The organism is Xanthomonas sp. LF02-5 (genome assembly GCF_034105325.1).
In the GTDB taxonomy this organism is placed as follows: domain Bacteria; phylum Pseudomonadota; class Gammaproteobacteria; order Xanthomonadales; family Xanthomonadaceae; genus Xanthomonas_A; species Xanthomonas_A sontii.
Map to the genome: position 1 here is coordinate 226,643 of NZ_JAXGGF010000007.1, position 53,218 is coordinate 279,860.

Annotated in this window: 43 protein-coding genes; 16 read left to right on the forward strand and 27 right to left on the reverse strand. The window is 70.1% G+C overall.

Features of this window, described 5'->3' with window-relative positions:
* The first annotated feature begins 74 nt into the window (after positions 1-74).
* Positions 75-1,343, forward strand: a complete 1,269-nt coding sequence (locus SLW52_RS18120; RefSeq protein ID WP_152182011.1) for an arsenic transporter — start codon at positions 75-77, stop codon at positions 1,341-1,343.
* Positions 1,344-1,734: 391 nt separating this feature from the next.
* On the opposite strand, the gene SLW52_RS18125 is transcribed toward SLW52_RS18120, so the two are convergent.
* Positions 1,735-3,111 carry an amino acid permease gene (locus SLW52_RS18125; protein ID WP_152182549.1) on the reverse strand — a complete coding sequence of 459 codons (1,377 nt, stop codon included), beginning with the start codon at positions 3,109-3,111 and terminating at the stop codon, positions 1,735-1,737.
* A gap of 517 nt (positions 3,112-3,628) precedes the next feature.
* Between SLW52_RS18125 and SLW52_RS18130 the strand changes: the two genes are divergently transcribed.
* Positions 3,629-4,111, forward strand: coding sequence for a hypothetical protein (locus tag SLW52_RS18130; protein ID WP_267083122.1), 483 nt, complete (start codon positions 3,629-3,631; stop codon positions 4,109-4,111).
* A 177-nt stretch (positions 4,112-4,288) separates the two neighbouring features.
* Here SLW52_RS18130 and SLW52_RS18135 read toward each other — a convergent pair whose 3' ends face one another.
* From SLW52_RS18135 to SLW52_RS18165, 7 genes are all read right to left on the reverse strand, one after another.
* Positions 4,289-6,541, reverse strand: coding sequence for a methyl-accepting chemotaxis protein (locus SLW52_RS18135; protein ID WP_320740872.1), 2,253 nt, complete (start codon positions 6,539-6,541; stop codon positions 4,289-4,291).
* A gap of 797 nt (positions 6,542-7,338) precedes the next feature.
* The gene (locus SLW52_RS18140) at positions 7,339-9,597 is read right to left on the reverse strand and encodes a methyl-accepting chemotaxis protein (protein WP_320740873.1); all 2,259 of its coding nucleotides are present in this window, start codon (positions 9,595-9,597) and stop codon (positions 7,339-7,341) included.
* A gap of 449 nt (positions 9,598-10,046) precedes the next feature.
* On the reverse strand, positions 10,047-11,111 hold the full coding sequence (locus tag SLW52_RS18145; protein ID WP_017910646.1) for a polysaccharide lyase family 1 protein: 1,065 nt from the start codon (positions 11,109-11,111) through the stop codon (positions 10,047-10,049).
* Between the two features lie 420 nt (positions 11,112-11,531).
* Positions 11,532-13,532, reverse strand: coding sequence for a M1 family metallopeptidase (locus SLW52_RS18150; RefSeq protein ID WP_320740874.1), 2,001 nt, complete (start codon positions 13,530-13,532; stop codon positions 11,532-11,534).
* Positions 13,533-13,741: 209 nt separating this feature from the next.
* Complete coding sequence (locus SLW52_RS18155) at positions 13,742-14,689, reverse strand: aspartate carbamoyltransferase catalytic subunit (protein WP_152236595.1); 948 nt, start codon at positions 14,687-14,689, stop codon at positions 13,742-13,744.
* 19 nt (positions 14,690-14,708) lie between these two features.
* The gene (gene ruvX, locus SLW52_RS18160) at positions 14,709-15,206 is read right to left on the reverse strand and encodes a Holliday junction resolvase RuvX (protein ID WP_156117377.1); all 498 of its coding nucleotides are present in this window, start codon (positions 15,204-15,206) and stop codon (positions 14,709-14,711) included.
* Between the two features lie 7 nt (positions 15,207-15,213).
* Positions 15,214-15,780, reverse strand: a complete 567-nt coding sequence (locus SLW52_RS18165) for a YqgE/AlgH family protein (protein WP_010344126.1) — start codon at positions 15,778-15,780, stop codon at positions 15,214-15,216.
* Between the two features lie 105 nt (positions 15,781-15,885).
* Between SLW52_RS18165 and SLW52_RS18170 the strand changes: the two genes are divergently transcribed.
* The 3 genes from SLW52_RS18170 to SLW52_RS18180 are packed head-to-tail and all read left to right on the forward strand — an operon-like array spanning position 15,886 to position 19,450.
* Positions 15,886-17,679, forward strand: a complete 1,794-nt coding sequence (locus SLW52_RS18170; protein WP_320740875.1) for a DUF4153 domain-containing protein — start codon at positions 15,886-15,888, stop codon at positions 17,677-17,679.
* 14 nt (positions 17,680-17,693) lie between these two features.
* The gene (locus SLW52_RS18175) at positions 17,694-18,233 is read left to right on the forward strand and encodes a DNA-3-methyladenine glycosylase I (RefSeq protein WP_043095742.1); all 540 of its coding nucleotides are present in this window, start codon (positions 17,694-17,696) and stop codon (positions 18,231-18,233) included.
* Positions 18,234-18,286: 53 nt separating this feature from the next.
* Positions 18,287-19,450 carry a hypothetical protein gene (locus SLW52_RS18180; protein ID WP_320740876.1) on the forward strand — a complete coding sequence of 388 codons (1,164 nt, stop codon included), beginning with the start codon at positions 18,287-18,289 and terminating at the stop codon, positions 19,448-19,450.
* 209 nt (positions 19,451-19,659) lie between these two features.
* Here the strand turns inward: SLW52_RS18180 and SLW52_RS18185 are convergent, their stop codons facing one another.
* From SLW52_RS18185 to SLW52_RS18230, 10 genes are all read right to left on the reverse strand, one after another.
* Positions 19,660-20,775: an FAD-dependent monooxygenase gene (locus tag SLW52_RS18185; protein WP_320740877.1), complete on the reverse strand. Its 1,116-nt coding sequence runs from the start codon at positions 20,773-20,775 to the stop codon at positions 19,660-19,662.
* A gap of 49 nt (positions 20,776-20,824) precedes the next feature.
* Positions 20,825-22,894: a LodA/GoxA family CTQ-dependent oxidase gene (locus SLW52_RS18190; protein ID WP_320740878.1), complete on the reverse strand. Its 2,070-nt coding sequence runs from the start codon at positions 22,892-22,894 to the stop codon at positions 20,825-20,827.
* Between the two features lie 37 nt (positions 22,895-22,931).
* On the reverse strand, positions 22,932-24,266 hold the full coding sequence (locus SLW52_RS18195; protein WP_320740879.1) for a hypothetical protein: 1,335 nt from the start codon (positions 24,264-24,266) through the stop codon (positions 22,932-22,934).
* Positions 24,267-24,838: 572 nt separating this feature from the next.
* The gene (locus tag SLW52_RS18200) at positions 24,839-25,555 is read right to left on the reverse strand and encodes a YitT family protein (RefSeq protein ID WP_053069717.1); all 717 of its coding nucleotides are present in this window, start codon (positions 25,553-25,555) and stop codon (positions 24,839-24,841) included.
* Between the two features lie 132 nt (positions 25,556-25,687).
* Entirely contained in the window at positions 25,688-25,837 is a 150-nt protein-coding gene (locus SLW52_RS18205) for a hypothetical protein (protein WP_320740880.1), read from the reverse strand.
* A gap of 54 nt (positions 25,838-25,891) precedes the next feature.
* Positions 25,892-26,287 carry a hypothetical protein gene (locus SLW52_RS18210; protein ID WP_320740881.1) on the reverse strand — a complete coding sequence of 132 codons (396 nt, stop codon included), beginning with the start codon at positions 26,285-26,287 and terminating at the stop codon, positions 25,892-25,894.
* A 448-nt stretch (positions 26,288-26,735) separates the two neighbouring features.
* Positions 26,736-28,235, reverse strand: coding sequence for a diguanylate cyclase (locus SLW52_RS18215; protein ID WP_320740882.1), 1,500 nt, complete (start codon positions 28,233-28,235; stop codon positions 26,736-26,738).
* On the reverse strand, positions 28,232-29,494 hold the full coding sequence (locus tag SLW52_RS18220) for a WD40 repeat domain-containing protein (protein ID WP_320740883.1): 1,263 nt from the start codon (positions 29,492-29,494) through the stop codon (positions 28,232-28,234). The genes SLW52_RS18215 and SLW52_RS18220 overlap by 4 nt, the downstream gene beginning before the upstream one ends.
* A 156-nt stretch (positions 29,495-29,650) precedes the next feature.
* Entirely contained in the window at positions 29,651-30,781 is a 1,131-nt protein-coding gene (locus tag SLW52_RS18225; protein WP_010344137.1) for a PilT/PilU family type 4a pilus ATPase, read from the reverse strand.
* 127 nt (positions 30,782-30,908) lie between these two features.
* Positions 30,909-31,946: a type IV pilus twitching motility protein PilT gene (locus tag SLW52_RS18230; RefSeq protein WP_010344138.1), complete on the reverse strand. Its 1,038-nt coding sequence runs from the start codon at positions 31,944-31,946 to the stop codon at positions 30,909-30,911.
* 100 nt (positions 31,947-32,046) lie between these two features.
* Between SLW52_RS18230 and SLW52_RS18235 the strand changes: the two genes are divergently transcribed.
* The 4 genes from SLW52_RS18235 (at position 32,047) to SLW52_RS18250 (ending at position 35,638) form a co-directional block, all read left to right on the forward strand.
* The gene (locus tag SLW52_RS18235) at positions 32,047-32,724 is read left to right on the forward strand and encodes a YggS family pyridoxal phosphate-dependent enzyme (RefSeq protein ID WP_255325532.1); all 678 of its coding nucleotides are present in this window, start codon (positions 32,047-32,049) and stop codon (positions 32,722-32,724) included.
* A 316-nt stretch (positions 32,725-33,040) separates the two neighbouring features.
* A complete protein-coding gene (locus SLW52_RS18240; protein ID WP_017913913.1) occupies positions 33,041-34,069 on the forward strand; it encodes a hypothetical protein in 1,029 nt (342 codons plus the stop codon).
* A 128-nt stretch (positions 34,070-34,197) separates the two neighbouring features.
* On the forward strand, positions 34,198-35,043 hold the full coding sequence (gene proC / locus SLW52_RS18245) for a pyrroline-5-carboxylate reductase (protein ID WP_320740884.1): 846 nt from the start codon (positions 34,198-34,200) through the stop codon (positions 35,041-35,043).
* A gap of 142 nt (positions 35,044-35,185) precedes the next feature.
* Positions 35,186-35,638 (forward strand): DUF4426 domain-containing protein, encoded by a 453-nt coding sequence (locus SLW52_RS18250; protein WP_320740885.1) that lies wholly within the window; start codon positions 35,186-35,188, stop codon positions 35,636-35,638.
* Between the two features lie 521 nt (positions 35,639-36,159).
* Here SLW52_RS18250 and soxR read toward each other — a convergent pair.
* Complete coding sequence (gene soxR, locus SLW52_RS18255; RefSeq protein WP_267085740.1) at positions 36,160-36,597, reverse strand: redox-sensitive transcriptional activator SoxR; 438 nt, start codon at positions 36,595-36,597, stop codon at positions 36,160-36,162.
* A 101-nt stretch (positions 36,598-36,698) separates the two neighbouring features.
* Here soxR and SLW52_RS18260 point away from each other — a divergent pair, with 101 nt between their 5' ends.
* On the forward strand, positions 36,699-38,084 hold the full coding sequence (locus SLW52_RS18260) for an MFS transporter (protein ID WP_320740886.1): 1,386 nt from the start codon (positions 36,699-36,701) through the stop codon (positions 38,082-38,084).
* A 144-nt stretch (positions 38,085-38,228) separates the two neighbouring features.
* Here the strand turns inward: SLW52_RS18260 and SLW52_RS18265 are convergent, their stop codons facing one another.
* A complete protein-coding gene (locus tag SLW52_RS18265; protein ID WP_267094199.1) occupies positions 38,229-39,029 on the reverse strand; it encodes a cobalamin-binding protein in 801 nt (266 codons plus the stop codon).
* A gap of 70 nt (positions 39,030-39,099) precedes the next feature.
* Positions 39,100-39,699, reverse strand: a complete 600-nt coding sequence (pdxH, locus tag SLW52_RS18270) for a pyridoxamine 5'-phosphate oxidase (protein WP_017910874.1) — start codon at positions 39,697-39,699, stop codon at positions 39,100-39,102.
* 133 nt (positions 39,700-39,832) lie between these two features.
* Between pdxH and SLW52_RS18275 the strand changes: the two genes are divergently transcribed.
* Positions 39,833-40,375 (forward strand): shikimate kinase, encoded by a 543-nt coding sequence (locus SLW52_RS18275; RefSeq protein WP_010344147.1) that lies wholly within the window; start codon positions 39,833-39,835, stop codon positions 40,373-40,375.
* Complete coding sequence (aroB, locus tag SLW52_RS18280) at positions 40,372-41,481, forward strand: 3-dehydroquinate synthase (protein WP_320740887.1); 1,110 nt, start codon at positions 40,372-40,374, stop codon at positions 41,479-41,481. The genes SLW52_RS18275 and aroB overlap by 4 nt, the downstream gene beginning before the upstream one ends.
* A 59-nt stretch (positions 41,482-41,540) precedes the next feature.
* Here aroB and SLW52_RS18285 read toward each other — a convergent pair whose 3' ends face one another.
* Positions 41,541-42,359 (reverse strand): AraC family transcriptional regulator, encoded by an 819-nt coding sequence (locus SLW52_RS18285; RefSeq protein WP_320694530.1) that lies wholly within the window; start codon positions 42,357-42,359, stop codon positions 41,541-41,543.
* A gap of 111 nt (positions 42,360-42,470) precedes the next feature.
* Here SLW52_RS18285 and SLW52_RS18290 point away from each other — a divergent pair, with 111 nt between their 5' ends.
* Positions 42,471-43,496, forward strand: coding sequence for an alpha/beta hydrolase (locus SLW52_RS18290; protein WP_320740888.1), 1,026 nt, complete (start codon positions 42,471-42,473; stop codon positions 43,494-43,496).
* Between the two features lie 70 nt (positions 43,497-43,566).
* On the opposite strand, the gene SLW52_RS18295 is transcribed toward SLW52_RS18290, so the two are convergent.
* From SLW52_RS18295 to SLW52_RS18315, 5 genes are all read right to left on the reverse strand, one after another.
* On the reverse strand, positions 43,567-45,012 hold the full coding sequence (locus tag SLW52_RS18295) for an efflux transporter outer membrane subunit (protein WP_320740889.1): 1,446 nt from the start codon (positions 45,010-45,012) through the stop codon (positions 43,567-43,569).
* Entirely contained in the window at positions 45,012-48,212 is a 3,201-nt protein-coding gene (locus SLW52_RS18300) for an efflux RND transporter permease subunit (protein WP_320740890.1), read from the reverse strand. The genes SLW52_RS18295 and SLW52_RS18300 overlap by 1 nt, the downstream gene beginning before the upstream one ends.
* Positions 48,209-49,330: an efflux RND transporter periplasmic adaptor subunit gene (locus SLW52_RS18305; protein WP_320740891.1), complete on the reverse strand. Its 1,122-nt coding sequence runs from the start codon at positions 49,328-49,330 to the stop codon at positions 48,209-48,211. Before SLW52_RS18305 ends, SLW52_RS18300 begins: the two co-directional genes overlap by 4 nt.
* Before the next feature lie 418 nt (positions 49,331-49,748).
* Positions 49,749-50,072, reverse strand: a complete 324-nt coding sequence (locus SLW52_RS18310; protein WP_267111638.1) for a cupin domain-containing protein — start codon at positions 50,070-50,072, stop codon at positions 49,749-49,751.
* Positions 50,069-50,692: a cysteine hydrolase family protein gene (locus SLW52_RS18315; protein ID WP_267099187.1), complete on the reverse strand. Its 624-nt coding sequence runs from the start codon at positions 50,690-50,692 to the stop codon at positions 50,069-50,071. Before SLW52_RS18315 ends, SLW52_RS18310 begins: the two co-directional genes overlap by 4 nt.
* An 89-nt stretch (positions 50,693-50,781) precedes the next feature.
* Between SLW52_RS18315 and SLW52_RS18320 the strand changes: the two genes are divergently transcribed.
* From SLW52_RS18320 to hemE, 3 genes are all read left to right on the forward strand, one after another.
* Positions 50,782-51,735 carry a helix-turn-helix domain-containing protein gene (locus SLW52_RS18320; protein ID WP_267099186.1) on the forward strand — a complete coding sequence of 318 codons (954 nt, stop codon included), beginning with the start codon at positions 50,782-50,784 and terminating at the stop codon, positions 51,733-51,735.
* Between the two features lie 63 nt (positions 51,736-51,798).
* Positions 51,799-52,053, forward strand: coding sequence for a WGR domain-containing protein (locus SLW52_RS18325; protein WP_010344159.1), 255 nt, complete (start codon positions 51,799-51,801; stop codon positions 52,051-52,053).
* A gap of 10 nt (positions 52,054-52,063) precedes the next feature.
* On the forward strand, positions 52,064-53,131 hold the full coding sequence (gene hemE, locus SLW52_RS18330) for a uroporphyrinogen decarboxylase (RefSeq protein ID WP_267092579.1): 1,068 nt from the start codon (positions 52,064-52,066) through the stop codon (positions 53,129-53,131).
* Positions 53,132-53,218 lie beyond the last annotated feature (87 nt).

Genomic DNA, 53,218 nt, shown 5'->3' on the forward strand with positions numbered 1-53,218 from the left:
CTCGTTGCCCTCCCCTGCCCTGCCCCGGCGGCCTGCTCGCGCACGCGCCTCGGCGCCCGTGCCACGGCGGCGGCATGAGCATGCCCGGCGCGCACACGGCCAATTTCGCCACCTGGGGCATCTGCGCGCTGGCCACGGCCGGCGTGATCGCGCGGCCGTTCAAGCTGCCCGAGGCGTGCTGGGCGGTGGGCGGCGCGCTGCTGCTGATGGTGCTGGGGCTGATGCCCGGCGGCGAGGCCTGGCAGGCGGCACTCAAGGGTCTGGACGTGTACCTGTTCCTGATCGGCATGATGCTGCTGTCGGAGACCGCGCGCGCCGAAGGTCTGTTCGACTGGGTGGCGATGCATGCGGTGAACCTGGCCAAGGGCTCGACCCAGCGCCTGTTCGCGCTGGTGTTCGGCGTCGGCATCGTGGTCACCGCGTTCCTGTCCAACGACGCCACCGCGGTGGTGCTGACCCCGGCGGTGTACGCGGCCGCGCGCAAGGCCGGCGCCAAGCCGCTGCCGCTGCTGTTCGCCTGCGCGCTGATCGCCAACGCCGCCAGCTTCGTGCTGCCGATCTCCAACCCCGCCAATCTGGTGCTGTACGGCGGCAAGATGCCGACCCTGGGCGCGTGGATGGCCGCGTTCGCGCTGCCGTCGCTGCTGGCGATCGGGGTGACCTTCGTGATGCTGCGCTGGGCCGAGCGCAAGGACCTGACCGGCCGCTGCGCCGCGCGCGTGGACACGGTACCGCTGACCCGCGGCGGTACCTTCGCCCTGGTCGGCATCCTCGCCACCGCCGCGCTGCTGGTCGGCGTCTCCGCGCTCGGCCTGGACCTGGGCCTGCCGACCTGTCTGGCCGGCCTGGCGACGCTGGGCGTGGTGTGCCTGGGTGGCCGCCAGTCGCCGCTGCCGATGGCCAAGGCGGTGTCGTGGTCGGTGCTGCCGCTGGTGGCCGGCCTGTTCGTGCTGGTGGAGGCGCTGTCGCGCACCGGCGTGATCGGCCTGCTCGCGCGTACCCTGACCGACGCCGCTGCGCACTCGCCGCAGGCCACCGCCGGCATCGCCGGCACCCTGCTGGCGTTCGGCTCCAACCTGATGAACAACCTGCCCGCCGGCCTGATCGCCAGCACCACCGTCGCCCAGGCGCAGCCGCCGCAACTGGTGGTGGACGCGCTGCTGATCGGGGTGGATCTGGGCCCGAACCTGTCCATCACCGGCTCGCTGGCGACCATCCTGTGGCTGACCGCGATCCGCCGCGAAGGCGAGGACGTGGGCTTCTGGCGCTTCCTCAAGGTCGGTGCGCTGGTGATGCCGCCGGCGCTGCTGTGCGCGCTGGGTGCGCGGCTGCTGCTGGGCTGAGTCGCGCGCGCCCACTTCGTGGATTGCCCATGGCGGCCAGCCCGCGGAATGGGCACCCAGGTCCGGCCTGCAGCGACCGCGGGTCGGCCGCGGCGGCTTCTACCGCACCGCGTCGCGGCCGAAGCCGCTGCTACGAGGGAGTCTGCGAGCTGTCGGTGCCGTCATAGGAGCGGCTTCAGCCGCGACAGGCTTACCACGGCAACTGCCGCGGTTGATCCATGAAAAGCAACAAGCGCCGCTGTTACGGCAGCGGACATGACGCGCGCGGAGCCCGCGCCTGTGGGAGCGACGTCAGTCGCCACGAGCGAAGCCCGACACCGGCCGACACCCTCACGCATCGGGACGGCAGTCCCTCCCACAACGGCATGCCGCCACCGCTGGAGCGCGCGCCCTACCCCGCGCGCAGCCGCCGCGCCACGCCCCTGACCACGGCGATCACCGCGGTCAGCGCCGCCATCGACAGGAACTGCGTACGGGTGTCCGGCGAGGCCACCAGCAGGCCGAAGATCAGCGCCAGGATCGCCAGCGCCAGCACGGTGAGCACCGGATAGCCGCGCATGCGGAACGGCAGGCGGGTGCCGGCACGGTCGGCGCGCGCACGCAGGATCAGCTGCGACAGCAGCGAGATCGTCCACACCAGCAGGCAGGTGGCGCCGACGATGTTCAGCAGCACCGGCAGCACGCGGTTGGGATACAGCAGCTCCAGCACCGCAGCGACGAAGCCGAACAGCACGCTGGCCAGCACCGCCAGCCACGGTACCTGCTGGCGGCTGGACGCGGCCAGCGCGCGCGGCGCTTCGCCGCGCTGGGCCAGCGAGAAGATCATCCGCGAGGCACCGTAGAGATTGGCGTTGAGCGCCGACAGCAGCGCGATCACCGCGATCAGGGTGATGCCGGTGGCGGCGCCGGGAATCCGGGCCACCTGCAGCACCGCGGCGAACGGCGAACTCAGCGCCTCGCTCTGCCACGGCACCACCGCGATGATCACGCTCAGCGAGCCGATGTAGAACACCAGGATGCGCCAGGCGACGGTGCGGATGGCGCGGGCGATGCTGCGCTCCGGATCGGCGGTCTCCGCCGCGGCCACCGCCACGATCTCGGTGCCGCCGAACGCGAACACCACCACCAGAAGCGCGGCACCGATGCCAGCCAGGCCCTTCGGCGCGAAGCCGCCGTTGCCGGTGACGTTGGACAGGCCCGGCGAGGCCACCCCGGGCAGCCAGCCGGCCAGCAAGGCGATGCCGACCAGGATGAAGCCGACGATCGCCGCGACCTTGAGGATGGCGAACCAGAATTCGAACTCGCCGAAATTGCGCACGCCCAGCAGGTTGATCGCGGTGAACGCGGCCATGAACGCGATCGCGGCCAACGGCACCGGCAAGCCCGGCCACACCGTCGCCAGCAGGCCGGCGGCACCCACGGCCTCGGCGGCGATCACGATCACCAACTGCAGCCACCACAGCCAGCCCACGGTGGCGCCGGCAGTCGGACCCATCGCGTCGGCGGCGTACACCGAGAACGCACCGCTGGCCGGCTTGGCCGCCGCCATCTCGCCCAGCGCGTTCATCACGATGATCACCAGCGCGCCGGCGACCAGGTAGGAAATCAGCACCGCGGGCCCTGCCGCGTGCACGCCGACGCCGGAGCCCAGGAACAGGCCGGCACCGATCGCGCTGCCCAATCCCATCATGATCAGTTGCCGCGGTTTCAGCGCATGGCGCAAGGCGGGTGCGGCGGCAGGCGGGACAGGCGCGGACGGATGCGGCATCGGCTCGGTCGGGTGCGGAAAACGCGACACGATACAGGCTGGCGACGATGCCGTGCGGCTACGCGCGCGTTTGGCCGCCTGCGAGCGCGGATCGGCGCACAGCGGCGGCATGGCTGCTGCAACGCAGCGCGGATCCGCGCACGCGGCCGCGATGCACACCGCCGGGGCGGACGGCGAGCACCTTGCTGGCGGCCTTCCCACGTCCGGCAAGACGACGGCACCGCTCGATGTCCGACAGGTACGGATTTGCCTTACCCGCAGCCATGGCGGACTTTTGCTCCATCTCGTTGATTTTGCATATTGACAGCGATACTAACGTCAGAAATACTGAACTCGACGCCCACCGAATCTCCTATTTCCGTACCAGCCGATGAGGGCATGCACGCGGAGCCAGGAGGACGGCAGGCGACGACGGACCGGGAGACGGCCCGTTGCGGGCGCTCCGGCCGGAAAGGACCACGGCTGCCGCTCGTCCCATGGCGTACAGGTCCGTACCATCCAGACAAGGAGAGACACCATGATCAAACCGTTGCTGACCCTGACGGTGCTGGCAGCCGCGCTGGCCGTGCCCTGCCTGCAGGCCGCCGAGCGCGCCCCGCTCAACGCCGCCGATGCCATCCAGGGCATGGGCGAACGCCTGCCCATCGGCAAGAAGAACGTCAGCCTGTCGCCGCTGTTCAAGGTCTACACGTTCGAGAAGGCCGGCCTGCGCTTCGTGCAGATCAACTCGTTGCGGGACGAGGTCATCACCGTGCTCACCGCCACGCCGGGCACCGAGGCACGGCTGCCGATCGGCAGCGCCGCCGAGGCGCAGATGATCGCGGTCAACGACGCGAAGAACCAGCCGCTGGGCATGGTCACCGCCGCAGCGAGTTGCCCGTGCAACGCCACCGTGGTCTACCGCGACGCCAACACCACCATCGTGGTGGTCTACGGCTCCAACGGCGAGTACATCACCTCGTACGTGATCAAGAGCCCGCAGACCAAGCCGCCGCAGTAAGTGCCGACCGCGCTGCGGCCGCGCTCGGCGGCCGCAGCGTGACCCAGCGCCGTCGATCGGCGGACGCGGGTGCCCTGATCGGCCCCGTCGCCCGGCGAGCGATCGGCAAACGCGTGCGGCCGCCTTCCGAGGAAGGCGGCCGCACCAACGACAGTCCGGCGACCGGACCGCAACGACTCAGAACTCCTGCCAGTCCTTGTCCAGCGCCACCGCCGCCGCGAACGACGGCGCGCGGCGTGCCGGTGCGACCGCGGCCTGCGGGCGCGGACTGCGCGTCATCGTCTGCGTCGCGTGTCTGCCGCGCGGCAACGGAGCCGGCATCGGCGCCGCAGCCGGCGCGCCGTCCAGCTTGAACAGCGCCACGGCCTGGGTCAGCTCCACCGACTGCTGCTCCATCGAGCGCGCCGCCGCCGTGGCTTCTTCCACCAGTGCCGCGTTCTGCTGCGTGCTTTCGTCCATCTGGGTGACGGTCTGGTTGACCTGCTCGATGCCGGCCGACTGCTCCTGCGAGGCCGCCGAGATCTCGCCCATGATGTCGGTCACCCGCTGCACCGACGCCACGATCTCCTGCATGGTGCTGCCGGCCCGGTCGACCAGCGCCGAGCCTTCGGCGACGCGGGTCACCGAATCGTCGATCAGCGTCTTGATCTCCTTGGCGGCATTGGCCGAACGCTGCGCCAGGGTGCGCACTTCGCTGGCAACGACCGCGAACCCGCGGCCCTGCTCGCCGGCACGCGCCGCTTCCACCGCCGCGTTGAGCGCCAGGATATTGGTCTGGAAGGCGATGCCGTCGATCACGCCGATGATGTCGGCGATCTTCTTCGACGAGGCCTCGATGCCGCTCATGGTCTCGACCACCTGACCGACCACCGCACCGCCCTGGGACGCGACGGACGCCGCGCCGCTGGCGAGCTGGTTGGCCTGGCGCGCGTGCTCGGCGTTCTGCTTCACGGTGGAGGTCAGCTCTTCCATCGATGCAGCGGTTTCTTCGAGGCTGGCGGCCTGCTGCTCGGTGCGGCGCGACAGGTCGTCGTTGCCGGTGGCGATTTCGCTGGCGGCGGCATTGATGCTGACCGCGGCGGTCTGGATGCGGCCGACGATGCCGGTCAACTGGTCGGCGGTGGCGTTGGCGTCGTCGCGCATCCGCGCGAACACGCCGTGGAAGTCGCCGTGCATGCGTGCGGTGAGGTCGCCGGCGGCGATCGCCTGCAGCAGGGCGGACAGCTTGCCCAGGTTGCGGTCGCTGACCTCCATCATCGCGTTGAGGTCCTGCACCATCAGCCGGAAGTCGTGCTGGAAACTGGCCGCATCGCCGCGGGCGCTGAAGTCGCCGGCCGCAGCAGCCGACGCCAGGCGCTTGATCTCGGTATTGATCGCCAGCAGGCTGGCCTTGGCCGCATCCATCGATTCGTGCAGCACCGCACGGCTGCCGGGCAGCCGGCGCGCGTCGCGGCGCAGGTCGCCGTTGGCGTATTCGTTGAGGATCTCGACCGCCTCGACGATGGCGTCCAGGTGCTCGAACATCATGGTGTTGATGCCCTTGCTCAGTTCGCCGTACACGCCGGGGAAGTCCTGCGGCATGCGGTGGCTGATGTCCTTGTCGGCGTGCAGCTCGATCATCAGCACGGTCTCGCGGGAGAAGCGTTGCAGCTGGTTCTGCATGCGGCCCATCGCCAGCAGCAGGCGGCCGGGCTCGTCGCGCGCGTCGGTGGCCACGTCGTTGTCCAGGCGGCCGTCGGCGATGGCCTCGGCGGCGCGGGTGGCGCGGGCCAGCGGCACGGTGAGGCTGCGGGTGATCAGCCACGCCAGCAGGCTGCTGACCAGCACCACCGCCAGGCCGCCGGCGATGAGCATGGCGCGCCCACGCGCCATCGCCGCCGTCGCTTCCGCATAGGCCTCGTTGCTGCGGGTGGCCTGCAGATCGGCATAGCGGGCGATGGCGTCCTGCCATTTCTGCGTCAGCGGCGCGGACTCCCGCATCAGCAGGGCCAGGGCCTCGTCCGGCTTGTCGTGCATGCCCAGATCCATCACCCGGTTGTTGACGTCCACGGTCATCTGCCGGGCGCGATCGACGTCCTCCAGCACGGCCTGGCTCTGCGCACCGCTGGGGATGGCGCCCGCCCGCTTGCGCGCCTCCTGGTAGCGTGCGCGCTGCTCGACGACGACCTTGGCGAAGCGGATGTTGTCTTCCTGGGAGGTCGGCAACACGATGTTGCGGACATTGATGGCCACGACCGAACTGGCGTTGAGCATGTCGCTGGACGCGCGGATGGCGGCGATGTTGCGGTTGACGATGCCGTCCAGTCGCTCGCGCGCCTGGAACAGGGTCAGCAGCCCGGCGACGACCAGCGCCGAGGACAACAGGATGAGGATGCCGAACGCGGTGGCGAGCCGGGCACCGACGTTGTAGCGCTGAAGGAATGCAATCATGGAATGGCCTTTGGGGGAATGAGAGGGGCGATGGAACGCCGCGGACCACGCACGCCGACCAGCCGCCGTTGTGCACGCCCGCATCGAACGAGATGAATGAGTCGTGAAAAAGCGTTTTGAATCAGACGCCTGATGACGCATCCCGCTCGATGTGCGGGCGATGTAACGGCGCCCCGCGCGGGGACTTGAGAGGCGATTGCACGGAATTTATTGAACACCCTCAGGCACATCACAGGGATGTGGAGAGACCATTCGCACAGCGTCCGGATCGGCGTTTTCGCGTGAATACCGCGTGCACGTCATGTTGCAACGGCCGGCACGACGCTTGCTTGCGGCGCGAGGGCGCAGCGAGGAAAAAGTTTTCCGATTGACCGCACAGCGGCGACCTCGACACGCGGTGCGAAGACCAGGAACGCGATCGCGGTCACTTCGCAGCGTCGGCCGGGAACCCGCGGCCGCAGCCACGGCGGCAACGATGCTGTCGTACAAGGGACGCGTCGCATCACGCGCACTGCGTCTGCCGCACGGCGGCGGCGCACGTGACGACGTGCTGGATGCTCACGCGGGCAACACGCGCGTAAGCCCCACGCAGGCGTGAGGACGCAGCAGGACGCCCACGCGCGCGGCGTGGGCGTCGGTCAGAAACAGCGTGCCGCGCCAAGGCAGGCACGGCATCGCGACCGCAGTGGAACATCCTCGGATCTGCGGGATGCGGCACCGGCAGCCGCAAGGCAACCGCCACGCGACAGGCGAGCGACGCGCATTGCGCCGCTTGCCGATGACAAGCGCCGTGCGGCTCAGAACTCCTGCCAATCCTTGTCCAGCGCCATCGCCGCCGCCGGCTGCGCCGCACGCCGCGCAGGTGCGGCCTTGGCCGCTGCCGGAAGGACGTTGCGCTTGCCCGCGGGCGTCGCGGTGGCCTGGTGCCGCGGCGCCTGCGCTACCGGCGTGGCCGCGGATGCGTCGAGCTTGAACAGCGCCACCGCCTGGCTCAGTTCCACCGCCTGCTGCTCCATCGAGCGCGCCGCCGCACTGGCCTCTTCCACCAAGGCCGCGTTCTGCTGTGTGCTCTCGTCCATCTGCGTCACGGTCTGGTTGACCTGCTCGATGCCGGCCGACTGCTCCTGCGAGGCGGCGGAGATTTCCCCCATGATGTCGGTGACACGCTGCACCGAGGTCACGATCTCGGTCATGGTCTTGCCGGCCCGGTCGACCAGGACCGAACCTTCGGCGACGCGGCTCACCGAATCGTCGATCAGGCTCTTGATCTCCTTGGCCGCGCTGGCCGAGCGCTGCGCCAGGGTGCGCACCTCGCTGGCGACCACGGCGAAACCGCGCCCCTGGTCGCCGGCACGCGCGGCTTCCACCGCCGCGTTGAGGGCCAGGATGTTGGTCTGGAAGGCGATGCCGTCGATCACCGAGATGATGTCGGCGATGCGCCGCGACGCATCCTCGATGCCGCTCATGGTGGTCACCACCTGGCCGACCACGTCGCCGCCCTGCGAGGCGACCGAGGCCGCACCGGCGGCGAGCTGATTGGCCTGACGCGCATGCTCGGCGTTCTGGCGAACGGTGGAGGTCAGTTCCTCCATCGAGGCTGCGGTTTCTTCCAGGCTGGCGGCCTGCTGCTCGGTGCGGCGCGACAGATCGTCGTTGCCGGCCGCGATCTCGCTGGCCGCGGCATTGATCGACACCGCCGAGTGCTTGATGCGTCCGACGATACCGGCCAGTTGCTCGGCGGTGGCATTGGCGTCGTCGCGCATCTGCGCGAACACGCCGCGGAAATCGCCGTGCATGCGCGCGGTCAGATCGCCCGCGGCGATCGCCTGCAGCAGGGTCGATAGCGCCTGCAGGTTGCCATCGGCGGTGGCCATCAACTGGTTGAGGCTGTCCACCATCACCCGGAAGTCGTACTGGAAGCGCTCGGCGTCGCCGCGCGCGCTGAAGTCGCCGTCGGCGGCGGACGTCGCCAGTTGCTTGATCTGCCCGTTCATCGCCGACAGGTTGGCCTTGACCTCGTCCATGGTCTGGCTCAGCACCGCCTCCTCGCCAGGCAGGCGGTCCATGTCCTGCGACAGGTCGCCGATCGCGTAGCGGCCCATGATCTGCGCCAGGCGCGTCTTCACCGCCAGGTGCGAGGCCACCAGCGCATTGGTCTCGGCCGCCATGCGCCCGTAGTCGCCCGGGAAGGCCTGCGCTTCGATGCGATGGCTGACTTCGCCCGCGTCGTGGCGCTTGGCCATTTCCAACTGCGCGCCGATCAGGTTGCTGACCTGCTGCTGCATGCCCTGCATCGCAACCAGCAGACGTCCGGTTTCGTCGCGGGCGTCGGTGCGTACGTCGTTGTCGAGCTTGCCGCTGGCGATGGCCTCGGCGACACGCGTGGCGCGGGTCAGCGGCACGGTCAGGCTGCGGGTGATCAGCCAGGCCAGCAGGCCGCTGACCAGCACCACGAGCACGCCACCGGCCACCAGCAGGCTGCGGCCGCGGTCCATCGCGACGTTGGCGCCGGCGTAGGCCTCGGCACCGCGCGTGCGCTGCCGGTTGGCATAGGTATTGATCGCTTCCTGCCATTGCTGCGTCGCCGGTCCGGCCTCCGCCATCAGGACTTTCAATGCCTGATCGGCCTTGTTGGCCATGCCCAGGTCCAGGACCTTCTGGTTGGCGAGACGGGTCCGATCGTAGGCGTCGTCGATGGCCTTGCGCATCTGCGCGCCGGTGGCATCGCTGACCGGGATCGCATAGAGCTTGTCGTGGACCTCGCCGTAGTAGCGGCGCTGCTGGTCGACGGCCTTGGCGAACCGCTCGTTCTCTTCCTGCGTGGTCGGCAGCACGATGTTGCGCAGATTGACCGCCACCTGTGCGCTGGCATTGCGCATTTCGCCGGTGTAATCGAGGATCTGCATGCGCCGGTTGACGATGGTGTCCATCATCTCGCGCGCCTGTTTCAGCGTCAGCAGCCCGGCGACGACGAGCGCACAGGAGAGCAGGATGAGGACGCCGAAGGCGGACGCGAGCCGCGTCCCGACGTTGTAGCGTTGCAGGATTCCGATCATGAGGGGCCACCAAGTAAGAAAAGGAGAGCAGCCCGCGCCACGACCTGGATCGCGCAGGACACCCTCGGGCCAACGGCCTGGGCGCGATGCGACGGAGAAGAAGGAAAAGACACTTCCAGCACCGGCCGCATCGGGGTGTCCCATGCGGGTACTCGTACTAGGTAACGGCGACCCGTAAAGAATCTTGATGCGCAACTGCGCACAGTTTTCTAAATTCCCTCAGCATCGTGACTACGATGTACACGTTGCGCGTCTCCCTCACGCCACCGTTGCGCACTCGTAAATTCCATGTGAAACAAGGATTAGAAGGCGCCCTATCGGCGCCGGCGCACGTCACACTTACCGCCGCAGGCGTCGCCACGCGCACACCAAGAATGTCGTAAACGGCATATATCCGCGACCGCCCGGGCGACCGGCCTCCGCGCCGTCGGGCGCGGAGGCGGCGTGCCTTACTCGGCCAGGTTGGTGCCGGCACCGGCGGTGGCGATGACCTTGGCCTTGACCTGCGCGGCAGGGATCGCCGTGTACATGTAACCCAGCGACTCGGGATAGGTCTTGGACGAGATCCAGGTGGTGGCGTTGGCGTAGGGCTTGCTGGTGCTCTCCGGCACCGTCCAGGTGATGCCGCTGCCGACGTAGTTGTTGATCAGGTCCCAGTAGCCGATCTCGCTGCTGTCGCGCGAGGTCACCGGGTTCTTGATGTTCTCGAAGTAGTTGGCTTCGATCAGCGCCACCCCGCCCATGCGCACGTTGATGCCGGAGGTGAAGACGTTGTTGAAGTAGTTGTTGTAGATGTGGCTCAACCCGCGCCGCTGCAGTGGCAGGCGCGATTCCACGTTCTCGAAGCGGTTGTGATGGTAGGTGGTGCGCGCCGCGGCGTTCTGGGTATCGCTGTCGCTGTAGCCGTTGAGCGCGACCTTCTGGTAGTCGTGGATGTAGTTGTACGACACGGTGACGTGGTTGACGCCCTTCTTCATGTCGATGCCGCCGTCGAAGGACGCGTCGCCGGCGCCGGGGCATTTGGTCAGCGAGGCGAAGATGGTGTTGTGGTCCACCCAGATGTTGGACGGCTGGCCGCTGGAATTGCCTTCCAGCGAGATCGAATCGGCGTCCTCGCCGCCGGGCAGCAGGCCGATGGTCATGTTGCGGATGATGACGTTGTGCGCATTGCCGACCACGCGCACGCCGAAGTTGGCCGAGGAGCCGTTCGCCCCCTTGATGGTGATGTCGCGCTTGTTCTTGATCTGCACGGTCTTGGCCGGCAGCTTCCATTGCGTGCATACGTCGGTGATGCTGGCGTAGTTGAAGCTGCCGGTGTAGTTGAGCACCAGGCCGCCGGAGCCGGCGTAGTTGTCGATCGCCGCCTGCATCGCCTCCATCGTGGCGACGTTGACCGGAATGGCGTTGCCGCCACCGGTGGTGTTGGCGCCGTAGCCGACCGGGCCGGCGAAGGCCGGGGCGGCGCCGACGGCCAGAGCGAGCGCCAGTGCGCCCCTGCGGAACTGCTGCTGCATGATGTCTCTCCCATCTGTCGCGATGAGTGCAGGACGCATGACAGTGCATGCATGCGCCGGCACGGGGCGTGGGGGCCGGCGGCATTCTTGGAATGCGCGCGGCGGCCGGTGCAATCGCCGCGACGCAGAACTGGAACCCTGCGCTCCGTTCGCCGCGCGGGACAGGACAAGCGGACACGCACGGTCCGCAGGAGACAGACAGCGACAGCCGGGGACAGGCTTCCCGCACGCACGCTGCGTTGGACGCACCTCGCCGGCAACGACGGCGAACGGCCGTGCATCGCACGCATCGCCATCGCCGTCGGCGCACCGCGCGGGGGACAAGCGCACGCCGGCGCTGCGCGGCCGCGAATGTTGCGGCCGCAGCACGTTTGCGCGGACCATCCGACGCCGAACAGGCGCCGGATGGCCGCGACACGCTCAGCTCACCGTGTCCAGGCGGTTGTCGCTGCGGTCGGCGTCGGGCAGCACATGGTCCGGATCCAGGGTCACGTGCAGCACCTTCTGCGTACTCGGCACCCGGATCTGCGGCTGGGTCTGCTGCATCCAGGTCTCCACCGGCACGCGCTGATCGAGATGGCTGCCGTCGGCGAAGTCGATGCGCAGGGTCGCCGGCATCACCAGCTTCTGCCGGCTGCCCAAGGTCACCAGCAGGCCCTTGGCCGGATCATGATCGACGTAAGCGGCCGCGCGCACGCCCATGTCCAGCTGCCAGTTGTTGAAATACCAGCCGCGCCACCACCAGCTCAGGTCCTCGCCGGCCTCGCTCTCCATCAGCCGGAAGAAATCCGACGGCGTCGGGTGCTTGTAGGCCCAACTGGCGATGTACTTGCGGAACGCCGGATCGAAGCGCGCCGGGCCGAGGATCTGCTCGCGCAGCAGCACCAGGCCCAGCGCGCCCTTGAAGTAGGTCAGCGGATGCCGGTATTTCTCGCTGGTGGCGTCGGCGCGATCGAGCAGGGTCGGCGCCTGCGCGTCGGCCAGCAGTGGCAGGATCTCGTCCACCGGGTTGCCGCCGCCGGGCGCGTACTCGCCATCGCGCTTGGGCGCGAACTCGCCATGGTTGATCGCGTCGGAGGCGTAGACGTCGATGAAGGTGTTGAAGCCCTCGTCCATGAACGCATGGCGGCGCTCGTTGGAGCCGACGATCATCGGAAACCAGCCGTGGCCGAGTTCGTGCGCGGTGATCCAGAACAGTTGCTTGCCGCCATCCTCCATGTCGTCGAAGACGATGCCCGGATACTCCATGCCGGCGCCGTGGCCGCCCAGGTTCACCGCCGCCGGCCACGGGTACGGATACCACTGCGAGAAGTGCTCGATCGAGGCTTTGACGAACTCGGTGGAGCGGCCCCACTTGTCGCTGCCGACCGCGCTGCGCGGATACACCGACATCGCCAGCGCATGCTTGCCCTCGGGCAGGTTGATCCGCGCCGCATCCCAGACGAACGCTGGCGAGGCGACGAAGGCGACGTCGCGGGTGTGGTCCATGTGGAAGCGCCAGGTCTGGGTGCCGCTGGCGCTGGGCCGGCTGGCCGGCGTGCCCACCTCATCGGCGCCGCGGATGGTCACCGTGCTGTCGCTGGCGGCGGCTTGCGCGAGGCGCTGGCGCTGGGTGGCGGTGAGCACCTGCGCCGGGTTCACCAGCTCGCCGGACCCGGCCACCAGGTAGTCCCACGGCACCGTCACCGCGTAGTCGAAATCGCCGTACTCCAGGTAGAACTCCGCGCCCAGGTAGGGCTGGGTGTCCCAGCCGCGCAGGTCGTCGTACACCGCCATGCGCGGATACCACTGCGCGATCTCGTAGATGTCGCCGTCGGCGGTGGGCGTGACCGCGGTGCGGCCGCCCCAGGTGCCGGGCACGGTGTAGGCGTAGTCGATGTGCAGCTTGAGCGCCTTGCCGCTGGCCAGCGGCTGCGGCAGATCCACGCGCATGCGGGTGTCGTCGATCAGGAAGGTGGCCGCCACGCGCTTGCCGCCCTGCTCCAGTTCCACCTTGGCGATGCGGTAGCCCTCGGTGCTCTGCGGCGCGGGCCGGTCGGCACGCGCGGCGCGCAAGTTGCGGGCGCGGGCATCGCTGCGGTACAGGTTCTGGTCCAGCTGCAGCCACAGCACGTCCAGCGTGTCCGGGCTGCGGTTGCTGTAGGTGATGGTCTCCTGGCCACGCAGCGTGTGCGTGGCCGGTTCCAGGGTGGCGTGCAGGTCGTAGTCGGCGCGGTTCTGCCAGTACTGCGGGCCGGGCACGCCGCCGCCGCTGCGGTAGGCGTTGGCCGGCTGCGGCAACTGCAGCGGTGCGAACAGCGCCTGCGGATCGTAGGTGCCGGCACCATCCGCGGCGGCGGTAGTGGCGGCATCGGCCTGGGCGGCGGCGACAAGGGAAACACAAGCCGCGGCGAACGCAGCGCGGCGCAGGACAAGGATCATGGTGGCGTCCGTGGGGAGGATCGCCGCCGATGGTAGGCCGATTGGGGGTGGCGCGAATGTGCCGTTCGCCACCTTCGGCAGCGGATGCTCGGCAAGGCCGCGTAGCAGCGGCTTCAGCCGCGATGGGCGCTACCGGGAAGGCCCATCGCAGCTGATCCCCGAAGGGGACAAGCGCCGCTCCTACGACGGCAGGGCGACGCGCGCCGGGCTCAGCCCAGCAAGGTCTCCAGCACCGCCATGCGCACCGCCACGCCGTTGGCGACCTGGCGCAGGATGCACGACTGCGCGCCGTCGGCGACTTCGTCGGTGATCTCCACGCCGCGATTGATCGGGCCCGGATGCAGCACCACTGCGTCCTTCGACGCGCGGCGCAGCCGCTCGGCGGTGAGGCCGTACTGGCCGTGGTAGTCCTCCAGCGAGGTCACCAGGCCTTCCTCCATGCGCTCGCGCTGCAGGCGCAACATCATCACCGCGTCCACGCCGTCGAGCATGGCGTCGAAATCCTCGCCGACCACGCAGCCGTCCAGGGTGTCGTCGTCGGGCAGCAGCGCGCGCGGACCGCAGACGCGCACTTCGCCGGCCCCGAGGGTGCGCAGCGCGTGCAGGTCCGAGCGCGCCACCCGCGAATGCTTGACGTCGCCGACGATGACCAGCTTGAGCTTGGAGAAATCGCCACCCTTGGCGTGGCGCAGGGTCAGCATGTCGAGCAGGCCCTGGGTGGGATGCGCGCTGCGGCCGTCGCCGGCGTTGATCAGCGCGGTGCCCTCGCCCGCCGCCTCGGCCAGACGCTCCACTGCGCCATCCTCGGGGTGGCGCACGACGAAGCCGCGCACGCCCATCGCTTCCAGGTTCTTCAGCGTGTCGCGCGCGGTCTCGCCCTTGCGCGTGGACGAGGTGGAGGCGTCGAAGTTCAGCACGTCGGCGCCGAGCCGCTGCGCGGCCAGCTGGAACGAACTGCGGGTGCGCGTGGACGGTTCGAAGAACAGCGTGCACACCGCGGTGCCGGCCAGCACGTTGCGCTTGCCGACCCGACCCACCGCCGCGTCGCGGATCTGCCCGGCGCGGTCCAGCAGTTGCAGCAGGGTCGCGCGCGGCAGCCCTTCCAGGGTCAGCAGGTGGCGCAGGCGCCCGTTCGAATCGAGTTGCGGATCAGTCATGGCGGGTCCGGGCAGTGGATCAGGGAGGGGGAATGGCGTCGTCGGGCGCGGCCAGCCAGCGCTCCACGATCACCGCGGCGGCCACCGCATCCAGCGCGGCGGCGTCGCGGCGGCGCTTGCGGCCGGCGGCGCGGTCCACCGCGAAGCGCTGCGCGGCCTCGACCGAACTGGAGCGTTCGTCGACCAGCACCACCGGCAGGCGGTAGCGCGCGCCGAGTTCGCGGGCGAAGGCGTGCGCGCGCTTGCGGTTGGGCTGGTCGGCACCGTCGAGAGTGAGCGGATCGCCGACCACCAGGCCGTGCGGCCGCCATTCGGCATGCAGCCGGTCCAGCGCCGGCCAGTCCGGCCCCTGCGCATGCACGTCGATCACCGCCAGCGCGCGCGCGCCGTTGCCGAAACAACTGCCGACGGCCACGCCGATGCGGCGGTGACCGACGTCGAAACCGAGCACGGTGCCGTCGCGGCGGATCGTCGCGGGCGCGGCGCTGGCGGGCGCGGGTGCGCCAGGCGCAGGCAGGCCGGACTCAGGCATGCCCGCTGTAGTCGGTGAGGCGGAACAGGTCCACGCCGATGCGCCCGGCCGCGGTCTGCCAGCGCCGCTCCAGCGGCAGCTCGAACAGCAGTTCGGCATCGGCCGGTGCGGTCAGCCAGCTGTTCTCGCCCAGTTCGTACTCCAGTTGGCCGGCGCCCCAGCCCGCGCAGCCCAGCGCGACCACCGCGTTGCGCGGCCCCTCGCCGCGCGCCATCGCCTCGAGCACGTCGCGCGAGGTGGTCAGGTACAGGCCGTCTGCGAACGCCAGGCTGGAATCCCAGCCGTGCGCGCCGTCGTGGATGACGAAGCCGCGCTCCGGATGCACCGGGCCGCCGCTGAGCACCACCTGCTCGCGCAGCGTGGCGTCGATGGTCTCGATGCCCATCTGCTCCAGCACTTCGCCCAGGGTGTATTCGGAGGCGCGGTTGACCACCACGCCCATCGCGCCGTTCTCGTCGTGCTGACAGATCAGCGCCACGCTGCGGGCGAAGTTGGGATCGGACAGCGCCGGCAGCGCGATCAGCAGTTGGTTGGCCAGAGGCGTGGGCAAAGCGGACATGGCCCCATTCTATCGTCCCTCCCGCGTGCGCGCTGCCCGGGCTGCGGCGGGCTGCCATAATCCGCCCGACCGCGGCCGCGACCGGTCGCCCAGGAGCACGCACGCATGGACACGCCCCCCGACCTGCCACGCCAGACCCGCGCCTTCATCGTGCTGGTGGCCCTGCTGCAGGGCGCGCTGCTGTACCTGGCGCAGCGCGGCGCCGAGCGCGGCCTGTGGCCGTTCGGCTCCCTGGGCGGACAGGTGTGCTGGTACACCCTGGTGCTGACCGTGCCGACCATGACCCTGCTGTCGGTGCGGCACCTGGGCGCGCTGCGCCTGTGGCAGCATACCATCGCAGTGGCGGTGCTGGTGGCGGCCCTGTCCGCCTGGGCGGTGTGGAACGCCACCGGCGCGCCCGGCCTGCGCGCCGGCCAGGTGCTGCGCCCGTTCGCTGCGACCGTGGCGCTGGCGATGTTCGTGCTGCTGCCGTGGCTGCAGTGCCGGCTGCAGCACGGGCGCTGGCAGGCGCCGTACCGCGACCTGTTCGAGCATGCCTGGCAGAACGCGCTGACCCTAGCGCTGGCGCTGCTGTTCGTGGGGATCTGCTGGCTGGTGCTGTGGCTGTGGGGTGCGCTGTTCGCGCTGGTCAAGCTGACCCTGTTCCGCGACCTGTTCCGGCAGACCGCCTTCGTCTACCTGGCCACCGGCACCATGTTCGGCCTGGGCATCCTGATCGGCCGCACCCAGCAGCGCGCGGTGCAGGTGATGCGGCAGATCCTGTTCGCGATCTGCACCGGATTGCTGCCGCTGCTGGCGTTCGTGGCGGTGCTGTTCGCGCTGAGCCTGCCGTTCACCGGCCTGCAGCCGCTGTGGGAGACCCGCGCGGCGGCCAGCATCCTGATCGCCGTGGTGGCCACGCTGGTGGTGTTCGTCAATGCGGTGTACCAGGACGGCACCGCCGACGCGCCCTACCCGGCCTGGCTGCAACGGGTGATCGACGCCGGGCTGCTGAGCCTGCCGCTGTACGCGGGGCTGGCGCTGTACGCGCTGTGGCTGCGCATTGGGCAGTACGGCTGGAGTACCGAGCGCTTTGCCGGGGTGCTGGTCGCGGTGGTCGCCTGCGGTTACGCATGCGGTTATGCCTGGGCGGTGCTGCGCCCGGGCGCGCGCTGGCTGCAGCCGCTGGCGCCGGTGAACCGGGTGTTGTCGTGGGTGGTGATCGGCCTGGCGCTGGCGACCAGTTCGCCGCTGCTGGACCCCTACCGCCTGGTCGTCGGCGACCAGTTGCAGCGCCTGGCCGATGGCCGCACCAGCGCCGCGCAACTGGACCTGGCCTACCTGCGCTTCGACAGCGGCCGCCGCGGCTACCGCGCGGTGCAGGCGCTGCGCGAGGTGCCCGCGTTCGCCGACGATCCGGTGCAGCGCGAGCGCCTGCAGCAGGTGCTGCAGCGCCAGCAGCGCTGGGGCGGCGACAACGAGGATGCGCCGCGCAGCACCGATCCGCTGCAGGTGCGCCAACGCATCGTGCCGGCCGCCGGGAGCGCCGAGCCCGACGCCGCCTGGTGGCAGGCGCTGCTGGCCGGCAAGATCGAGGACGGCAATTGCCGGCGCGAGGGCGCGCAGTGCGTGGCGCTGCGCCGCGACCTGGATGGCGATGGCCACGACGACGTGCTGCTGTGCAATGCCAGCGCCGGCTACGGCGTCGAATGCCGGATCCACACCGACCCGGGCAGCGGCTGGCGCGACGTGGCGCGGACGCATTTCTTCCCGCGCCACGGCGACAACGCCGAGGCGCTGTACCAGGCACTGCGCGACGGCAAGCTGCAGGTGCTGCCGCGGCGCTGGCCCGACCTGCAACTGCCCGGCACCCAGCGGACCGAGCTGTACCCCGCCGACCCCAACGACCAGATCGACTGACGGATACCCGCCGCATGAGCAGCTACTGCGATATCGCCCCCGGGCACCCGGTGCACGGCCACTACCACGACCACGAGTACGGCGTGCCGCAACGCGCCGAAGCCGACCTGTTCGAACGGCTGGTGCTGGAGATCAACCAGGCCGGGCTGAGCTGGGAGCTGATGCTGAAGAAGCGCGCCGGCTTCCGCGCCGCCTACGCCGGGTTCGACGTGGACACGGTGGCGGCCTTCGGCGAGGCCGACGTGCTGCGCCTGCTCGGCGATGCCGGGATCATCCGCAACCGGCTCAAGGTGCAGGCGGCGATCCACAACGCGCAGGTGATCCAGCGCCTGCGCGCCAGCCACGGCAGCTTCGCCGCCTGGCTGGACGCGCAGCATCCGCGCAGCAAGGCCGAGTGGATCAAGCTGTTCAAGCGCACCTTCCGTTTCACCGGCGGCGAGATCACCGGCGAGTTCCTGATGAGCCTGGGCTACCTGCCCGGCGCGCACCGCGAAGACTGCCCGGCGTTCGCGCGCATCGCGCAGCTGGATCCGCCGTGGATGCGCAGCGCATGAACGGCGCCGCAGCGCCTGCTGCGCCTGCGCGCTTCGCCGCCGCACCACGGTGGATGCCACGGATACGGCCGACATCGTGGGCGACGGCGGCGCTGCTCGCACTGGCCGCATGCCCGGCGCCCGCGCATGCGGGCGCCCCCGGGACGGCGACGCTGCCGCAGGTACTCGAGCAACTGCGCCGCGAGATCGAGGCCGAACCGGCCAGCAACCCCACGCCGATCGACACGGTGCTACAGCACCATGAGGACACCACTGGCGTGAGCTTCGACCTCGCCGCAGCGGGCGCCGCAGCCGCGCCACTCGTGCAACCGGCCGGCGTCACCGCAGACGAATGGCAAGCGGTGCGCACATACCTGGGTGACGCCGGCACCGCGCAGGACGACGTTTCCGAAAACGGCGACGACCACTACACCCTGCTCGATCTGGACGAAGACGGGCAACGCGATCTGGTGATCACATCCTATGTCGGCGGCACTGGCCTGTTCACCGAGATCACGGTGCTGCGCCGCGACCCCGTACACGGCTTCCTTGCCCTGCCCAACACCGCACCCGACACAGCGCCGGCGACAGGCACCTTCAGCATCAACGGCCGTGGCAGCGATCAGACCCTGTACTGGCTGCGCATCGACGGCCGCAGCTATGCCGCCTATCGCGACGGCGACTACTTCCAGGACACGCTGACGCTGTCGCGCCCGCTATCGCCGCTGCCGCAAGAGCACAGCAGCTCCCGCGTGCTGCAGGTGCGCTACCGCTATCGGCATACGCTGGCGCCTGCGCCAGATACTGCGAACGCCACGACCGAGGAGCAGGACGCCGCACGCTGGCTGACGCAGCACCCGCAACTGCGCGCGGTCGCGGACCGGGAGTTGCAGCGCCTCGGCTTCGACGCACAGGGCCGGCAACGCCGGCCGAACCCGGACGCGCGCTGCCCGGTTCCAGCAGCGACCAGCGACCCCGAAGAACGCGCGCAATGGCCGTGGCACGGGCCCGGTCACTATACGTTCGACTACGTCGCCGACATACGCCTGCGGCAAGGATCGGATTGCTACAGCGCCAGCATCGTCGCCTTCCGCAGCAGCAACCTGACCTCCTACGCTGCCTGCTGTGCGCTGTGGCTGTACGCCGCGCCCGGCGAGCAGGCGGTGACCTTGCCGCTGCTGTCCAAGCGCGAGCGCAGCAGCGTCAAGCTGACCGCGGCGGCACCGCCCGCGCAGTGAACGTGGGCGGATTACCGCGGATCGGTCGCCACCGGCTCGCGCGCGATGCAACGGAAATGCGCCCCCGCTGCATCACGCCGGAAACGGCGACGTTGGCACGCGAGCACGGATAGTGCGGGGGCAGCCCCGTACCGCCGGCAAGTGGTTGGCGTTGAAGGGATCTGAGCGCCAGCGTCCTCTACCGCTCGCGCACGGCGTGGCGGTCGGCATCACCCCGCCAGCCGCGCCTGCCAGAACGGCGCCTGCGCCCAACGCCGCTCGCGCGCGTACAGCGCCCCGCGTTCGCGCAGGTAGGCGCGAAAGCGCGCGAACACGCCCTCCTGGTACGCCGCCAGCGGTGCCGGGCCGGCACCCTGCAGATGCGCTGCCAGTGCGTGCGCGGCGGCCTCGCCGTCCTGCAGGGCCTTGACGATGCCGTGCGCGGTCAGCGGATCGTAGGCGCTGGCCGCGTCGCCCACTGCCAACCAGTCGGCGCCCACCACGCGGCTGAGAATCGCCGACGGCCCCAGTGCGGCGATCAGGCCATCGGCCTCGGGCGCGCACGCCGCGCCCTGCGCCAACCACTGCGCGACATGCCGGGTCTGGTGCGCCACCGCCAGCCACACGTCGCGGTCCAGGTACTGCCGTTGCCGGCGCGGCTCCAGCGCCAGGGCCAGCATCAAGCGCTCATGCGGCAACTTCGCCGCATACCACCAGCCGTCGGCGCAGGCCTCCAGCAAGGCCTGCGACGGAATCGCCTCGGCCCGCTCCAGCGCGAACACACCGGCGACGAAGGCCAGGCAATCCACCTCGTTGCGGGCAACGCCCAGCCGCCGCACCGCCGCGGCGGCGATGCCGCTGGCGTCCACCAGGAACCCGGCGCGCAGCCGGCGCACGCCGCCCTGCTCTTCGTGCAGTTCCAGCACGTGATCGCCATCGGCGGCGCGGCCGACCGCGCCCAGGCGCAGGCCGCGCAGCAGCGTGCCGCCCTGCGCCGGCACCGCCGCGGCCAGCATCGCGTCGAAGGCGGCGCGGTCCACGTGCCAGCCCTTGCCCTGGCCGGCGACGATGAAATCGTTGTAGCCCAGCTCCAGCCGGCCCCAGCTGGCGCAACTGCCGGCCGAGGCCAGCGGCCGCTGCGCCAGGAACGCCTCCCACACGCCCAGCCGCTGCAGCGCCGCACTGGCGGTCGGCGCCAGCGCCTCGCCCAGCCGCCAGCCTGCGGCGCGGCCCATGTCGACCACGACCACGTCCCCGACCCCGCGCGCGGCCAGCGCCAGCGCCGTGGCGCAGCCGGCCGCGCCGCCGCCGACGATGGCGACGGCGCAGCGGTCGTGCGCGCTCATCGGCGTGTCCCGTCCAGAGACGTCCATATGCTCCCGAGGTGCGTGCTCATCACACCTTCGGATCGACCGGCATGTTCGCCATCGGCCACGGCGCCACGAACTCCTGGCCCGGATCGAACTGGCTCGCCACTTCGAGGAACAGCTCGGCCGGGTACGGCGGCTTGCCGGAAACCTGCGCGATCTGCGCGCCACTGATGACGAAGCCCACCTTGGACCAGTTGGCAACGAAGTCCGCGTACGCCTGGAAGCGTCCAGCCCTGGTCGGATACGGACTGTCGGTGCCTTCGCCACGCACCGAATAGACCTGCGGCCCCAGGTACCAGGTGTCGTCGTCGGGGTCGAGCTGGCACAGCGCCGCCGGGTAGACCGCGAACGGCCGCTCGGCCGGCCACGACCAGAACAAGGTGTTGTTCGGATTGACGGTCTGCTGCCCCGGATTGGGATCGGGCAGATGGGTGGCGCAGGAGTTGTAGTCGGTGTGCCAGGGCACCGACATGAACTTGGACAAGTCGCCCGGCTCCACCAGGTGCTGCTGCAGCGGCACATAGCCGAAGCTCAGGAACGCACTGCCCTGATTCGCTTTGCTGTAGTCCAGCGGCGCCTGGTTGATGCGGAACGGTCCGCAATCCTGGGCCTTCCAGTCCTGCACGTAGAGGTTCACGTCGCGGATCGGGAACGACACCTCGATGCCCGGGCTGTAGCGTCCGCCGAGGCAGTTCTGCAGGGTGACGCGGTCCAGCGCTTCGCCAGGGCCCAGCACAGGTGCGCCGCCCTGCACGTAGTTCTTGCCGTGCCACTGGCTCAGCAGGAAGTACTGGGTGGAACTGACGCTGAGAAAGCTCTTCTGCGCATCGCCCAGCGACAGCGGCATCATCGGCGAGCCGGTCTCGGTGTCGGCGGCGGAGGCCGGGTCGCGGATCAGCGTCTTCAGGTTGGGAATCTTCGCGCTCGGATCGTCGGTGGGCTGGATCTGCCCGATCATGTCGTGGCCCTTGACCGCTCCCGATGGCAGATTGGTGTTCCAGCGCTGCAGCATCGCCGCGTGGAAGATCGGCTGGATGTCGTCGCTGAAGGACGGCTGGTAGGTCGCGACGAACGCGTTGTTTGCGTACAGCGACGGCACCAGACCCAGTGCGCGCACCCACACGTCGTAGACGTCGTCCCAGGTGGACACCACATTGCGGGTCTGCGGCGCATAGCCCGGGTCGCCGGTGACGTACCAGGCGCCCTGCACGCTGGCGGTGGTGCCGTCGTTGAAGATCAGCACGGCATTGACCGGGCCGTCGGCGGCATCGTCGTACCAGAGGCCGTTTTCGGTCGCGTCCTCCAGCGGCGGATAGCTGCCCTTGGCCCCGATCACCGCCGAGGTCCGGGCGAAGCCGCCGGCCACGATCAGCGCGCCGTTGGCCTCCACGCGCATGTCTCCCAACGAATCGAGCTTGCCGAGCGGTTCGTGCAGCGTATGGAACATCGAGGGGAAGCTGACCGGATAGGCCGGCTGCTGCTGGATCGTGCCCCCGGCATCTGCGTAGCTGGCGGTGGTGGTCATGTCGAAGGCGACCACGCTGCTGCCCGCGGCGGCGGCGCTGAGCGCGCGCGGACCCGCATCGATCACCAACTGCCGCAACCGTGTCGGATCGTTGGGATCGCTGGGATTTGCGGCATCGGGATAGTTCGGGTTGCGCAGTTCCAGCAGCCCGGGCTCCTCGTAGGCGCCGATGCCGCGAAACTGGCCGCCCTGGCTCACCGTCGAATAGTTGTTGAGCTTCTTGTTGGCCAAATGCACGGTCCACACGATGTCCTTGACCGTCTTGCCGTCGATCGAGCTGCCGACGTCCACGCGCACGCCGCCGCCGTTGGGATACGTGCCGGAACTGCCGCTGGGGTAGGCGTAGATGTGGAAGCGCGCGGCCTGGCGCTTGACGTTGCCGGCGGCGTCGCGGAACTGCTCGGCGGTGATCGGCGTGGACTCGGTGCCGGGCTGCACCGGCAGCCCGCCCATCAGCCCGTCGGCACCGCGGGTGCCGGCCGCGGTCACCGGTGCGAGATAGAACTCCTGGCTGTCGCCAACGCGGCCGATGCCGATTGCCGGATGCACGCGAAACACGTTGCTGGTCATGGTGACTTGCTCCTGATCCGGATGTGAGGGGCGCGCCTCAGCGCGGCGTGGCCGGCCGCGCCGCCGGCGGGGCCTTCTGCGGCAACTGCGCCTGGAAGTAGTCGTTGATCACCACATGGCTGATGTTGACGTTCAGCCCCGGCAACGACTGCGCGCGCGGATCGGGCGAAATCACCTGGGTGGTGTTGTGGCAGGCGAAGCAGTTGTTCTGCGTGCTCTGCACCTGGGTGAAGGTCTCGATGGTGGAATTGGACAGCTTGATCGAGCCGGTGAGCAGCGGCGGCGCACCTTCGGGTGTCGGCGAGGGAATGCATTCCAGGGCCGAACCCGGCTGGAACGTGCAGTTGGGCGCCAACGCATCCTTGGCCACGAACCAGATCGCACCGACCTCGAAGTAGTTCTTCCACACGTCGTTCAACTGGCTCTGCACCGAGGTGTTCATCGACTGGATGTTGGCGATGTTGCAGTCCTGGCCGCTCGGGCACGGCTTCTGCCCGCCGTACGGCACCATGCGGCAGACCTGGGTCACCGGGCTCAGGGTCTGGGTCTGCGCGTTCAAGGTCAGCGCACCGGCACCGGCGGCGTTGACGTTGCACTGTTCGATCGGGGTACCGGCCTTGTAGAAGGTCCAGTCCTTGTCGGAGACGGGCTGGCCCGGATCGAGCGAGGTGTCCACGTCCGGCGCATTTTCGCGGTGCTCGAACGTGGCCCAGATCATTTCCGGATGGCCGGCGACGGTGCCGCCGATGTGGAAGCCGACCAACGCCACGGTCTGGGTTTCGGTGTCGCCGGTGGCAATGATCTTGCCCTTGCGCATGCCCAGCTTGGCGATCTGCGCCTGGCGGGTATAGAACGTGGATACGTCCTCGCCCGGCTGCACCACTTTCCACGCCGCCTTCAGGGTCATGCTGCCGACCGGAAATGCCGCCTTCGGATCGAAGGCACGCAACGCCTTCGGATCCTGCAGGTGATTGCTGGCGATGAACTGGCCGAACACGTCGTTGGAATGGATCGAGTAATAGACCGCGCGCCCATGCCGATCCACCAGCACGCCGTCCGGGCCCGCCTGATCGATCAGTTCGACGGTGCGCGCCTGCTGCGAGCGGCCGATCAACGGATCGAGGACGCCGTCGGCCACGCCGCCGATGCCATCGCTGGACATGCTCAGGAAGCGCGGCTGCCCGCCCACGTCCTGGGTCAGCCACAGGAACGTATTCCACGACCACTGATGGAACTCGCAATTACTGCTGGACGCGAAGCCGGCCGAATCCGGCGCCGGCGTTTGCGAATGCGGGAACCACGACGGCGCCGGCGGCCCCGGCGGCGTGCAGGCCGCTGCGCCTGGCGCGGGCCCCGATCCGGATCCCGCCACCGGCGTGGGTGCCGGCGTGACCGTCCCGCCACCGCTGCCGGGCTTCGATCCCGACCCAGGATTCACGGCAGAGCACGCCGCAACCACCACACAGACCAATGCTGCGAATCCCATCGCACGTTTCATCGCACTGCCCCTCGTTCCGTGGAAAAGCTGTAAGCGCCGGCAGCCGTCGCGGCGCGCCGGACAGGCAGCACCGCGCCGCCGCGCAGGCGCGGCGTCGAACATCGTGGTGAACGTCATGCAGGTGGGATCGCGCTCCCCGCGATCGCGTTACGCCGTCCGTGCGCACTCATCCTTTCTTCGACAGCAGCATGCGCTGCGTCACACTTGGACAGCAAGGCTGTTTCGTAGACACCGCGGAGATTCCGTAGACAGTTACCGTGCAGCGCGGCGGCTGTCGCGCGCAGCACGGCGCGACAATGCGTCGTTGGCCTGCAGGCAGTGCAGGCATGTCATGCATGAGCAGATGCGGTACGTGCAGATCGCGAGACGTTCGCGCATCCGCAAGGAACCCCTGCGTACTGCGACGCGCGCGTCGCCGATCGCGCGACGGCGACCGGCGGCAGACCTCACACGCCCATGTAGCGTCCGGCGCGGTGGTTGAACATCAGCACCAGGCTCAGCACCACCGCGCCGATCGCCGAGTACAGCACCTGCTGCGGCGCCAGCAGCCAGAACGCCACCGCCATCAGCGCCGCGTCGAAGCTCATCTGCACCTTGCCCGCGCTCCAGCCGCGGCTGCGCTGCAGGTACACCGCGAGGATCCCGACGCCGCCCAGGCTGGCGCGGTGGCGGATGAAGAACAGGATGCCCAGGCCGACCAGCGCGCCGCCGACCAGTGCCGAGAACAGCGGCGTCATCGTCGCCCATTGCGCCCAGCGCGGCAGCAGGTCGGTCAGCAGGCCGCAGGCGGCGACCGCGACGAACGTCTTGAGGGTGAATTCCCAGCCCATGCGCCGCACCGCCAGCCAATAGAACGGCAGGTTGACCAGCACGAACATCAGGCCGAAGTTCCAGCCCAGCGCGTAGTGCAGCAGGAAGGCTACGCCGGCCATGCCACCGATCATCAGCCCGCCATGGGCGAACACCGCCAGCCCCAGCGAGGCCACCAGGGTCGCCAGCAGCATGCCCTGCACGTCCTCGGCCACGCTGTGGCGCAGCGCGCGCGCATCCTGCACGGTGCCAGCCGAATCCGGTGGCGGGGTCAGCGGTCCGGCGGTGACGACGGTGCCGTCGTCGGGCAACGGGTCCAGGTCCGGACGCAGATCGGAATCGGGAAGGCTCACGGGAGGGGGCACAGCGTGGGGGGCGGTATTAGACACCAGCCACGAGTCTGTTGCACATGAAACTTTGATCGCCGTGTGCAGCTGGCGATTGCAGGAACGCCGTGCAACCCGCGCCGGCCGCCCACCGCGCTCCTATCGAGCCGGCAAGTCGACCTGGATCTCGTGCCGCGCCACCACAATCGCCATCACCATCCCAACCAGTACCAGCAGCGCCAACGGCCCGGCGATCGCCAGCCACGCCCAGGTCCAGGCAGTGAAGCGCTCGGCCGCGCTCTGCGGCAAGCCGCGCGCCTGCTTGAACCGCGCCAGGCGCTGGTTGACCAGCAGAACCGGCGTCTAGGTCAGCAGCGTCAACAACGACAGTGCCGAGGGCCACACGCCGAGCAGGCTCAGGCAGACATAGGCCAACGCCGGCCCCAGCCAGCCGACCAGTGCGCCACGCTGCACGCCGGTGATACGTTCCAGCCCGCGAAAGCAGGCGAATACCCAAAGCAGCGAGAACACCGAGCGCCACACCGGCGAGATGCGTCGTCGCCCGGACAGCAGGCGCAAGGCGCGCCAGTTGCGGTAGAACCAGTACAGCGCATACCAGCCGAAGCTGGTCGCGCACAGCAGCGCCAGCTTGGCCGCCGAGGGCGCGAACAGCGTGGACAGCGGGTCGGCGGGTGCCGCAGCGGCCGCGGTGTCAGGCAGCGCGGCGACCGGGGCGGCGTAGGGGTTGTCGGTTTGCATGGCTCGCATTCTGGCGCACCGTCCCCTCATCCGTCCCTTCGGGGCACCTTCTCCCGAGGGGAGAAGGAAGAGCAAAGCCCCTCTCCCACCGGGGCGACAGGGTGCGGCCTGCGCGCCACTGGCGCGCGCACCCTGGAGCGCCCGCGCCGCAAGCGCGGGCCGGGGCGCGGAGCGGGGGTTGGGGTGAGGGTCCGGCGCGAAGCGTCTCGCAGCGCCAGGACGCACGAGGCTCCGCCCGTACCCTCATCCGCCCCTTCGGGGCACCTTCTCCCGAGGGGAGAAGGAACAGCAAAGCCCCTCTCCCACCGGGAGAGGGGTTGGGGTGAGGGTCCGGCGCGAAGCGCCCCGCCGAAACAGAAACACGAGACTTCGCCCGTACCGTCATCCCCCTTCGGGGGGCACCTCCCCCCGAGAGGGCGCCATGGTTACGACGGGAAACGGAGAACACTTAGCGCACAGCCACCGCGCGGCGCTGCCGCTTGTCCGCGTACATCTCCGCATCGGCGCGTTCGAGAAGCTCCTCCAGCGCCTCCGCGTCCAGATCCCGGCGGTGGCACAGGGCCAGGCCGAAGCTGGCCGACAGTGCGGTTGCGAATCCGTCGTCGTCGCCGGGCTTGGCAAGCGCACCGCGCAACGCGTCGATCAGCCCCTGCGCCCTCTCCGGCGTGGTCAGCGGCAGGTAGAGCGCGAACTCGTCGCCGCCCCGGCGCCCCAGCAACTGGCCCGGTCGCAGGCAACGCCGGCAGCGCTTGACGAAGGCGCGCAGGGCCGCATCCCCGGCGGCGTGTCCGAACTGGTCGTTGATCGCCTTGAGGTTGTCCATGTCGGCGACGATCACCGCCAGCGGACGTGGGTCCTGCGCGGCCACTTGCAGATCGTTGAGCACCTGCTCCAGGAATCCGGTGCGCGACAGCGCCGCGGTCACCGGATCGCGCACCAGCGCATGGCGCAGCCGCGTGTTGTCGGCATAGAGCCCGGGGACGGCCAGGCCGAAGTAGCTGTTCGCCGCCAGGCTGATCATGGCGAACTGCAGCGCGAGCGCCTGCGCCTCGAGCCGCAGCAGCGGCGTGGCCACGGCGATCAGCAGGCTGAAGGCCGCGATCGCCACCAGCGCCTGCAGCATCCCGTGGGTGTGCACGATCCACAACTGGATCACCACCACCACGAACAGCGCGAACACCACGGCCGGCTGCCGCGGCAACGCCGCCGCCAGCGCCATCACCACCAGGGTGACGCCGAGCAGCAACGCGAGCTTCACCAGGTAGGCAGAGACGCTTCCGGCCGGCGCGACCATCCCCGACAGGCGCGGGATACCCGGCTGCGGCACGATCTGCAGCCACTCGGCCAGGCGCAGCACCCCGACGATCGCCAGCGGGCCGAGCGCCAGCAGGCCGGCGTAGTCGCCGATCGCCCATGGGATCAATTGCGCCAGCATGCTCGGCAAGTCGATCGCGCCGGTGACGGCCAGCCCCGCGCCGCCCAGGCAGGCAGACAGCAGCGACGCCACCCCGCCCCCCATGATGAAACAGGTGACCACACGTGGCAGGCTGCTCGAGGACACCCCGCGGCCGACCAGGCGCAGCAGCCAGGCCAGCCCACCCCAGACGCAGAACTGCTGGGCGGTGAACAACAGCGCGTATCCCAGCACCGCCCGACCGGGCACGACGGGATGGCCGCTGGTGCGATAGAAGCTGAGCAGCGTGGCAGTCACGCAGGCGATGGCGATCGCCGGCGCACCGCGCCAGCCCAGCACCATGAACGTGGCCAGCGTCACCGCCACCGGCGGGAACCACAGGCTCGCATGCGGCTGATAACCCAGGACCCGCGCCAACTCGAAGACCGCCAGCCATGCCACCACCAGTACCGCCGAGAGCGCCAGCAGCGCGCCGGGACGGCGCGGCGCCGCGACGCGCGTACCAAACGGCGCCTCGGCGTCCCGGCCTGTCATCCATCCGACTCCGCACGGCCACGGCCGATCGCCGAACCGGGGCCGACGAAGGCGGTGACCGCGCCGTCGTCGCTGCCGCCCACCACCACGGTGGCACCGCTGTTCAGCCGGATCGGCCAGCTCATGTTGTCCGTGCCATAGGACCAAAGCGCCGTGCCATCGACCGCGTTCCAGAGGGTGAACCCGCCGGGCGTCCCGTCGGGATGGCCATCGGCCAGCCCCAGCCAGCGCCCGTCGGGGTCGAACGCCAGGCAGTTGGGCGAGTGCGCGCTGTGCGCGGTCCACTGCAGCGTCGCGGCGGTGCCGGCATCGGCGTACACGGCGACGACGCCACCGCCCTTGAGATTGCCGGCGATCGCGGCCTTGTTGCCGGCGCGATCGCAGGCCACCCCGTAGATGGTGGTGGCGCCCTCGGGCACCGTCTCGGTCCAGGCCGGCCCAGGCGTTTTCTGGAACGCCGCCACGTCGAACGCGTACAGCGTGCCGTCGCTGGCGCCGGCATAGGCCCTGCGCCCATCGCCGGACAGCACCGCGCCGTGGGTGTAGGCGCCGTTGGGCAACTGCCAGCGCGCCAGGGCCGCCGCTTGTCCGGACGTGATCGAGAACAGGACGATCTCGCCGTGATAGCTGGCCACCAGCCCGGTGGCGCCGTCTGCGGCGATGCCCGTGGCGACCACGGTGTCGCCCTTGCCGCTCAGCGCGATGCACACGGGCGCACCGAAGGACGCGTCGCCCTCGCGGCAGAACAGATAGCCCTGCTCGGCCCCGGCCAGCAACGTTTGCCCACGCGCGTCCAGCGACACCATGTTGCCGCGACCGGGGAGCGCATAGGACAGCAATTCCTTCCCGCCCGAGACCGCCCAGGCACCGATGAAGCCGGCGTACGGTTGCTGGCTCTTCCAGCCGCAGCTGGCCATGGTGCCCCCGTCCCCCGCGACATCGACCCAGTACACGCCCTGCCAGCCTTCGAATTCCTTCTTCAGCAGCAGGTTGCCGGCCCCATCCCAGGCGTAGGTGCCGTAACACCCTTGCTGATCGTTGCCGACGTCGCTGCGCGTGGCAGCAGGCGCGATACGCTCGAAGACCTTGCGCTGCTCGACAGGCACTGCGTCCAGCCCGGACGTCTGCGCCGTATCGCCGTAATCGTGGAAGAAGGTGCCGGCGACGATGACATTGCCATCGTCGGACACCGCCACGGAATTGATGTAGTCGCCGGCATGCGGCTCGTTCGACCAAAGCACTTCAGGCAGTTCGTTCATGGCGGCTTCCCTCCCTTCGGCTGACGCGTCCACGATGGACCGACGACGGACGCTTGATTGAAAACTCGACACCCGCACAAGAACGCGAGACAACTGGCGCGATCCTGGTTCCGCACCGGCGCACCCTGCGGCCGGCCCTGCGCTCGCCCACCAGGCTCAGCGCACCTCGGCGATCTCGACCCCGTCCAGGCCCTGCGCCAGGGTGCGCGCGTCGCCGCCCTGCGCCAGCTTGATGCGCAGGCGCACCTCGTTCTGCGAATCGGCGTGGCGCAGCGCATCCTCGTAGCTGATCTCGCCGGCCTGGTACAGCTCGAACAGGCTCTGGTCGAAGGTCTTCATGCCCAGGTTGGTGGACTCCTTCATCACGTCCTTGAGCTTGTGAATCTCGCCCTCGCGGATGTAGTCCTGCACCAGCGGCGTACCGAGCATGATCTCCATGGCCACGCGGCGGCCCTTGCCGTCCGGGGTCGGGATCAGCTGCTGCGCGACCACGCCGCGCAGGTTCAGCGACAGGTCCATCAGCAGCTGGCTGCGGCGGTCCTCGGGGAAGAAGTTGATGACGCGGTCCATCGCCTGGTTGGCGTTGTTGGCGTGCAGGGTGCACAGCACCAGGTGGCCGGTCTCGGCGAAGGAGATGGCATGGTCCATGCCCTCGCGGGTGCGCACCTCGCCGATCATGATCACGTCCGGCGCCTGGCGCAGGGTGTTCTTCAGCGCGTTCTCCCAGCTGTCGGTGTCGATGCCGACCTCGCGCTGGGTGATGATGCAGCCCTCGTGCTTGTGCACGAACTCGATCGGGTCCTCGATGGTGATGATGTGCCCGGTGGAGTTCTGGTTGCGGTAGCCGATCATCGCCGCCAGCGAGGTCGACTTGCCGGTGCCGGTGGCGCCGACGAAGATGATGATGCCGCGCTTGGTCATCGCCAGGGTCTTGATCACCGGCGGCAGGTTCAGCTCGTCCACGCTGGGAATGCGCGTCTCGATCCGGCGCAGCACCATGCCGACCTGGTTGCGCTGGTAGAAGCAACTGACGCGGAAGCGCCCCACACCGGCCACGCCGATGGCGAAGTTGCACTCGTGGGTCTTCTCGAACTCCTCGCGCTGCGCCGGCGTCATCACGTTCAGCACCAGGTCGCGGCTCTGCTGCGGGGTCAGCGGCGTCTGCGTGATCGGGGTGATCTTGCCGTGCACCTTGATCGCCGGCGGCATGCCCGAGGTGATGAACAGGTCCGACGCCTTCTGGTGCGCCATCAGTTTCAGGAAGGAGGTGAAGTCGATGGTGCTCATGGTCGGCTCCTTCGGAGCTGAGAATCGGGAATGGAGAATCGGGAATCGCAGCAGCGGGCATCCGGAAGCGGGAAGGATGGGGCGGTTGCTCTTCCCATTCCCGATTCCCTATTCCCGATTCCCGGCCTCACTCGAACAACCGCTTGTCCTTGGCGTACTCGCGGGCCTGGTTGCGGGTGATCAGGCTGCGCTTGACCAGGTCCTGCAGGTGCTGGTCCAGGGTCTGCATGCCGTTCTGCTGGCCGGTCTGGATCGCCGAGTACATCTGCGCGACCTTGTCCTCGCGGATCAGGTTGCGGATGGCGGGGGTGCCGACCATGATTTCCCAGGCCGCGGTGCGGCCGCCGCCGACCTTCTTCAGCAGCGCCTGCGAGATCACCGCGCGCAGCGATTCGGACAGCATCGAGCGCACCATCGGCTTCTCGCCGGCGGGGAACACGTCGATGATGCGGTCGATGGTCTTGGCCGCCGAGCTGGTGTGCAGGGTGCCGAACACCAGGTGGCCGGTTTCCGCCGCGGTCAGCGCCAGGCGGATGGTTTCCAGGTCGCGCAACTCGCCGACCAGGATGATGTCCGGGTCTTCGCGCAACGCCGAGCGCAGCGCCTCGTTGAAGCCGTGGGTGTCGCGGTGCACCTCGCGCTGGTTGATCAGGCACTTCTGCGAGGTGTGCACGAATTCGATCGGATCCTCGACGGTGAGGATGTGGCCGTATTCGTTCTTGTTGATGTAGTCGATCATGCCGGCGAGCGTGGTCGACTTGCCCGAGCCGGTCGGCCCGGTGACCAGGATCAGGCCCTGCGGCTGGTCGATCAGCTGGCGGAAGATCGGCGGGCAGCCGAGGTCTTCCAGGGTCAGCACTTCCGAGGGAATGGTGCGGAACACCGCGCCGGCGCCGCGGTTCTGGTTGAACGCGTTGACGCGGAAGCGCGCCAGGCTGGGAATCTCGAAGGAGAAGTCGACCTCGAGGAATTCCTCGTAGTCGCGGCGCTGCTTGTCCGACATGATGTCGTAGACAAGCGCATGCACCTGCTTGTGGTCCAGCGCCGGAATGTTGATGCGGCGGACGTCGCCATCGACCCGGATCATCGGCGGCAGGCCCGCGGACAGGTGCAGGTCGGACGCCTTGTTCTTGACCGAGAACGCCAATAGTTCAGCGATATCCATACGCTGCTTTTCCCCTTGGGCTGCGACTGGAAGGATGATTCCCCGGCCGGCAGTATAGCGCCCTTCCCTTTGCCGGAACGCCGCCGTGCCCCTCTCTCCGCTGCAACAGATTCGCCTGGACATGGACCGCGCCGCCGACGCCGCAGGGCGCCCGCACGCGCAGTTGCTGGCGGTGTCCAAGACCCAGCCGGCCGAGGCCGTGGCGGCGCTGGCCGCGCAGGGGCAGCGCGCCTTCGGCGAGAACTACGTGCAGGAAGCGGCGGCCAAGATCGCCGCGCTGGCCGAGGCAGGACTGGAATGGCATCTGATCGGCCACCTGCAGTCGAACAAGGCCGAACAGGCGGCGACGCTGTTCGACTGGGTGCAGACCGTGGACCGGCCCAAGCTGGTCGCCGCCCTGGCCAAGGGCCGCGCGGCAGCACCCGAACGCGCGCCGCTGAACGTGCTGATCCAGGTCAACATCGACGACGAGGCCAGCAAGCATGGCTGCCAGCCCGACGCCGTGGACGTGCTGGCCGCGGCCATCGCCGCGCAGCCGGCGCTGATGCTGCGCGGGCTGATGGCCATTCCCGCGCCATGGCCGGAGGCCGAACGCCGCATCGACGCGTTCGCGCGCATGCACGCCCTGTTCGCGCGGCTGCGCACCGCCCACCCGCAGGTCGACACCTTGTCGATGGGCATGAGCGGCGACTTCGCCGACGCCATCGCCGCCGGCGCCACCATGGTGCGGGTCGGCACGGCCTTGTTCGGGGCGCGCGGTCCGCGCGCTTCTGGCTGAACCCGCTGCTGCCGCGCCGCATTACCGCAGTGCCCGTGACACCGTGATGATTTGTCTACGACCGCTTCAAAATCGATTCACCAACATCGGAATTCTGTCGTAGGCGATCTCGTTGAAAACCATAGAATTTCGGGATGAATGAAAGGTTCGCGCCGACAGCGCTTCCTGAACCATGCGACACGGTTGCAAACCGTTAATTCAGTCACGTTTCAGACGCACGCGCTTCGCTTCCATGGCGGCCGACCGCGGGTACTCCGCAGTCCATTGCCGAATGCGCTCGGCTCGAACGAGGTCACAGATGCAAGCATCCACCCGATTGCTGTTCGCCTCCTGCGTCATTGGTCTGCTGCACGTCCCCGCGGCGATGGCCGCGCCGACGGCGACGCCGGCCTGGACCAACGAAGAAGCGATGATGTCGCCCGCGGAAGTCCAGGCACGCACCGCCTGGCGCGAAACCATGGCGCATCAACCGACGCCGGCGGAAGGCTGCTTCCATGCCAACTTCCCCGATACGCAGTGGCAAACGGACGTCTGCAAGACCCTGACCCGCCGCGTGCATCCGATCCCGCACAAGATCCTGTTCGGCGCCACCGAGACCACCGGCAACGGCTACGACTACGCGCTGCGTTCCAGCAGCCTGATCAGCAAGGTCGTGGGCAGCTTCCCGCAGGTGACCGGCGTGACCTCGGAGAAAGGCGTGGGCGTGGCCTCCTTCGGCGGCGGCGGCATCCTCGGCCCGAACGAGTACTCGCTGCAGATCAACTCCAACTACAACGCCACCACCAGCGTCTGCGGCGGCCGCTCCGGCTGCACCGTGTGGCAGCAGTTCGTCTACGCCACCGACTACGAGACCCAGGGCCAGGCTGCGGTGTTCATGCAGTACTGGCTGATCGGCTACGGCAGCAGCTGCCCGAGCGGCTGGATGAGCGGCGGCGGTTCGGACTGCTACCGCAACAGCAATGCGGTCAGCGCGCCGGACGTGCCGGCCACGCAACTGGCCAACCTCAAGCTGACCGGTTCGGCCACCGCCAACGGCAACGACACCATCACCTTCACCAACAACGGCACCGCCTACAGCGTCAGCGCCAGGGACAGCGTGGTCAAGCTGGCCACCGTGTGGAAGGACGCCGAATTCAACGTGGTCGGCAACGCCGGCGGTTCCAGCGCCAACTTCAACTCCGGCTCGTCGATCACGGTGAAGGTGGCCGCCACCAACGGCTCCACCGCCGCCCCGACCTGCGCGGCCAATGCCGGCAGCACCGGCGAGACCAACAACCTCAACCTGGGCAGCTGCTCGACGGCCGGCGGCAGCACGCCGTCGATCACCTTCACCGAGTCCAACTGAGTCCGTCGCGCCGGTCCGCATGGCGGCCGGCGCGTTCTTCCGCAGCGTGACCCGGACTGCGCCGCACCGCAGCAACGCGGCGCGGCGCAGCCGCTACCATGGCGCTCCCTCTTCGCGACGGTGCGCACATGGCTTCCGCTTCCCCCGATTCCCAAGCGGCCGATATCGCCTTCATCGGCGGCGGCAACATGGCGCGCAGCCTGATCGCCGGGCTGGTCCGGCAGGGCGCCGATCCGCGCCGCATCCGTGTGGCCGAGCCGGTGGCGGCGCTGCGCGAGGCCCTGGTCGCCGAGTACGCCGTCCACGCCGTCGCCTCCGCGGCCGACGCCGCCGACGGCGCGGCGCTGTGGATGTTCGCGGTCAAGCCGCAAGTGCTGCGTGGGGTCTGCACCGAACTGGCCACGCTGGCGCAGGCGCAGCGGCCATTGCTGGTGTCCATCGCCGCCGGCATCACCACCGCGCAACTGGACCGTTGGCTCGGCGGCGGGCACGCCCTGGTCCGCGCGATGCCCAACACCCCGGCCCTGCTCGGCGCCGGCGTCACCGGCCTGTTCGCCAGCGCCGGCGTCGATGCCGGCCAGCGCGCCCACGCCGAACGCGTATTGGCCGCCGCCGGGGTCACCGTGTGGGTCGAGGACGAGGCGCTGATCGATGCGGTCACCGCGGTGTCCGGCAGTGGGCCCGCCTACGTGTTCCTGCTCGCCGAGGCGATGGAAGCGGCCGGCATCGCCCAGGGCCTGCCCGCCGACACCGCGCGTACCCTGACCCTGCAGACCGTGCTCGGCGCGGCGCGCATGCTCACCGAATCCGGCGAGGCGCCGAGCGAACTGCGCCGGCGGGTGACCTCGCCCAACGGCACCACCCAGGCGGCGATCGAGACCTTCCAGCGCGGCGGCTTCGAGGCGCTGACCGCGGCCGCGATCGCCGCGGCGGCCGCGCGCGGCCGTGCCCTGTCCGCCGCCAACGACGACTGAGCGCGGCGGGCACCAGACGGGCACGGACGGTACTCGGCATCGGCGTCGCCCCCTCGTACACTGCGACTCCTGTGCGCCGTCCGTATCCCCCCGGGCGACTGCGTAAGACCTGTTGTTCGCCACGCCAACCCGGAGAACGCCGATGCGTGTCCTGCCCGTTGCGCTGCTGTGCCTGGCCCTGGCCGCCTGCTCGGACCAGGACACCCCACGTCCGGCGACACTGCTCGCCGCCACCCCGGCGCAGGCCGACTTCGGCGCGCTGCGCGTGCACTACAACGCCTTGCCCACCCTGGCGATGAGCGAAGACGTGGCGCGCCGCTACGGCATCGCCCGCGAGGCCGACACCGCGTTGGTGATGATCGCGCTGCGCACCCTGCATGGCGGCGAGGAAGCACCGGCTGTGGGCACGGTGGAGGCGGTGGCGACCGACCTCAGCGGCCAGCGCCAGCCGGTGACGCTGCGCGCGGTCCGCACCGACGCCTACACCGACTACGTCGGCACCGTACGCAGCAGCGCCCACGACCAGTTGCGCTTCGTGGTGCAGGTGCGCAGCGCCGACGGCACCGGCACGGTGCGCTTCACCCGTAATTTCTAGCGCGTAGCGCGCGTCCGCGTTGCGCAGGCAACACAAACCGCAGTAGGAGCGGCTCTTGTCCCCTGTTTGGGATCAGCCGCGACTGGCATTACCGGGAATCCCCGGTCGCGGCTGCAACCGCGCCTACGGAAAGATCGATAGACCGACCGGCGCACAGCGAGCGCGGTCAATTGTGGGAGGGACTTCAGTCCCGACGCGGTCGCGGTGGACGGGGCGGCGTTGCCGCTTGTGTGTCGCCGGACGGTGGATGCAGTCGGGACTGAAGTCCCTCCCACATCGTCTCGATCGCACATCATGGCGCCATCGCGTGTCGTGGAAGCGGCTTTTGTCGCCTGTTTGGGAACAGCCGCGACTGGCGTTATCGGGAATCCCCGGTCGCGGCTGCAAGCGCGCCTACGGAAATATCCATAGACCGACCGGCGCAGAGCGAGCGCGGTCAATTGTGGGAGGGACTTCAGTCCCGACGCGGTAGCGGTGGACGGGGCGACATTACACGCGGCGGCTGCGCGCGCACGCAGCGCTCACTCCTCCGCCCAGCGCTGCGGACCATCGCCGTGCGCGGCCAGGGTGTCGGCCGGGTTGCTGAGCCGGCAGCGGCGCAGCGACAGGCAGCCGCAGCCGATGCAGTCGGTGAGCTGGTGGCGCAGGCGGGTCAGCTGCAGGATGCGTGCGTCCAGTTCCTCGCGCCACACCGCCGACATCCGTGCCCACTCCGCGCGGGTCGGGGTGCGCGCGTCGGGCAACTGCGCGAAGGCGGCCCTGACGCTGTCCAGCGGCACGCCGACGCGTTGCGCCACGCGGATCACCGCCAGCCGGCGCAGCACGTCGCGCGTGTAGCGGCGCTGGTTGCCGGCGGTACGCATGCTGCGGATCAGGCCCTTGCTCTCGTAGAAATGCAGCGCCGACACGGCCACGCCGCTGCGCGCGGCAACCTGCCCCACGCTCAGTTCTTCCTGCATCGCTTGACCTCGAGTCCGGTTGAGGTTGCATGCTGCATGGGCTGCACGCGCCCACGCAAGTCGCCGCCGGCAGACGTCCACCCTTTTTCCCAGGTTCGCCGATGCAAGACCACGCCACCACCGCCGCTGCTCCACCCGCCCCTGCCGCTGCCGGCTCCGTGCTGGCGCCGGCCTACCGCGCCACCACCATCGGCATGGTCGCACTGGTCTCGCTGATCGCTTTCGAGGCGCTGGCGGTGGCCGCGGCGATGCCGACCGTGGCCCGCGAACTGGACGGCCTGCGGCTGTACGCGCTGGCCTTCGGCGGCACCCTGGCCACCAGCGTGATCGGCATGACCGTGGCCGGGCGCTGGAGCGACCTGCACGGGCCGGCGACGCCGCTGTGGACCGGCCTGGCCTGCTTCGTCTGCGGGCTGCTGCTGGCCGGCTTCGCCCCGTCGATGGGATTCCTGCTGGCCGGCCGGCTGGTGCAGGGCCTGGGCGCCGGCGCGATCTCGGTGGTGTTGTACGTACTGGTCGCGCGGCTGTATCCGCAGGCGATCCGCCCGCGCATGTTCGCCGCGTTCTCCGCCGGCTGGGTGGTGCCGTCGCTGATCGGCCCCAGCATCAGCGGGTTGATCGTCGAGCACGTCGGCTGGCGCTGGGTGTTCCTGGCGGTACCGCTGCTGGCGCTGCCGGCGGCGGCGCTGCTGTGGCCGGCGCTGCGGCGCCTGCCGCCCGCCGCGAGCGCGGACGGCGCCAGCGGTGCGGCGCGGCGGTGGTCGCTGGGCGCCGCGGCCGGCGTCTGCCTGCTGTACCTGGGCGGCCAGCAGCGCGGGCTGTGGGCGGCGCTGCTGCTGCCGTCGGCGCTGGCGCTGTTGGCGCTGTGCACCTGGCGGCTGCTGCCGGCCGGCACCCTGCGCGCCGCGCGCGGCCTGCCCAGCGTGATCGCGCTGCGCGGCATCGCCGGCTCGGCGTTCTTCGGTTGCGAGGCGTTCCTGCCGCTGCTGCTGTCGCGCGAGCGCGGGCTGTCGCCGGTGTGGGCAGGCGTGGCGCTGAGCGCCGGCGCGCTCGGCTGGTTCGCCGGTTCCTGGTACCAGGGCCACTACGGCCGCGATGCCACCCGCCTGCGGCGGCTGCGGCTGGGCTGCACGCTGATGGCGCTTGGCATCGCGGCCACGGCGCTGGCGCCGCTGCCGGCAGTGCCGGCAGCGCTGGCGATCGGCGGCTGGACCGCGACCGGCCTGGGCATGGGCCTGATCTACCCGACCCTGGCGGTGCTGACCCTGACCCTGTCGCCGCCGGCGCGGCAGGGCCGCAACAGTTCGGCGCTGCAGTTGAGCGAGGCGATTGCGGTGGCGACCACGCTGGCGGTCGGCGGCTCGCTGTTCGCCGCGCTGCTGGCGTACTCGGCCGCGGCGGCCTACCTGTCGACCTTCGCCGTCGCCGCGCTCATGGCCCTGCTCGGCCTGGGCATCGCCGGCCGTACCCAGCCGACGCCTGGCTAACGGAATCGTCGCGTCCGGCGCCCGCCGCGGCGTGGTGGCGAGCGCCACAAGCAGGATCGAGGAAGAGGCGATCCGTTCGCGGGGCGATGCCGCGGCGACACACGAACGTCGCGCCGGTTCAGCTCTTGGCCTGGAAGACGCGCCCTAGCGCGCGCCGACGCCCCTGGCCCAGGCCTGGATGATGTCGGCAATGGCGCGCACGCCGTCGGTGAGGGCCGCCGGCCCCGGCTGCAGGATCAGCGGCGACTTGATCTCGAACAGTTGCCCGTCGCGCACCGCCGGCATCGCCGACCAGCCAGGCCGCGCGGCGACGCGCTCGGGACGGAAGCGCTTGCCGCACCAGGAGCCGAGGATGATGTCCGGCGCACGCCGCACCACCTCGTCGCCGTTGGCCAGGATCCGCGCCTTGGCCAGCGGCTGCACCGACAGTTCCGGGAACACGTCGTCGCCGCCGGCGATGCCCACCAGTTCGGCCACCCAGCGGATGCCGGTGATGATCGGTTCGTCCCATTCCTCCAGGTACACGCGCGGCCGCCGCGGCAAGGTGGCGGCCTGTGCGGCGATGGCGTCGAGGCCGCGCTGCAATTCGTCGGCATAGGCCACGGCGCGCGGCCCGGCGCCGACCAGCGCGCCGAGCCGGCGGATGTAGTCGAGGATGCCGTCGACGCTGCGATGGTTGGCGATCCACACCTCCACGCCATGCCGTACCAGGTCGGCGGCGATGTCGGCCTGGATGTCGGAGAAGCCGATGGCGAGGTCCGGCTGCAGCTTGAGGATCTCGCCGATCTTGGCGCTGGTGAAGGCGCTGACCTTGGGCTTGTCGCGGCGCGCCTGCGGCGGGCGCACGGTGAAGCCGCTGATGCCGACGATGCGCTGCTGTTCGCCGAGCGCGTACAGCGTCTCGGTCGGCTCTTCGGTCAGGCAGACGATGCGCTGCGGGCCCACGCTCAGTGCGCCTCGCCCGAGCACGCGCGCACCGCGGCGGCGGTGCCGCGGCAGACCGGGCCGGCGCCGCTCACGGGAACAGCATCCGCTTGCTCCAGTGGCCGGCGGCGTCGGCCTCGTAGCGCCAGCGCTCGTGCAGACGGTACTTGGCGCCGTACCAGAACTCGAAACTGCGCGGCACCACGCGGAACCCGCCCCAGCCGTCCGGGCGCGGCACCTCGCGGCCCTCGAAGGTGGCCTCGGCCTTGGCCACGCGTTCCTCGAATTCCTCGCGCGATGCCAGCGTGCGCGACTGCGCCGAGGCCCAGGCGCCGATCTGGCTCATGCGCGGGCGTGAGGCGAAATAGGCGTCCGCCTCGGCCGCGGCGACCAGTTGCACCTCACCGTCGATGCGCACCTGCACCCCGTCCTCGCGCATGCGCCGCCACAGGAACAGCAGCGAGGCCTGCGGATTGGCCTGCAGCTCGCGGCCCTTCTGGCTGTCCAGATGGGTGTAGAACACGAAGCCGCGCGCGTCGTAGGCCTTCAGCAGCACCACCCGCGACGACGGGCGTGCCTCCAGCGTGGCCGAGGACACGACCATGGCGTTGTATTCGGCCTCGTCGCTGGTGCGCGCCTCGGCGAACAGGTCGGCGAACGTGGACAGGGCTTCGGCGTAGAGATCGGGCATGGCGACAGGCACTCGGCGGACGATGCGCCATTGTCGCGCCATGCACCGCGCGACGCACGCTTCGCCGCGCAAGGCCCCGCGCACGCGCCTGCGCGGCGCGCGTGGCGGCGTCGGTGTCTGCTAGCATCGGCGGATGAATCCCGCCCCCAACCTGGTGCTGGTCGGCCCGATGGGCGCCGGCAAGAGCGTCATCGGTCGCCGCCTGGCCGAGCGCTTCGGCCTGGTCTTCGTCGACAGCGACCAGACCATCGTCGAGCGCACCGGTGCCAGCATCGCCTCGCTGTTCGAGCACGCCGGCGAAGCCGGTTTCCGCGAGCACGAGCGCGCGGTGCTGGAAAGCATCCTGAGCACGCCCGGCCACCTGATCTCCACCGGCGGCGGCGCCGTGCTCAACGCCGACAGCCGCCGCGAGATGCGCGAGCACGGCTTCGTGGTGTACCTGCGGGTGGGCGTGGCCGCGCAACTGCAGCGCCTGCACCGCGACCGCAGCCGCCCGCTGCTGCAGCGTGGCGACCGCGAGCAGGTGCTGCGCGACCTGCACGCGGTGCGCGAACCGCTGTACCGCGAGGTCGCCGACCTGATCCTGGACACCGACCACCTCACCCCGGCCGAGGCCACCGCGCAGCTGGTCGTGCGCCTGGCCGCGTCGTGGAAACTTCCGGAACCCACTGCATGACCGCAGCATCGCGCACGGTCCAGGTCGCTGGCGACCCGGCCTACACCATTCATATCGGCCCCGGCCTGCTCGACGACGGCGCCGCCGTCGCCGCGCACGTGCGCGGCCGCCATGTGCTGCTGCTCAGCGACAGCCATGTGGCGCCGCTGTATGCCGCGCAGGTTCGCAGCGCGCTGCTGGCGGCACGCCCGGAGTTGCAGATCGGCGACTTCGTGATCCCCGCCGGCGAGGCCTCCAAGACCCTGGACCACTTCGCCGCGGCGATCGCCGCGCTGGCCGCCCTGGGCGCCACCCGCGACGCCTGCGTGCTGGCGCTGGGCGGCGGCGTGGTCGGCGACCTGGCCGGCTTCGCCGCCGCCTGCTGGATGCGCGGCGTGGATTGCGTGCAACTGCCGACCACGCTGCTGGCGATGGTCGACTCCTCGGTCGGCGGCAAGACCGCGGTGGACATCCCGCAGGGCAAGAACCTGGTCGGCGCCTTCCATCCGCCGCGCGCGGTGCTGGCCGACACCGCCACGCTGCGCAGCCTGCCGCCGCGCGAACTGCGCGCGGGGCTGGCCGAGGTGATCAAGTACGGCGCCATCCGCGATCCGCTGTTCTTCGAATGGCTGCATGCCGAACGTCGCGCGCTGCTGGCCGGCGAGCCGGCGGCGCTGGCGCAGGCGATCGCGCGCAGCTGCGAGCACAAGGCCGAGATCGTCGCCCGCGATCCGCTGGAAAAGGGCGAGCGCGCCCTGCTCAACCTCGGCCACACCTTCGGCCACGCCATCGAGACCGAACAGGGCTACGGCGCCCCGGACAACGCCAACCTCAACCACGGCGAAGCGGTGGCGGTGGGCATGGTGCTGGCCGCCGAGCTGTCGGCGCGGCTGGGCATGGCCAGCGCGCAGGACACGGCGCAGCTGCGCGCGCTGCTGCACGACTTCGGCTTGCCCACCGCGCTGCCGGCCGGGCTGGCGCCCGAGGCGCTGCTGGCGCGCATGCGGCTGGACAAGAAGAACCTGGCCGGACGCCTGCGGCTGGTGCTGTGGCGCGGCATCGGCCACGCCGAGATCGTCCCCGACGTGGACGAGGCCGAAGTGCTGGCGGTGCTGGCCACCGGCTGAGCGCGCAGGCCGCCGAGCGCGTGTCCGCGCGCGCCCGGCCACCCGCGACTGCCCCCCGCTCAGCGTGCCTGCCGCCACGCGCGCGGGCTCTGCCCCACCTGCGCCTTGAACACACGCGACACCGCGGCCTCGCTGCCGTAGCCCACCTCGTCGGCAAGCTGCTTCAGCGGCCGTCCTTCGCGCAGGCCGCGCTGCACCAGGGCGATGCGCCAGTCCTGCAGGTACTGGCCCGGGGTGCAGCCGAGGGTTTCGCGAAAGCTGCGCGCGAACGCACTGCGCGACATGCCGGCACGCGCGGCCAGGCTCTCCAGCGTCCACGGCTGCGCCGGGGCGTCGTGGATGCCGATCAGCGCCAGCCGCAGCCGCGCATCGGCCATCCCGGCGAGCATGCCGCCGTCGGCGAGCCCCTGCTCCATCAGTTCGCGGATCACGTGCACCAGCACCACCTCGAACAAGCGATTCAACACCGCCTGGCGCCCGCAATGCAGCGCGAACGCTTCCTCGAACAGGATCTGCAGCAGCGTCTCCCCCTGGCGCAGCGCGTCCAGCGGCAGACAGATGCAGGCGGGCAAGGCGCGCACCAGCGGATTGGCGGCACCGCCGCCGAAGCGCAGGTGCGCGCAGGCGAAATCCGCGCCGCGTTGCGCATCGGTCTCGAAGCGGTGCGGCATGGCCTGCGGGTACAGCAGCAGGCTCGGCCGGTCGATCCGCAGTACATGTCCGTCGCCGTTGTGGACGACCACGCTGCCCTGGCGCAGCAGGTGCAACTGGCCACGGTCGCCGTCGTCGAGGCGGTGCAGGCCGCACAGCGTACCGGCGTGGAAGACCTCGGCACTGACAGAGAAGTGGGTCAACAAGGCGGCCAGGCGATCGGCCATTTGGCACTCCAGGTAAAGTTTTAAGGACGATTCTCCACCTATCGTATCGCCTTGGCGCGCAAAGTCACTCCTGTCGCCGGCACACCGCCCGGCATGCCCCAGGAAACCGCCATGAAGACCCTGCTTCCCTTGCTCGCCACCTCGATGCTGGCCGGCGCGATCGGCACCGCCACCGCCGCAACGCCGGCCGACCAGCCCGCGCCGTTGCGCCCGGTCGCGACGTTCCTCGATGCGCTCAACGGCAGCGGCGGCAAGCCGATCGAACAGCTCACGCCGGCGCAGGCGCGGCAGGTGCTGCGCGATGCCCAGGCCAATACGCCGTTGCCGCCGGCCGAGGTCACCCGCACCACCATTCAGGCCGACGGCAAGCCGCTGAACCTGGTGATCGTGCGGCCGCCGCACACCGAGGGCCAGGTGTTGCCGGCCTTCATGTTCTTCCATGGCGGCGGCTGGGTGCTGGGCGACTTCCCGACCCACGAACGCCTGATCCGCGACTTGGTCAACGCCTCCGGCGCGGTGGCGGTCTATGTGGACTACACGCCGTCGCCGGAAGCGCAGTATCCGGTCGCCATCCACCAGGCCTATGCCGCCACCCGCTGGGTGGCCGAGCATGGCGCGCAGATCGGCGTGGACGGCAAGCGCCTCGCGCTGGCCGGCAACAGCGTCGGCGGCAACATGGTCGCGGCCGTGGCGCTGCAGGCCAAGGCGGCCGGAACACCGGCGCTGCGCTACGACCTGATGCTGTGGCCGGTGACCGACGCCCGCTTCGACGATGGCTCGTACCAGCAGTTCCAGAGCGGCTACTTCCTCACCCGCAACATGATGACCTGGTTCTGGGACAACTACACCACCGATCCCAAGGCCCGCGCCGAGATCACCGCCTCGCCGCTGCGCGCCAACCCGGCGCAACTGGCCGGCCTGCCGCCGACGCTGATCCAGACCGCCGAGCTGGACGTGCTGCGCGACGAGGGCGAAGCCTTCGGCCGCAAGCTGGACCAGGCCGGGGTGACGGTCACGGTGACCCGCTACAACGGGCTGATCCATGACTTCGGCCTGCTCAATGCCCTGCGCGACGTGCCCGCGGTGCGGACCGCGATCCAGCAGGCGGGCGACGGACTGCGCGAGCAACTGAAGTAAGCGCAGCACCGGCGGCACGTCAGGCAGCGCGTCCTGGCTGCGGCGTGCCGCCCTACCCGCCCCCACGCACTCAGGGCTGGGCGCGCTCCAGCGACGCGTCCCCACCCAGGGTGCGATACAGCGTCACCCGATTGGTGGCTGCGGTCAGCTCCACCGCGACCAGGCTGCGCTGTGCGGCGTAGTAGCTGCGCTGCGCATCCAGGTTGGACAGCGCGCTTTCCACGCCCTCGCGGTAGCGCTGCGCGCTGGCGTCGTAGGTGTTGGCGGCATCGGCGAGGAGCGCGCGCTGCGCCTGCACCTGCGCGTCGATGGTGCCGCGCCGGGCCAGGGCATTGGCCACTTCGCCGAAGGCGGTCTGCACGGTCTTTTCGTAACCGGCCACCGCGGCATCGCGCTGCGCCTCGGTGTAGCGCACGTTGGCGCGCGCCGCGCCGCCATCGAACACGGTGTAGGCGACGCCGGCGCCAACCGACGCGGTGCGCGCGTCGTGGGTGAACAGCTGCGACAGCGCGGTGCTGGTCAGGCCCAGCAGGCCGCTCAGGCTGATGCTGGGAAACAACGCGGCACGCGCCGCACCGATCTGGGCGTTGACCGCACGCAGTTCGTATTCGGCCTGCACCACGTCGGGCCGACGCAGCAGCACGCTGGTGTCCAGGCCGGCCGGCGGATCGCCGATGCTGGCCGCGACCTCCTCGATCGAACCCGGCAACAGTGCCGGATCGACCGGAGCGCCCACCAGCAACTGCAGCGCATTGACGTCCTGCGCCAGCGCCGTGGTCTGCGCGGCCAGGTCGGCCTGCGCGGCATGCAGCACCTGGTTGGCCTGGTCCAGGTCCGAATGCGGCACGATGCCGCCATCCACCCGCTGTTCGGTCAGCGCCACGCTGGCGCCGGCGCTGCGTTCGGTGTCCTGCGCGAGCGTCAGCAGGCTGCGGTCGCTGGCATAGGTCAGCCAGGTCGTGGCGATGTCGCCGACCAGGGTCAGGCGCGTGGCCCGGGCCGCGGCCTCCTGTTCCAGATAGCGCTGCTGCGCAGCCGTGCTCAGCGCGTGCAGCCGCCCGAACAGGTCGAGTTCGAACGCGGTGACGCCCACGCCCAGGTCGTAGTTGCTGGCATAACCGGCAGCCGGTGCGGCCGCTGCGTTGCCGCCCTGGGTCGTGTCGTTGCCCGGCGCCGCGCCCTTGCCGCGATAGGAGCGCGTATAGGTCGCGCTGGTCCCCACCTCCGGCAGCAGGGCCGCGCGCTGGATGCGGTACTGCGCTCGCGCCTGGGCGATATCGGCGAGCGCGATCCGCAGGTCGCGGTTGTGGTCCAGCGCCTGCGCGATCAGCGCCTGCAGCCGCGGGTCGGCGAACACCTGCCGGTAGCTCAGCGACGGCAGCGTGGCCTCGTGCTGCGCCAGGTAGGCGTCGCCCACCGGCCACGACGGTGGGATCGGTGCGGCGGGACGCACATAGGCCGGCGTCAGGCTGCACGCCGACAGCAGACACGCGGCGCCAAGCGCGAGCGCGCGCATCAGGCCGGCTCCGGCAGCGTCGGCGCCGATGGCGGCGCGGTGCCGTTGCGACGTGCGCGGCGGCGCGCCAGCCACTCGGCCATCGCGATGTGGAAGGCCGGGGTCAGATACAGGGTCAGCGCCTGCGAGAACAGCAGGCCGCCGACCACGGCGATGCCGAGCGGGCGCCGCGCCTCGGCACCGGCGCCGAAACCCAGCGCGATCGGCAACGAGCCCAGCACCGCCGCCAGGGTGGTCATCATGATCGGGCGGAAGCGCACCGTGGCCGCTTCCAGCATCGCCGCGCGCGGCTGCTGCCAGCGTTCCTCGCCGGAGCGCTCAAGGTCCAGCGCGTAGTCCACCATCATGATGCCGTTCTTCTTGACCAGCCCGACCAGCAGGATCAGGCCGACGAAGCTGAAGAGATTGAGCTCCTGACGGAACAGCACCAGCATGAGGATGGCGCCGAACCCGGCCAGCGGCAGCGAGGTCAGGATGGTGAGCGGGTGCAGCGCGTTCTCGTACAGGATCGCCAGCACGCCGTAGATCAGCAGCACGGTGATCAGCAGCAGCATCGGCAGCGTCTTCATCGAATTCTCGAAGGCCTGCGCCGAACCGGCGAACTGGCCGCTGATGGCGCGCGCGTCGTCCTTGCCCAGGGTCTGCGCCATCAGGTTGCCGATGCCGGCGGCGGCCTCGCCCAGCGACACGCCCGGCGCCAGGTTCATCGACAGCGTCACCGCCGGCAGGCCGGCGTAATGGTTGATCGCCACCGGCCCCACGCCCATGCGCACGTCGGCCACCGCGCGCAGCGGCACCATCGGGCCGCCGGCCGCGGTCAGCACCGCGCTGGTGCCGGAGCTGCTGTTGGAGGTCTGCGTGCCGATCGCGGTGATGCCGGGATTCTGGTTGCCGTTGAACGACAGCGCATCCAGGCCGTTGAGGTCGGCCTGCGCCGCGGGATCGACCTGCAGCAGCACTTCGTACTGATCGGTGTCGCCGTAGATGGTGCTGATCTTGCGGCCGCCGTAGGCGCTGGCCAGGGTGTCCTGCAGGCCCGCGGCGGTGACGCCCAGCGCGGCGGCCTGTTCGCGGTGCAGCACCACCTCGATCTCCGGGTTCTTGAGCTGCAGGTCGCTCTGCGGATCCTGCACGTCGCGCAGTTGCCGCAGGCGCTGCAGGATGCTGTCGGACTGGGCGTACAGCGCCTTCTGGTCGGTGGACTGCAGCACGTATTGCAGCGACCCGTTCGAGGCCGTCGGCCCCATGTCGATCGCCGGCGGATTGCGCATGTTGAGGGTGATGCCCTGGATCGCGGCGACCTGCTTGCGCACGTCCTGGATCACCTCCTCGGCGCTGCCGCTGCGCTCGGACAGCGGCTTGAGCCCGATCAGCAGGCGCCCGCTGTTGCTGAGCGAGTTGTCCGAACCGATCACCGATTCGACGTTGGCCACGTTGGGATTGCGCTGGATGATCTTCACCACCGCCGCCTGCTTGGCCACGAAGTCGGCGAAAGCGGTGCCCTCGGGCACACGGGTATCGCCGTCGATCTTTCCCGAATCCACCTGCGGGATGAAGCCCTTCTCGACCACGGCGTAGACGCCGGCGGTGCCGACCAGGGTGGCCACGCCGATGACGCACATCAGGCCGATGCGCTCGGTCGCCCAGGCCAGCGAGCGCGCGTAGCCGCGTTCGCTGGCCTCGACCAGCCGGTCGAAGCGCTCGAACACCCAGCCCGCGCTCTTCTTCGGGTCGAGCCAGCGGCTGGCGAGCATCGGCGTGAGGGTCAGCGAGACGATGCCGGACAGGATCACCGCGATCGCGATCACCATGCCGAACTCGGAGAACAACCGCCCGACCAGCCCGCCCATGAACACGATCGGCAGGAACACCGCCGACAGCGACACCGTCATCGACAGCACGGTGAAGCCGATCTCGCGCGAGGCGGCGATGGCCGCGTCCATGCGACTGGCGCCCTGCTCGGCGTGGCGGACGATGTTCTCGATCACCACAATGGCGTCGTCGACCACGAAACCGACCGACAGGGTCAGCGCCAGCATCGAGATGTTGTCCAGACTGAAGTGCAGCAGGCGCATCACCGCGAAGGTGCCGATCAGCGAGGTCGGCAGCACCAGCGCCACGATCAGGGTCGCCATCCAGCTGCGCAGGAACAGCAGGATCACCACGATCACCAGCACCAGCGAGCCGACCAGGGTCCACTCCACGTCCTCCACCGAGGCGCCGATGTAGTCGCCGCGGTCGTAGAGCACGTCGAGCTGGGCGTCGCCGGGCAACTGCGCGCGAATCCCCGGCAGCGCCGCCTGGATGCCCTGGGTCACCGACAGCGTGTTGGCGCCCGGCTGGCGGTGGATGTTGATCTCGATCGCGCGCTGGCCGTTGAGCGAGGCGGCGGTCTGCAGGTTCTCGACGCTGTCCTCGGCATGGCCGACATCGCGCAGGCGCACCGGCGCACCGTCCGCGTAGCTCAGCACCATGGCGTCGAAATCGGCCGCGCGCTTGAGCTGGCCGTCGGCGCGCACGGTGTAGGACCGCGCGCGCCCCATCAGTGTGCCGGCCGGCGCGTTGCTGTTGCCCGCCTGCACCGCCGACACCACCTGGTCGAAGCCCAGGTGGCGGGCGGCGAGCAGGTGCGGATTGACGAACAGGCGCACCGCGTACTTCTGCGCGCCGTTGACATCGATCTGGCCGGCACCCGGCACCGAGGCCAGGCGCAGCGCCACGCGGTCCTTGGCGAACTGGTTGAGCAGCGGCAGCGCGATGGTCTTCGAACGCAGGATCAGGTGCATGATCGGCGCGGCGCTGGGATCCTCCTTCTGGATCTGCGCCGGATTGATCTCGCGCGGCAGCAGGCCGGCCGCCTGCGACACCGCGTTCTGCACGTCCTGCGCGGCGGCATCGACATTGCGGCTCAACGCGAACTGCAACACGATGCGGGTACTGCCGACGCTGCTGGTCGAACTCATCGTGTCCAGTCCGGGCAGGCCGCTGAACTGGCGCTCCAGCGGCGTCGCCACCGCCGCGGCCATGGTCTCGGGATTGGCGCCGGGCAGCGACATGTTGACGGTGATGGTCGGGAAGCTGACGTCGGGCAGCTCGCTGACCGGCAGCGCGAAGTAGGCCATGCCGCCGGCCAGCACCAGCGCGATCATCAGCACCGAGGTCATCACCGCGCGGCGGATGAACAGCGCCGACAGGTTCACGCAGGCCGTCCGGTCGCCGCCGCGGTCGGCGTGGCGTGCGGGTTGCCGGATTGCACCGCGGTGCCGTCGCGCAGTTCGTTGGGCACTGTGAGGATGACGCGATCGCCCGCGCGCAGGCCCTTGGCGATTACCGCCTGCCCGTCGACCATCCGCGCCACGGTCAGCGGCCGCGACACGGCATGGCCCTCGACCACGCAGTACACGTACGGCCCCTGCTGTCCCTGCTGCAAGGCGCTCTCGGGCACCGACAGCGCCTGCGGGTCCTCGGCCAGGATCACCCGCACGGTGACGAACTGCCCCGGCCACAGTGTGGCGCCGGCGTTGGCGAAGCGTGCGCGCAGCTCCAGCGTGCCGCTGCTGGTGTCGAAGGCATTGTCGAGGAACGCCACCTCGCCGCGCTCGAGCAGCGTGCCGTTCACCGCATCCAGCGCAAGTACCGGCAGCCCCAGGCCCTGGTGCCCCAGCGGCGCGGCGCGCACCGCATCGACCTGCACATGCGCCAGCGCGAAACGCACTTCGATCGGCGTGCTGACGTTGAGCGTGACCAGCGCGGTGCTGGACCCGCTGGACACCAGGTTGCCCGGCTTGACCGCGATGGCGCCGGCGCGGCCGTCGATGGGCGCGCGGATCTGGGTATAGGCCAGCGACAGCTGCGTCTGCTCGACCTGGGCCTGGTCGGCGGCGACGGTGCCGCGCAGCGAGCGCAGCGTGTCGGCCGCGGTGGTGTAGGTCTTGGGATCGACCGCGCCGGTCCTGGACAGCTTGGCGTAGCGCGCCTCGGTATCGACCGCATCCGCCGCCAGCGCCTGGTCGCGGGCCAGGGTGGCGCGCGCCTGCGCCAACGCCGCCCGCAGCGGCCGCGGATCGATGGTGAACAGCAGTTGCCCGGCGTGGACCTGCTCGCCGTCATGGATCAGCACCGACTGCAGCACCCCGTCTGCCTGCGCGCGCACCTCCACGGTCTGCGGCGACAACAGGGTGCCGGAGGTCTCGATGATGTCCGGCACCCGGTGCGGCGCGACGGTCATGGTCTGCACGCGCAAGGGCTCGGGCGCCGGCGCGGGCTGCTGGCGGTGTGCGTGCCAAACCCAGCCGCCGAGGATCAGCAGGCACAGCACCGCCAATCCAGCGAAGACAGTGACCCGACCCAGGCCGCACGCCCTGCGTGGCGTTTGATAAGCGCTCGCGCGACGACGTGGCGCGCGCAACGACATGACATCGTCGGAAATGGCAGCAGGCTGCGCGGGATCCCGTCCCGCGCCGACGTTTGGGTGCTGCCCAGGGAACCGCCCATCGCTCTGGCTTCGCATACCGGCCGCGTCCGCACTCGTGGTGATTGGCGATGCCGTGACACCAGGATCTCTGTGCGCACGCAGCGGCATAGCCTGTCCCAATGACGCCAGATCGCCAGTGATGGCTCCGTGATAGAACGCACATCAGAACGCGCAGTGTGCGTCGCCCTGTACACACGTCATCGACAGCGGCACGTCCCGGGTACCATCGCGGCGCCCGCCGGCCAGGAGCGGATCCCGGCAATCACGGACTGCCGTCGCGCTCCACCACCAGCACCCGCGCCGGACCCTGCGGGTGCGCCACATGCTCGGTGCCTTCCGGCGCATGGAACACGTCGCCGGCTTGCAGCAGCGCCGCCTGCTCGATGCCCTGCACGCGCCAGCGCATCTGCACCTGTCCGTCCAGCACCACGAATACTTCCGCCCCGTCGTTGACGTGCCAAACGTACGATTGGTCGGTCCAATGGATGCGCACGCCGATCCCGTCCAGCAGCGCCACCGGCAGCGCCTCCCAGGCGCGGCTGCCGGTGAACTCGCGCGCACGCAGCACCCGCGGCATGCCGCTCATGCCAGGTCCCGCGCGCGGCGGTTGGACTGCAGCACGTTGTCGCGCGGCAGCGGCTGCCCTGCCTGCACTGCCGCGATCCACTGCGCGGTGTCGGCGACCGCGGCGAAGTTGCTGTGGAACACCACCCCGAACACCCGGTGGATCTCCTCGGCGCTGGCCTGGCCGGCGGCGTTTGCATACGGCAGTGCGCCGCTGGCGTCGCCCAGCACTTCCACGGCCAACCCGCGGTGGAAGGCCTCGTACACGGTGGAGGCGTTGCAGTTGTGGGTCATGTAGCCGGCCACGGTCAGGGTGTCGATCGCCTGCGCCTGCAGCCAGGCGGCCAGGTCGGTGTCGGCGAACACGCTCGGCCGGGTCTTGCGCAGCAGACGCGCATGCGGCCGCGCGGCGACCTGCGGGTGCAACGCCCAACCGGCGCTGCCGTCGGCGAACACCGGTGCCTGTGCCGGCGCGGTGTGCTGCACCACCAGCACCGGCACGCCGTGCGCCTGCGCCGCGTCCATGGCCTGCAGGATGTTGGGCAACGACTGCGCCACCGGCGGATGCGCGATGGGCAGTGTGCCCTCGAAGTAGTCGTTCTGGACATCGATGACCAGCAGGGCGCGGCGGGGAGAGGACATGGGTGACTCCGGCGAAGGGGCAGCCAGTGTCGGTGGCCGCACCCGCGTCGACGAGTGGCCCGAAACACCGTTTTCGCTAAAATCGGGCCATGTCGCCGCATCGCCTCGCCGTGGTCGCCTTCGATCGCATCAGTCCCTTCCACCTGGCGGTGCCCTGCCAGGTCTTCGAAGCGCGGCCGGACACCGACCTGCCGGCCTTCGACCTGCGCGTGTGTGCCGCCGAGCCGGGACTGCTGCGCACCGATGCCGGCTTCGCCATCCAGGTGCAGCACGGCCTGGAGGCGCTGGACGACGCCGACACGGTGATCGTGCCGTCCTGGCGCGATGCCGCCGAGCCGGCACCGGCGGCGCTGTGCCAGGCGCTGCGCCGCGCCCACGCCGCCGGCGCGCAGGTGGTCGGGCTGTGCCTGGGCACCTTCGTGCTGGCCGATGCCGGCCTGCTCGACGGCCGCCCCGCCACCACCCACTGGGCGGCGCTGGCGCGCTTCGCGCAGCGCCACCCGCAGGTGCGGCTGCAGCCGGACGTGCTGTACGTGGACGACGGCGACGTGCTGACCTCGGCCGGCACCGTCGCCGGCATCGACTGCTGCCTGCACCTGGTGCGGCGCCGCCACGGCGCCGACGTCGCCAACCGCATCGCCCGGCGCCTGGTGGTGGCGCCGCACCGCCAGGGCGGGCAGGCGCAGTACATCGAACAGCCGCTGCCGGCCAGCCGCCGCGACGCCCAGTTGGGCCCGACCCTGGACTGGATGCTGCAGCGCCTGGACCAGCCGCTGCGCCTGGACGCGCTGGCCGCGCACGCGCGGATGAGCCGGCGCAGCTTCACCCGGCAGTTCCGCCAGGTGACCGGGACCACCGTGGTGCAGTGGCTGGCGCACCAGCGCCTGGTCCGCGCCCAGCAACTGCTGGAGCGCACCGACCTGCCGCTGGAGCGCATCGCCGCCGACTGCGGCTTCGGCAGTGCCGGCGCGCTGCGCCTGCAGTTCACGCGCGACCTGGGGTTGCCGCCGTCGGCGTATCGCCGCGGCTTCCGTGCCGGCTGAGCGGCCGCTGCGTTCCGCCGACCGGGCCACGTCGCCTGCACCGGCACCCGCTACAATCGGCGCATGCGCGTCTTCCTCCAGCAACGCCCCGACGGCAACGAGCCGCCACGCTACCTGCAGCTGACCCTGCAGCCGGACCTGCTCGGCGGCTGGGAACTGTTGCGCGAGAGCGGCCAGATCGGCGGCCGCGCGCAGCTGCGGCGCGAGCTCTACCTGCAGCAGGAAGACGCCAACGCCGCCTTCGAGAAAGCCCGCGACGCCCAGCTCAAGCGCGGCTTCCAGGTCATGTTCACCCGTGGCGCCGACGCGCCGCGCTAAGGAATCCCCCATGCTCAAGAACGACCGCCTGCTGCGCGCGCTGCGCCGCGAGCCCGTGGACCAGACCCCCGTGTGGCTGATGCGCCAGGCCGGGCGCTACCTGCCCGAGTACCGCGCCACCCGTGCCCGCGCCGGCAGCTTCCTGGCCATGGCCAAGACCCCGGAACTGGCATGCGAAGTGACCCTGCAGCCGCTGGCGCGGTTCCCGCTGGACGCGGCGATCCTGTTCTCGGACATCCTCACCATTCCCGATGCGATGGGCCTGGAGCTGTACTTCGTCGAAGGCGAAGGCCCCAAGTTCCGCCACCCCGTGCGCGACGCCGCGGCGATCGCCCGGCTCGGCGTGCCGGACATGGAAACCGAGCTGCGCTACGTGATGGACGCGGTGCGGGTGATCCGCCGCGAACTGGACGGCAGCGTCCCGCTGATCGGCTTCTCCGGCAGCCCCTGGACCCTGGCCTGCTACATGGTCGAGGGCGGCGGCAGCGACAACTACGCGCGGATCAAGGCGTTGGCGCTGAACGACCCCGCGGCGCTGCACCAGCTGCTGTCGGTCAACACCGACGCGGTGATCGCCTACCTGGCGGCGCAGCGCGCGGCCGGTGCGCAGGCGCTGCAGGTGTTCGACACCTGGGGCGGCGTGCTGAGCCCGGCGATGTACCGCGAATTCTCCCTGCCCTACCTGCAACGCATCGCCCGCGAACTGGCGCGCGGCGACGGCGCCGAGCGCACCCCGCTGATCCTGTTCGGCAAGGGCAATGCGCCCTACCTGGAAGAGCTGGCCGGCTCCGGTGCGGAAGGTGTGGGCGTGGACTGGACCATCGACCTGGCCGACGCCGCGCGCCGCACCGGCGGCCGCGTCGCCCTGCAGGGCAACCTGGACCCGGCGATGCTGTACGGCGCGCCGGAGGCGATCGACCGCGAAGTGCAACGCGTGCTGCGCAGCTATGCCGACGGCAACGGCGGCTCGCTGGATGGCCACGTGTTCAACCTGGGCCACGGGCTGTCGCCGGACATGCAGCCGGAGCATGTCGGGGCATTGGTGGCGGCGGTGCAGCGGCATAGTCGGCGCGCTTAAGAGCCGGGATTGGGGATTAGGGATTGGGGATTCCAGTCTCGCGCACGGTCGGCGATCTGACCGTGCGCTCGATCTCTTGCGCTTTCG

What these genes read in the sequence shown, in the direction of transcription:
- pdxH (WP_017910874.1), bottom strand. Translation starts at nt 39,699, where the DNA reads ATGCCCGATCTCTACGCCGAAGCCCTGTCCACGTTCGCCGACCTGTTC.
- SLW52_RS18145 (WP_017910646.1), bottom strand. Translation starts at nt 11,111, where the DNA reads ATGCAGCAGCAGTTCCGCAGGGGCGCACTGGCGCTCGCTCTGGCCGTC.
- SLW52_RS18220 (WP_320740883.1), bottom strand. Translation starts at nt 29,494, where the DNA reads ATGAACGAACTGCCTGAAGTGCTTTGGTCGAACGAGCCGCATGCCGGC.
- soxR (WP_267085740.1), bottom strand. Translation starts at nt 36,597, where the DNA reads ATGCAGGAAGAACTGAGCGTGGGGCAGGTTGCCGCGCGCAGCGGCGTG.
- SLW52_RS18185 (WP_320740877.1), bottom strand. Translation starts at nt 20,775, where the DNA reads ATGAGCGCGCACGACCGCTGCGCCGTCGCCATCGTCGGCGGCGGCGCG.
- SLW52_RS18165 (WP_010344126.1), bottom strand. Translation starts at nt 15,780, where the DNA reads ATGTCCGCTTTGCCCACGCCTCTGGCCAACCAACTGCTGATCGCGCTG.
- SLW52_RS18225 (WP_010344137.1), bottom strand. Translation starts at nt 30,781, where the DNA reads ATGAGCACCATCGACTTCACCTCCTTCCTGAAACTGATGGCGCACCAG.
- SLW52_RS18150 (WP_320740874.1), bottom strand. Translation starts at nt 13,532, where the DNA reads ATGATCCTTGTCCTGCGCCGCGCTGCGTTCGCCGCGGCTTGTGTTTCC.
- SLW52_RS18325 (WP_010344159.1), top strand. Translation starts at nt 51,799, where the DNA reads ATGCGCGTCTTCCTCCAGCAACGCCCCGACGGCAACGAGCCGCCACGC.
- SLW52_RS18175 (WP_043095742.1), top strand. Translation starts at nt 17,694, where the DNA reads ATGAGCAGCTACTGCGATATCGCCCCCGGGCACCCGGTGCACGGCCAC.
- aroB (WP_320740887.1), top strand. Translation starts at nt 40,372, where the DNA reads ATGACCGCAGCATCGCGCACGGTCCAGGTCGCTGGCGACCCGGCCTAC.
- SLW52_RS18210 (WP_320740881.1), bottom strand. Translation starts at nt 26,287, where the DNA reads ATGCAAACCGACAACCCCTACGCCGCCCCGGTCGCCGCGCTGCCTGAC.
- SLW52_RS18315 (WP_267099187.1), bottom strand. Translation starts at nt 50,692, where the DNA reads ATGTCCTCTCCCCGCCGCGCCCTGCTGGTCATCGATGTCCAGAACGAC.
- SLW52_RS18135 (WP_320740872.1), bottom strand. Translation starts at nt 6,541, where the DNA reads ATGATTGCATTCCTTCAGCGCTACAACGTCGGTGCCCGGCTCGCCACC.
- SLW52_RS18140 (WP_320740873.1), bottom strand. Translation starts at nt 9,597, where the DNA reads ATGATCGGAATCCTGCAACGCTACAACGTCGGGACGCGGCTCGCGTCC.
- SLW52_RS18230 (WP_010344138.1), bottom strand. Translation starts at nt 31,946, where the DNA reads ATGGATATCGCTGAACTATTGGCGTTCTCGGTCAAGAACAAGGCGTCC.
- SLW52_RS18180 (WP_320740876.1), top strand. Translation starts at nt 18,287, where the DNA reads ATGCCACGGATACGGCCGACATCGTGGGCGACGGCGGCGCTGCTCGCA.
- SLW52_RS18120 (WP_152182011.1), top strand. Translation starts at nt 75, where the DNA reads ATGAGCATGCCCGGCGCGCACACGGCCAATTTCGCCACCTGGGGCATC.
- SLW52_RS18260 (WP_320740886.1), top strand. Translation starts at nt 36,699, where the DNA reads ATGCAAGACCACGCCACCACCGCCGCTGCTCCACCCGCCCCTGCCGCT.
- SLW52_RS18190 (WP_320740878.1), bottom strand. Translation starts at nt 22,894, where the DNA reads ATGACCAGCAACGTGTTTCGCGTGCATCCGGCAATCGGCATCGGCCGC.
- SLW52_RS18285 (WP_320694530.1), bottom strand. Translation starts at nt 42,359, where the DNA reads ATGGCCGATCGCCTGGCCGCCTTGTTGACCCACTTCTCTGTCAGTGCC.
- SLW52_RS18215 (WP_320740882.1), bottom strand. Translation starts at nt 28,235, where the DNA reads ATGACAGGCCGGGACGCCGAGGCGCCGTTTGGTACGCGCGTCGCGGCG.
- SLW52_RS18130 (WP_267083122.1), top strand. Translation starts at nt 3,629, where the DNA reads ATGATCAAACCGTTGCTGACCCTGACGGTGCTGGCAGCCGCGCTGGCC.
- SLW52_RS18125 (WP_152182549.1), bottom strand. Translation starts at nt 3,111, where the DNA reads ATGCCGCATCCGTCCGCGCCTGTCCCGCCTGCCGCCGCACCCGCCTTG.
- SLW52_RS18310 (WP_267111638.1), bottom strand. Translation starts at nt 50,072, where the DNA reads ATGAGCGGCATGCCGCGGGTGCTGCGTGCGCGCGAGTTCACCGGCAGC.
- SLW52_RS18155 (WP_152236595.1), bottom strand. Translation starts at nt 14,689, where the DNA reads ATGACTGATCCGCAACTCGATTCGAACGGGCGCCTGCGCCACCTGCTG.
- SLW52_RS18295 (WP_320740889.1), bottom strand. Translation starts at nt 45,012, where the DNA reads ATGCGCGCGCTCGCGCTTGGCGCCGCGTGTCTGCTGTCGGCGTGCAGC.
- proC (WP_320740884.1), top strand. Translation starts at nt 34,198, where the DNA reads ATGGCTTCCGCTTCCCCCGATTCCCAAGCGGCCGATATCGCCTTCATC.
- SLW52_RS18320 (WP_267099186.1), top strand. Translation starts at nt 50,782, where the DNA reads ATGTCGCCGCATCGCCTCGCCGTGGTCGCCTTCGATCGCATCAGTCCC.
- SLW52_RS18170 (WP_320740875.1), top strand. Translation starts at nt 15,886, where the DNA reads ATGGACACGCCCCCCGACCTGCCACGCCAGACCCGCGCCTTCATCGTG.
- hemE (WP_267092579.1), top strand. Translation starts at nt 52,064, where the DNA reads ATGCTCAAGAACGACCGCCTGCTGCGCGCGCTGCGCCGCGAGCCCGTG.
- SLW52_RS18275 (WP_010344147.1), top strand. Translation starts at nt 39,833, where the DNA reads ATGAATCCCGCCCCCAACCTGGTGCTGGTCGGCCCGATGGGCGCCGGC.
- SLW52_RS18250 (WP_320740885.1), top strand. Translation starts at nt 35,186, where the DNA reads ATGCGTGTCCTGCCCGTTGCGCTGCTGTGCCTGGCCCTGGCCGCCTGC.
- SLW52_RS18290 (WP_320740888.1), top strand. Translation starts at nt 42,471, where the DNA reads ATGAAGACCCTGCTTCCCTTGCTCGCCACCTCGATGCTGGCCGGCGCG.